We start from the raw sequence: 57278 nt of genomic DNA on the forward strand, positions 1-57278 counted from the left end.
GGACATCGGCATAGGCCACATCAAAACCCTGGATGCGCAGGAAGTGATCACGCCGCAGGCGTGTCGCTTCGTTGAGCGCATCCTTGTTGGCCAGGTCAACGCCGTCGACGCGATAGTGCGACCACTTCTTTTTCGCCCAGGCAGCGCCCTGGGCCACCAGGAAACGGCCGATGCCGCGGTTCGCCGGTTCGATCTCCAGGCTGTTGCCCGGACCAAAATGCACCCGGTGGGTGGCGTGATCGACCCAGATATCCAGGTGATTCTGTTCCCGGCGTACCCGCTGGCCAGGCAACTGAATGACCATGCGCAGCAGGCTGCGGTCCTTGTTATTGCGTTCGGCCCAGCCAAATTGCACGAAGCGCAGGGGCCGTACGCCGGTGGCGCGGTCGGTGGCCAAAGGGGCCAGGCGCAGCATCTTGAAATGTTCGGCCTGTACCTCCGCCCACGGTAACGCGGCCGATGCGGCGGCCTCGGTTTCAGCCGTGTTCTCGGCGGTAGATTCGGGTGTTGCTTCGGTGTTCGTCATTCGGCGCGATCCTGTCCAAGCTCTGCGGGCCGACAGGCTTTTTGCTGTCGACCCATGGCTTATCGGCCGTTTTACTCAGGACTGGAGGGGGAATACTCGCTTAACTGGCGCGAAGTCCGTCGATAAAGCGAACCAGGCGGGTGCCCAGTTCGGCAGCCAGCGGCAACTGTGGGTCGTTATAGGATTCCAATTGCTGCTTCACGTCATTGGGCACGATCCGCATCACGTGGTTCATGCCCTCGATCACCGTCAACTCGGCGTCCGGCTTGGCCTTCTGCAGTTGTTGCGCATCGGCCACGCCGACCTGCAGGTCATTGGTGCCCTGGATGATCAGGGCCGGCATCTTCAGTTTGGCAAAGGCCGCCGCCGGATCGGCGCGGAACAGGCTGATCAGGTAAGGCTGCACGCTGGGTCGGAAAATGCCCTCAAGCGGCGTGGGCACATCGGCATCCACCTGGCCGGCCTTGAGGTGGTCGAGAATCTGGTTGCTGCGCAGCAACAGCGCAGGCGGCATGTGATCGGCCAGTTGCTGGCGGATCACCTGGTCCACCGGGCGGGCGCTGCCGGACAGGGAAATCACCCCGGCCGGGTTGAGCTGTGGGGCGGCGAGGGCAGCCACCAGCGCACCTTCACTGTGGCCCAGCACAATCAACGGCCCCATGCGCGGGTCGGCCTTGAGCAGCTTGCCCCAGGCCACGGCGTCGGACACGTAGGCGTCCAGGGTCAGGTTGCGTTCATCGGGGGTGGCAGCAAGGCTGGCGGCCACGCCGCGTTTGTCGTAGCGCACACTGGCGATGTTGTGCCGGGCCAGCACCCAGGCCAGGCGCTTGAGGCTGTCATTGCGCGCGCCATCGGCGCTGTTGCCGTTGCGGTCGGTGGGGCCGGAGCCGGGAATGATCAGCACCACTGGCACTGGCTTGTCGGATTTGGGCAACAACAGCGAGCCAAACAGCTCGCCGCTGCCGGTGTCCAGGCTGATGGGCCGTTGCAGCACGACAGGGGAGGCGGCGAAGCCAAGGCTGGAAAACAGGGTAAGGGTCAAAAGCAGAACTCGCAGCATCATCGCGCCATCATGAGGAAGGTGCCGGTTGGACCAATGTCTACCGGTAAGGTTTCGATGATGATCTAGTCGGTTAGCCTGCGTATACTGGCCGCCTTAAGTTATTACGGTTGACTTGATTCAACTGATTTCACGGAGCGCCCTGCATGTCCGGCAATACCTACGGCAAGCTGTTCACTGTTACCACCGCGGGCGAAAGCCATGGCCCGGCGTTGGTCGCCATTGTCGACGGCTGCCCTCCGGGCCTTGAGTTGTCCCTGGAAGACCTGCAGCGTGACCTCGACCGCCGCAAGCCCGGCACCAGCCGCCACACCACCCAGCGCCAGGAAGCCGACGAAGTCGAAATCCTCTCCGGCGTGTTCGAAGGCCGCACCACCGGGTGCGCCATTGGCCTGCTGATTCGCAACACCGACCAGAAGTCCAAGGACTACTCGGCGATCAAGGACCTGTTCCGCCCGGCCCACGCCGACTACACCTACCACCACAAGTACGGCGAACGTGACTACCGTGGCGGTGGCCGCAGTTCGGCGCGGGAAACCGCGATGCGCGTGGCGGCCGGTGCGATTGCCAAGAAATACCTGGCGGCCCAGGGCATCGTGATTCGCGGCTACATGAGCCAGCTTGGCCCGATCGAAATCCCGTTCAAGACCTGGGACAGCGTCGAAGACAACGCCTTCTTCTGCCCCGACCCGGACAAGGTGCCGGAACTGGAAGCCTATATGGACCAGTTGCGCCGCGACCAGGATTCCGTCGGCGCCAAGATCACCGTGGTTGCCGAAGGCGTGATGCCGGGCCTGGGCGAGCCGATCTTCGACCGCCTGGACGCCGAACTGGCCCACGCGCTGATGAGCATCAACGCGGTCAAGGGTGTGGAAATCGGCGCCGGTTTCGCCTGTGTGGCCCAGCGTGGCACCGAGCACCGTGACGAGCTGACCCCGGAAGGCTTCCTCAGCAACAACGCCGGCGGCATTCTGGGCGGCATCTCTTCGGGCCAGCCGATTGTTGCGCACCTGGCGCTCAAGCCGACCTCCAGCATCACCACCCCGGGCCGTTCGATTGATGTGCACGGCAACCCGGTGGACGTGATCACCAAGGGCCGTCACGACCCATGTGTCGGCATCCGGGCCACGCCGATTGCCGAGGCAATGATGGCCATCGTGCTGATGGACCACCTGCTGCGCCATCGCGGGCAGAACGCCGAGGTAAAGGTCAGTACGCCGGTATTGGGCCAGCTGTGACAGTGTGTGGCGAGCGAGCGTGCTCGCGCTGGGCTGCGAAGCGGCCCCGAAGCCTGCAACCCGGCATTACCTGGAGAAATGCGGCGCTACTAGTGGGGCCGCTTCGCGACCCAGCGCGAGCACGCTCGCTCGCCACCCGCCACTTATGCTGACGGAAGCACTCCCGTACTGGCGACTCTCCAGCTTCTACCTGTTCTATTTCGCCCTGCTGGGGGCGACAGCGCCGTTCCTGGCGCTGTACTTCGATCACCTGAGGTTCTCCAGCGCGCGTATTGGCGAGCTGGTGGCCATCCCCATGCTGATGCGCTGCGTGGCCCCCAACCTCTGGGGCTGGCTGGGGGACTACACCGGCCGGCGCCTGGCCATCGTGCGGTTTGGCGCGGTGTGTACCCTGGTGAGCTTCTCACTGATCTTTGTCAGCAAGACCTACGCGTGGCTGGCGCTGGTGATGGCGTTGCACGCGTTTTTCTGGCATGCGGTGCTGCCGCAGTTTGAAGTCATCACCCTCGCGCATTTGCAGGGCCAGACCTCACGCTACAGCCAGGTGCGGCTGTGGGGCTCCATCGGTTTTATCCTCACCGTGGTGATCATGGGCCGCCTGTTCGACTGGCTGAGCCTTGACATCTACCCGGTGGTGGTCGTGGTGATCATGGCGGGCATCATCGGCGCCAGTCTCTGGGTGCCGAATGCGCAGCCGTTGACCCAGGGCAACCGTCTGGCCGGCGACGGCTTTTTGCGGCAATTGCGCAGCCCCGGCGTGCTGGCGTTTTATGCCTGCGTGGCGCTGATGCAAATGAGTCACGGCCCTTACTACACCTTTCTCACCTTACACCTCGAACACCTTGGTTACAGCCGTGGCGTGATCGGCATGCTGTGGGCGTTGGGCGTGGTGGCGGAGGTGTTGATGTTCCTGGCCATGAGCCGGATCCTCACGCGCTTTTCGGTACGCCGGGTGCTGATGGCGAGCTTCCTGCTGGCGGCGCTGCGCTGGTTGCTGCTGGGCTCGTTCGCCGAATTCTTCTGGGTACTGCTGCTGGCGCAAGTGATGCACGCGGCGACCTTCGGCAGTTTTCACGCGGCGGCCATCCAGTTCGTGCAGCGCAGCTTTGGTGCTCGCCAGCAGGGCCAGGGCCAGGCACTGTATGCCGCACTGGCCGGTACCGGCGGCGCACTGGGCGCACTCTATTCAGGTTACAGCTGGAACCTGCTGGGGCCGACCCTGACCTTCAGCATTGCCAGCCTCGCGGCCCTGGCCGCCGCCATAATCATTGGCATTCGATTGCAAGAGGAGAGGCCATGAGCCTGTCCCGTGACAGAGGAAGAGTTTGATGAGCTATCTCGCGGTTTACCACGTCTCCACCCCCGATACCCCGAACAAGGTCCTGACTCACCAGGACGATATCGCCTCGACCCTGGCCGAGCTGGGCGTGGGGTTCGACCGCTGGCAGGCCGCCACCCGGCTTGAGGCGGGCGCCAGCGAGGTTGAGATCGTCGCGGCCTACCAGGCGCCCATCGACAAGCTGATGACCGAGCGCGGTTACACCCATGTCGATGTCGTCAGCGTCAGCAACGACCACCCGCAGAAAGCCGAGCTGCGCGCCGAGCGCCTCGATGAACACCGTTTGGCGCATGATCATGTGCGCTTCTTCGTCGCGGGCCGTGGCCTGTTTACCTTGCACATCGACGACTATGTGTACGCGGTGTTCTGCGAGAAAAATGACCTGATCTCGGTGCCGGCCGGCATTGCACACTGGTTTGATATGGGTGAGAACCCGCACTTCGTAACGATTCGCCTGTTCAATAGCCTGGAAGGGTTGGCGGTCAATCTGACCGGTGATGGGATCGCCCAGGGTTTTCCTCGGCTCGAGGACTAACCTCGCCAACAGCAGCTTCCCGGATAGGAGGCTGCTCTAAAGTTCAACCCATACAAGTTGGAAATTGTTGTGGGAAGAAGCTTATAGGTTTGTGAGCAACAGCTGTTTCTCGCCGGCCTTACTTAATACTTCCACTCTTTGTGTAACTCTCTCTTTTCTCGATAGTTAATGGCCTGTCAATAGGAGCAATCCGAATACGGGCGTTATAAGACCTGAAGAAGAGAGAGGCCTGCATGAACGGTCCAGAACCACTGGAACAGCCGTCCACCGAAAGCGACAACCGACCTGCTGACAGCAGCAACACGCGTGCGAAGAAGTTGTTGTCCGGTAAACCCCTGACCCCAAAGGAACGGGAGGTTCTGCGCTGGGCCACTGAAGGCAAGACGGTCTGGGAAATCAGCAGGATTCGTTCAATCTCCCAGGCCACGGTGAAGTTTCACCTGCGTAACATCTATGGAAAGTTGCAGGTGACGAACCGGGTTCAGGCGGTGAACGAGGCGGTCAAGCAGGGTTTGTGCGAATAAAAAAAGGCCGTGATGCGCAACGGCACCACGACCTGTTCGGGTCCTGCATTACAGTCAAGCCGAATGGTAGGTCGGCAGGGCAAAGCGGTTCTGGCTTTGCAGCATCGAAATCTGCGGCAGGTCGCTGGCTTGTTCAGCCAGGTCACGGCGAATGGCGCTGATGACCCAAGTCAATTGGTCGGCCGTGTGCAGCTGCTGATAAGAGATCGAACGTTTGATCTGCTTGCCTTCGCTGTTGCGCAAGGTCAGCAGGATGCCGCCATCAGGACGTGCCTGGGTGGTGACGTCGAAATTGGAGAACACAGAAGAAAATTTATCTTGGATCAGGCTCATGTCTATCAGCTCCGTTAGCTCATGTTTTGCAGCGTGGAGTGATAGGTGCAGTGATTGTGCCAGTACTGGGTATCGCTAAAAAACGTTATAAATCAATAAGTTAAAAATTTATAAGATTTTCAGTTTCGTGCAAATTGCATGAATGGCCATCGTGCATCCTGCATTTTGCGTGGTTCTGCGTGGGATTTATCCGCAGGCGCGCAACGCAGGTCTTCCATAGTGACCGCGAGACGGGTCGCGAAATTCCTTTTCCTTTCGGGATACAAAACTTTTCAAATCCTGAATGTACAGCCGAAGAATGGCTGGCGTATTTTCCTGCAAGGTATCCGGCGCCGGTCTTACGGTGCGAAGGGTGCTTGAGGGTCATACGAACAATAAGAAAAAGGACGTTCCCGCCATGAACCACCCGCCAAGTGACATGATCACCTGGGGCATGATGCTGCGTAAGGTGCCCACCATTGTCCGTGCGCTGCCCCGATTGGTGCGCGGTATCCGCGTTGCCAACATCACCGACCCCGACCAGCCATGCGGCCTCGGCTGGACCTTCGAACAAGCCACCCAGCGCAACCCCGATGGCGCCGCGCTGCTGTATGGCGACCGCGTGCTCACTTACCGCCAGGCCAATCAGCAGGCCAACCGCATGGCCCACTACCTGCAGCAGCAGGGCATCGGCAAGGGTGACGTGGTGGCGTTGTTTATCGAGAACCGCCCCGAGCTGTTGCTCAGCGTGCTGGCGGTGGCCAAGGTGGGCGGCATTTGCGCGATGCTCAATACCTCGCAAACCCAGACGGCACTGGTACACAGCCTCAACCTGGTGACGCCGGCAGCCATTGTGGTCGGTGCCGAGCTGGTGGGTGCCTACGAGGCGGTTCGCAGCCAGGTGGCAATCGGGGCAGAAAAAACCTGGTTTATCGCCGATCAACAGCACACCAGCGTACCGCCGGGTTATGTGGACCTGATGGCCGCGAGCGCTGATCATTCGCTGGAAAACCCCGCCAGTACCCAGCAGATCTACTTCAACGACCCTTGCTTCTATATCTATACCTCCGGCACCACGGGCTTGCCCAAGGCCGGCATTTTCAAACACGGCCGCTGGATGAAGTCCTCGGCCAGTTTCGGCACCATCGCCCTGGATATGGGCCCCGAAGACGTCGTCTATTGCACCTTGCCGCTGTATCACGCCACCGGCTTGTGCGTGTGCTGGGGGTCGGCGATTGCCGGAGCGTCGGGGTTTGCCATTCGCCGCAAGTTCAGCGCCAGCCAGTTCTGGGATGACGTGCGCCGGTTCAACGCAACCACCCTGGGTTATGTCGGCGAGTTGTGCCGCTACCTGATCGACCAGCCCGCCAGCGAGCAGGACCGTGATAACCGTGTGACAAAGATGATCGGCAACGGCCTGCGCCCCGGCGTTTGGGCCGAGTTCAAGCAACGCTTCGGCGTCGATCACATCTGTGAGCTGTATGCCGCGAGCGACGGCAACATCGGCTTCACCAACGTGCTGAATTTCGACAACACCATCGGCTTTTCCCTGATGCACTGGGCGCTGGTGGACTACGCCCATGACAGCTGTGAGCCCATTCGCGGCAGTGACGGTTTCATGCGCGAAGTGCCGAAGGGCGGCCAGGGGCTGCTGCTGGCCCGGATCGATGACAAGGCGCCGTTCGACGGCTACACCGACCCCGAGAAGAACCGCAAGGTGGTGCTCAGCGACGTGTTCGAGAAGGGCGACCGCTACTTCAACACCGGCGACCTGTTGCGCAATATCGGCTTTGGTCACGCCCAGTTCGTGGACCGGCTGGGGGACACCTACCGCTGGAAAGGCGAAAACGTCTCCACCACCGAAGTCGAGAACATCTTTTTGCAGCACCCGCAGATTTCCGAAGTGGTGGCCTACGGCGTAGAGATTGAAAACACCAATGGTCGCGCCGGCATGGCGGCCATCACCCCCGCTGAATCCTTGGCGTCCCTGGACATGCGCGAACTGCTGACGTTTGCCCACGGGCAGTTGCCGGCGTATGCGGTGCCGTTGTTCCTGCGGATCAAAGTGAAGATGGAAACCACCGGCACCTTCAAATACCAGAAGGTAAAACTCAAGGAAGAGGCGTTCGACCCGGACAAGGCCGGTGATGATCCGATCTTTGCCTGGCTGCCGGGATCGGACAGCTACGTGCCGGTCACCGGGCAACTGCTGGCGGACATCCAGGCGGGCAAATTCCGTTATTGATTCTGCCTATCGCCGCTTTTGGGAAAAAAGGCATGACAGTGGGGAACTCCGTCGCGAGACTGGACGCCTTATGAAACACCAGACAAGGAGCCCCACATGTCAGACCAAGCCAAACAAATGACCGAAGACGAAGCCGCCGAATTTGCCGAGCAGGTATTCGACGTGGCACGCAAGGGCGATGCCGCGATGCTGGCGGCGTTGCTGGCCAAAGGCTTGCCGCCTAACCTGCGCAACCACAACGGCGACACGCTGTTGATGCTGTCGGCCTATCACGGTCATGTCGACGCGGTGAAAGTGCTGCTGGAGTTCAAGGCCGACCCACAGATTGCCAACGACAAGAACCAGCTGCCGATTGCCGGCGCGGCGTTCAAGGGCAACCTGCCGGTGGTCAAGGCGTTGATCGAGGGCGGAGCGTTGGTCGAGGGCGCTTCTTCAGATGGCCGTACGGCGTTGATGATGGCGGCGATGTTCAACCGCACCGAAATGGTGGATTACCTGATCAGCCAGGGCGCCAACCCCAAGGCCACCGATGCCCAGGGCGTGACCGCGCTGGCAGCGGCCCAGACCATGGGAGCGGTGGATACGGCGGCGCAGTTGCAAAAACTGGTGTAGGCTTTGCGCCCTCAAAACCAGCCCCGCCACAGGACCACCCCATGAAAACCGCACTCGTCGAACTCATCAGCAAAATCAGCTCCGGCTGCATGAGCGAACCCGAGATCGCCAGGGTGGCGGATGAAGCGGCCCAGGCCTACGCCGATCCTGACGCTTTCCTGGCCGCCAACCCGGACATTAACTACGACGACACTTTCCCGATTCCCCTGGGCGAGTGGATCGTTGTCGGCAGCCTGCCAGACACCGTGCTGTTCCAGGCCGACACTTACCAGGACCTGTTCGCCCAGATCGTCGCCTCGTTCGGCCCCGGCGTGGCGTTCAACCTCAAGCCCAAGCAGTTGGCCAAAACCGAAGCGCTGACCGCGCTGAACCGCATCCAGATCCAGATGAGTGCCCTTAATCCGGAGAGCGGCGGCTACGTGCTGGTCAACTTCAGCCAGTTGCTGGACGACGAGATCCAGGCCGTGCTGGTCTACGGCAATGACGTGCCACGGGTGCTGGAATTGTGCGCCGAAGTCGGGATCAAGGGCGAACCGTCCCTGGAAGCCCTGCGGGTTGCGGTCCACGTCTGAAATAAAACGGAACCCCTGGCCACGGCTGACTATCCTAAGCAGGCAAGCCCTCACTTAGGAGCGATACCATGGGTTCCACTTTTAATGGCCTGATCGGGTTGATCATCCTGGCGCTGGATATCTGGGCGATCATCAACGTGTTCAAAAGCGGCGCAGGTACCGGCGCCAAAGTGCTGTGGATCCTGTTGATCCTGCTGCTGCCGGTGCTGGGCTTGATCATCTGGGCGATCGCCGGGCCGCGCGGCAACGTGCGGATCTGATCGCCGGGCAAGGCTCCCGTGCGTCGCACGGGAGCCTTCAGATCAACCAGCTGCCTTCCAGCTCCAGCAACTTCACCTTGTTTTCAATCCCGCCGCCAAACCCCACCAATGTTCCATCGCTGCCCACCACACGGTGGCACGGAATGATAATGGAGATCGGGTTGGCGCCATTGGCCGTGCCTACTGCGCGGATCGCCTTGGGGTTCTCCAGGTACTGGGCCTGTTCGCCATATGTCCAGGTGCGCCCGTAGGGAATCTGCAATAACGCCTGCCATACCTGCTGCTGAAACGACGTACCCACCGGCGCCAGCGCCAGGTCGAACACTTCCCGCTTGCGCGCGAAATACTCATCCAGTTGCCGACGCACTTCATCCAGCTCATTAGTTGCCGGAATCCAGTCTGCCTGCACCGGACATTGATGCACGTCCATATACAACAGGCGCAGCCCTTGTTCATCCGCCGCCAGTAACAGCGGCCCGAGCGGACTTGGGTGATAGCAATAAAACATCATCGAGGCAATCCAAAAGGGCAGAGGGCAAAGATACGGCCGTAAGTTGGCCGCTACAATCCCGTTGTTTTTTGTGTGTCGAGATATTCGCTGTACAAAATTTTCACATTCCATCCAAGACAATTCGCCGGCTATTTTGCTGTCCGAGTGCTCTAAGACGAGTGCCAACAAACGGCCGGAGTGAGTAATCAATGGCGTTGCCGGCGTTGATCGGGCACCATTTGCGCCATTGCGTTCACCGTCTACCCCAGCCAGCCTGGGCGAGGGCGGGGCGCCGCTGTATTCATTCGCAACTTAAACTTCCAATGGGTCCTAAAACGACATGGCAAACCCGGACGCCCTGAATCAGCAGCGAGCTTCTAATCGCTTGCTGCAACCGACCGTCAAATCCCATCTGGCGTACACGCTGCTTTGTGCCTTGATCATGATGGTGATGTTCTCCCTGCTGCGCCTGGCGCTGCTGGTCTACAACCGCGAGATGATCCTCGACACACCAGCCTCCACGTTCCTTGAAGCATTCGCCAACGGCCTGCGCCTGGACATTCGCCTGGTGATGTACGTGCTGGTCCCGCTGCTGCTGGCCTTGTTCAGCGTGCGGGCGATGGCGGCGCGCGGGTTCTTCCGCTTCTGGCTGACGGTCGCGTCGAGCATCGCGCTGTTCCTCGGCCTGATGGAGATGGACTTCTACCGCGAGTTCCACCAGCGCCTCAACGGCCTGGTCTTCCAGTATGTGAAGGAAGACCCGAAAACCGTGATGAGCATGCTCTGGTACGGTTTCCCGGTGGTGCGCTACCTGCTGGCCTGGGCCGTGGGCACGCTGATCCTGAGCATCGCCTTTAAAGGCGCCGACCGTGCAACTCGCCCACGCGGCCCATTCAGCGGTGGCAGCATCGGCACCCGCCAGGTGGCTCCGTGGTACACCCGTATCGCGGTGTTCGTGGTCTGCCTGTTGATCGCCGTGGTCGCCATCCGTGGCACCCTGCGTCAGGGCCCGCCGCTGCGCTGGGGTGACGTTTACACCACCGATTCGAACTTCGCCAACCAGTTGGGCCTCAACGGCACGTTGTCGCTGATTGCGGCAGCCAAATCGCGCTTCTCCGAAGAGCGTTCGAACATCTGGAAAGCCACCCTGGAACAACCCCAGGCCACCCAGACGGTGCGCGACATGCTGGTGCTGCCAAGCGAAAAACTGGTGGATACCGACACCGCCGCCGTGCGCCGTGACTTCACGCCGCCGGCCGAGAAGACCCTGCCGATCAAGAACGTCGTGGTGATCCTGATGGAAAGCTTCGCCGGTCACTCGGTGGGCGCCCTGGGCCGCCCGGGCAACATCACGCCGTACTTCGACAAACTGTCCAAGGAAGGCCTGCTGTTCGACCGTTTCTTCTCCAACGGTACCCACACCCACCAGGGTATGTTCGCCACCATGGCCTGCTTCCCGAACCTGCCAGGCTTCGAATACCTGATGCAGACCCCGGAAGGCAGCCACAAACTGTCGGGCTTGCCACAGTTGCTCAGCCATCGTGATTTCGACGACGTGTATGTCTACAACGGCGACTTCGCCTGGGACAACCAGTCGGGCTTCTTCAGCAACCAGGGCATGACCAACTTCATTGGCCGCAATGACTTCGTCAACCCGGTGTTCTCGGACCCGACCTGGGGCGTGTCCGACCAGGACATGTTCAACCGTGGCCTGGAAGAGCTGAAAGCCCGTGAAGGCGGCAAGCCGTTCTATGCGCTGCTGCAAACCCTGTCCAACCACACGCCGTATGCGTTGCCGACGCCATTGCCGGTCGAGAAAGTCACCGACCGTGGCAGCCTCAACGAGCATTTGACGGCCATGCGCTACTCCGACTGGGCCCTGGGCCAGTTCTTTGAAAAGGCCCGCAAGGAGCCGTACTTCAAGGAAACCCTGTTCGTGATCGTGGGCGACCACGGCTTCGGCAACGAACAGCAGATCACCGAGATGGACCTGGGCCGCTTCAACGTGCCGATGCTGATGATCGCACCGGGCATGCAGGAGAAGTTCGGTGAGCGTGACCACACCGTGGGCACCCAGATCGACATCGTACCGACCATCATGGGCCGCCTCGGCGGTGACACCCTGCACCAGTGCTGGGGCCGTGACCTGCTCAACCTGCCGGAAGGCGACAAGGGCTTTGGCGTGATCAAGCCGTCGGGCAGCGACCAGACCGTGGCCTTGCTCACTGGCGACCGCGTGCTGGTACTGCCGAAGGAGATGCCACCGAAGTTGTGGGAATACGAACTGGGCGCCAACCCTACCGGGAAGGTGATTCCAGAGTCGCCGGACGAGGCTGCGTTGAAGCAGAAGCTCGAATCGTTCCTGCAGACCGCTACCAAGAGCCTGCTGGATAACACCGCAGGTGTGGTGGACGGCAAGCCGGACTAAACACCCGCGCATAAAAAAAGAGGCCTTTTAAGGCCTCTTTTTTTTGTGCTGTTAAACCGGTTATATCTTGCCCAGCAACAACAGAATCAACAGAACTACCAACACGGTACCGAGAATACCCGATGGCCCGTAACCCCAGTTGCGTGAGTGTGGGAACACTGGAAGACCGCCGACCAGCAGGAGGATCAGAATAATGATAAGAATGAGGCTCATGTTTTGTTTTCCTTATTGTCTTCTGAAAAGACCTGATATTTAACGAGTAAGCCCGACAGCTATTACGGACGCCTTAATAACTCCGACCGGTGCGTCTGGCAGAAAATTCCGTGTTTTTTTAAAGCTTTTTGCTAACTAGCTTATTTCCTTTAACCGCGTTGCAAATATCCATCCTTAGTTGAAATAAATTGAACTTGGCGGGTTTGCCGGTATCCGACCCGGCCCGCGGTTTGCCCGGGGCATTCAGCACCCTGATGGTGCGTGGGTACGGGAAAAACCTTCGCTACACTGCGGCTCACTTCTTCCGTGAACCACAAGGCTACTTTCCTATGCAAAATCGCATGATGATCACCGGCGCCGGTTCTGGCCTGGGTCGCGAAATCGCTCTGCGCTGGGCTCGCGAGGGTTGGCAGCTGGCCTTGTCGGACGTCAGCGAAGCGGGGCTGCAAGAAACCCTCAAGCGGGTGCGCCAAGCCGGCGGTGACGGTTTCACACAGCGTTGCGACGTGCGCGACTACAGCCAGCTCACGGCGTTCGCACAGGCCTGTGAGGAGAAGCTGGGCGGCATCGACGTGATCGTCAACAACGCGGGTGTGGCGTCGGGCGGGTTCTTCAGTGAGCTGTCCCTGGAAGACTGGGACTGGCAGATCGCAATCAATCTCATGGGCGTGGTCAAGGGCTGCAAGGCGTTCCTGCCGCTGCTGGAAAAGAGCAAGGGCCGTATCATCAACATCGCCTCCATGGCCGCACTGATGCAGGGCCCGGCCATGAGCAACTACAACGTGGCCAAGGCCGGCGTGGTGGCGCTCTCCGAAAGCCTGCTGGTGGAACTCAAGCAACAGGAAGTGGGCGTACACGTGGTGTGCCCGTCGTTCTTCCAGACCAATCTGCTGGACTCCTTCCGCGGGCCGACACCCGCCATGAAAGCCCAGGTGGGCAAGCTCCTGGAAAGCTCACCGATTACGGCGGCCGAGATTGCCGACTACATCTACCAACAGGTGGCTGAAGGGCAATTCATGATCCTGCCCCACGAGCAGGGGCGCATGGCCTGGGCGCTGAAGCAGAAGAACCCGCAGCTGCTCTATGACGAAATGACCGTGATGGCGGACAAGATGCGGGCCAAGGCTCAATCGCAGGCGGTGAAAGGTTGAATTTCAGGTGAGCAACTCATGTGGCGAGGGAGCTCGCCACAGAGATCGCCTGCAAATATGAACATATCGTTTGGTTCTTGGGTGTAATTCGAGATTATTCACTGCCTGTCTGTAGGGTAATTTACCCTGATGTGTAAGACATGCCTGTTTAGCCTGAAGGCCATTGATGGTGCCAGGCGGGTAGCGCAAGGTCGGGGTTCGGTAACTTAAAAGGGACGAACCCCATGCTGGTATTAAGCCGCGCGGTAGGCGAAATAATCTCGGTGGGCGACCACATCACGCTGCGCATTCTGGAGGTGAGCGGCACCCAGGTGAAAGTGGGCGTCGAAGCGCCGGTGGGGGTCAATGTGCATCGCACAGAGGTCTATCAGAAGATTCTCAGCCGGCAGGGGCAACCGGCCCAACCTGCTTCCAACCCCTGAGGGTCAGTCGAACAGGTGCTTGGGCACGTCGTGCTTGAGCATCAATTGGCACTGCTCGCTCTCGGGGTCGAAAACGATCAGGGCCTGGCCCTTGGTCAACGCCTGGCGTACCCGCAGCACCCGGGTTTCCAGGGGCGTATCGTCGCCATTATCGGTGCCGTCGCGGGTCACGAAGTCTTCGATGAGGCGGGTCAGGGTGTCGACTTCAAGTGCATCGTAAGGAATCAGCATACAAGCCTCAGCTAAGGAATCCCGGCGATGCTACTGCGCCGGGATCCCAGTTGCCAGTCTCAGGTTTTTTGACCCACCAGACTGTCCACCGACGGCACGCGGGTATCGCTCTCCATTTGCGTGTCGTGTTCGATCTGGTGGCTGAACCGGTCCAGGGAGCCTTTGGCCGGCTGGGCATCGCTGGCGAATACCGGCGGGCTGAGGATGTAGGCACCCAACAGGCGACTCAACGCCGCCAGGCTGTCGATGTGGGTGCGCTCATAGCCGTGGGTGGCATCGCAACCAAACGCCAGCAGGGCCGTGCGAATGTCGTGGCCGGCGGTCACTGCCGAATGTGCGTCGCTGAAGTAATAGCGAAACAGGTCGCGGCGCACCGGCAACTCATTTTCCGCCGCCAGGCGCAGCAGGTGCCGTGACAGGTGATAGTCATAGGGTCCGCCGGAATCCTGCATCGCCACACTCACCGCGTGTTCGCTGGAGTGCTGCTCGTGGGCCACCGGCGCGATGTCGATCCCGACGAACTCACTCACATCCCACGGTAAGGCTGCCGCTGCGCCGCTGCCGGTTTCTTCGGTGATGGTGAACAGCGGATGGCAGTCGATCAGCAGCGGTTGGCCGCTGTCGACAATCGCCTTGAGTGCCGCCAGCAGGGCGGCAACCCCGGCTTTATCGTCCAGGTGGCGGGCGCTGATATGGCCGCTCTCGGTGAACTCCGGCAGCGGGTCAAAGGCGACGAAATCGCCCACGCTGATGCCCAGGGAATCGCAGTCGGCGCGGGTGGCGCAGTAGGCGTCCAGGCGCAGTTCGATGTGGTCCCAGCTGATGGGCATCTCATCCACGGCCGTATTGAACGCGTGCCCCGACGCCATCAGCGGCAGCACACTGCCACGGATCACGCCGTTGTCGGTAAACAGGCTGACGCGGCTGCCTTCGGCAAACCGGCTGGACCAGCAGCCCACCGGCGCCAGGGTCAGGCGGCCATTGTCCTTGATCGCCCGCACGGCAGCGCCGATGGTGTCCAGGTGCGCGGAAACGGCGCGGTCGGGGCTGTTTTTCTGACCCTTGAGGGTGGCGCGAATGGTCCCGCGCCGGGTCATTTCAAACGGAATGCCCAGCTCTTCAAGGCGCTCGGCAACGTAGCGCACGATGGTGTCGGTGAATCCGGTGGGGCTGGGGATGGCAAGCATTTCCAGCAGCACTTTTTGCAGGTAAGCGAGATCCGGTTCGGGGATGGTTCGGGTCATGGAAACTCCTGATGAGTTGAGGGCATCGATGGTTTCGATGAGTAGGCCATTGGCTAGAGAGTCATCGGCTGTTCCGGCCCCATCGCGGGCAAGCCCGGCTCCCACAGGGGAATGCATTCCAAATGTGGGAGCGGGCTTGCCCGCGAAAGCGCCAGTCAAGGCAACGCATTTCTCAAACCGTCGGCTGGCTATGCGGGAACAACAGGTCCACGAACTTTTCAGCCGTCGGCTGCGGTTCATGGTTGGCCAGCCCGGCCCGTTCGTTGGCTTCGATAAACACGTAGTCCGGTTGGTCGGCAGCCGGCACCATCAGGTCCAGGCCCACCATGGGGATGTCCAGGGCACGGGCCGCACGCACGGCGGCGTCGACCAGGGTCGGGTGAAGGATGGCGGTGACGTCTTCCAGGCAGCCGCCGGTGTGCAGGTTGGCAGTACGGCGCACGGCCAGGCGCTCGCCACGGGGCAGGATGCTGTTGTAGTCGTAGCCGGCGGCGTGCAGGGTGCGTTGGGTTTCATCGTCCAGGGGGATTTTGCTTTCGCCGTCGGTGGCGGCCTGGCGCCGGCGGCTCTGGGCCTCGATCAACGCGCCGATGGAGTGTTGGCCATCGCCGGTGACTTCCGCCGGGCGGCGAATGGCGGCGGCAACCACTTCAAAGCCGATCACCAGGATGCGCAGGTCGAGGCCTTCGTGGAAGCTTTCCAGCAACACTCGGCTGTCGAACTGGCGGGCTGTTTCAATGGCTTGCTGTACCTCTTCGATGCTCTGCAAATCCACCGCCACGCCCTGGCCTTGCTCGCCATCCAGCGGCTTGACCACGATGCGCTGGTGCTCGTCGAGAAACTCCAGGTTGTCATCGGCACTGGCGGCCAACTGTTGCTCCGGCAGGTTCAAGCCGGCGGCCTTGAGCACCTTGTGGGTCAGGCTCTTGTCCTGGCACAGGGTCATGCTGATGGCGCTGGTCAGGTCGCTCAGGGACTCGCGGCAACGCACCCGGCGGCCACCGAGGCTCAAGGTAAACAAGCCGGCATCGGCATCATCCACCTGCACGTCGATCCCGCGCCGATGGGCTTCCTCGACGATGATTCGTGCGTAGGGATTGAACCCTGCTTGTGGGCCGGGGCCGAGGAACAGCGGTTGGTTGATACCGTTTTTGCGCTTGATGGCGAAGGTGGTCAGTGCGCGGAAACCCAGCTTGGCGTAGAGACTTTTCGCCTGACGGTTATCGTGCAGCACCGACAGGTCGAGGTAGCTCAGGCCACGGCTCATGAAGTGTTCGATCAGGTGGCGCACCAGCACTTCACCCACGCCGGGGCGGGTGCATTGCGGGTCTACCGCCAGGCACCAGAGGCTGCAACCGTTCTCCGGGTCGTGGAAGGCTTTCTGGTGGTTCAGGCCCATGACGCTGCCGATCACCGCGCCGCTGTCTTCGTCTTCCGCCAGCCAATACACCGGGCCGCCTTGATGACGCGGAGTCAGCAGCGCCGGGTCCACCGGCAACATGCCGCGCCCCTGATACAGCTGGTTCACCGCCTGCCAGTCCGCCTCGCTTTGTACCCGGCGAATCCGGAACCCGCGAAACACCCGGGTTGCCGGACGGTAGTCGGTGAACCACAGGCGCAGGGTGTCGGACGGGTCGAGAAACAGCTGCTGTGGATCAATCCCGAGGATCTGCTGCGGCGCGGCCACATACAGTGCGATGTCGCGCTCGCCAGGCTGCTCGTTGAGCAACTCCAGGGCCAGGCTCGCCGGGTCCGGGAAGGTGTGGCCGATCAACAGCCGGCCCCAGCCGCAATGCACGGCAATCGGCGTGGGGTCCAGTTCGCTGCCGTCTTCGGCGAAGCGGGCTTGCAGGCGCTCGTAGGAGGGCGCCTGGCCCCGCAGCAAGCGTTGGCTGTAAGCCGTGGCGTGAGGTTTCATGAATCAGATTCCTTGTTCGCTGAGCCACAGGTTCAGCGCCGCCAGTTGCCACAGCTTGGAGCCGCGCAACGGGGTCAATTGGCCTTGGGGATCGGTGAGCAGGCGGTCGAGCATCGCCGGGTTGAACAGGCCGCGATCCTGGCTCGGGTCCAGCAGCAGGTCACGCACCCAGTTCAGGGTGTCGCCTTGCAAATGCTTGAGGCCGGGCACCGGGAAGTAGCCTTTCTTGCGGTCGATGACTTCGCTTGGAATCACCCGGCGCGCGGCTTCCTTGAGCACTTGTTTGCCCCCGTCCGGCAGCTTGAATTTACCCGGCACACGGGCTGACAGTTCCACCAGGCGATAGTCGAGAAACGGCGTACGCGCTTCCAGGCCCCAGGCCATGGTCATGTTGTCGACGCGCTTCACCGGGTCGTCCACCAGCATCACGGTGCTGTCCAGGCGCAGGGCCTTGTCCACCGCGGCATCGGCGCCGGGTTGGGCGAAATGCTCGCGCACAAAGTCGCCGGCCGCGTCATTGTCCGTCAGCCATTGGGGGGCGACGGTGGCGGCGTAGTCGTCGTAGCTGCGGTCGAAAAACGCATCGCGGTAGGCGGCATACGGGTCGCTGGCGCCGTCCACTTGCGGGTACCAGTGGTAACCGGCGAACAGTTCGTCGGCGCCCTGGCCGCTCTGCACCACCTTGCAATGCTTGGCCACTTCCCGGGACAGCAGATAGAAGGCAATGCAGTCATGGCTGACCATCGGCTCGCTCATGGCGCGGAACGCCGCCGGCAGTTGCTCGATGATTTCACTTTCGGCGATGCGCAGTTGGTGGTGCCGGGTGCCGTAATGCTTGGCGATCAAGTCCGAATACTGGAACTCGTCGCCGCGTTCGCCGCCGGCGTCTTCAAAGCCGATGGAGAAGGTCGACAAATCCTGCACGCCGACTTCCCGCAACAGGCCCACCAGCATGCTCGAATCGACACCGCCCGAGAGCAGCACGCCCACATCCACCGCCGCCCGCTGCCGAATCGCTACGGCTTCGCGGGTGCTGTCGAGCACGCGGTCGGTCCAGTCTTCCAGGGTCAGGTTGGCTTCATCGGCGTGGGGGCCGTAAGGCAGGGTCCACCAGGTTTTCTGCTCGGTCTTGCCGTCTGCCTCGATACGCATCCAGGTGGCAGGCGGCAATTTTTCAATGCCGGCCAACAGGGTGCGCGGTGCAGGCACCACGGCATGGAAGTTCAGGTAGTGGTTGAGCGCCACCGGATCGAGGATCGGGTTGATATCGCCGCCCTTGAGCAGTGCCGGCAGGGCCGAGGCAAAACGCAGGCGCTGGCCGGTGCGCGACAGGTACAGCGGTTTCACGCCGAGGCGGTCACGGGCGATAAACAGGCGCTGGGCATCACGTTCCCAGATGGCAAACGCAAACATCCCGTTGAGCTTGGGCAGCAGTGCTTCGCCCCAGGCGTGGTAGCCCTTGAGCAGCACTTCGGTGTCGCCACCGGAATAGAACGCATAGCCGAGGGCTTCAAGCTCTTCGCGCAGTTCCGGGAAGTTGTAGATCGCGCCGTTGAACGCCAGGGACAGCCCCAATTGGGCGTCGACCATCGGTTGGGCGGAGCCGTCCGACAGGTCCATGATTTTCAGGCGTCGATGGCCCAGGGCAACCGGCCCTTGGGCATGGAAGCCCCACGCGTCGGGACCACGAGGGGCCAAATGATGGGTGATGCGCTCAACGGCTGCCAGGTCGGCAGGTTGGGCATCGAAACGTAACTCACCAGCTAATCCGCACATAAATTCCTTACCGGTTTTTCCGTTGGGGAGGGGTCAAAAGCAGTCGCGCCAAAACGGCGGCTACCCAGAAACTGACACGGATGAATCTAGGGAGTTTTAGAACGATCGGTTATAAGCAGGCTTTTCAGGGATGGCTCGGGCGAATACCCGGGTGGCGTCACATAGTTATGGGCGCCGGGCGCGGGGGGATGGTTATCGTGGGGGCTCACTCCCTGTGCAAAAGGATATTGCCGATGGCTGATCCCGTTTCCGTGCCCGCTCAACTCACCCCGCAACTCCTCTCGTCGACCCTGCTGGAACTGACCGGCGACCTGGATAAAGCCGATGTCCTGCAGCAACGCCTGCCTCCCTGGTTGCTGACGGCCAAGCCCGAACTGTTGGAGCAACTGGAGAAGGTCCACGCGTTGGCCGGGCTTCACGAGCCCAAGGTGAATGCGATCCTGCAACGCATCAAAGGCCTTGATCAGTTTTGTGCCGAAGAACTGACCCGTGGCCTCAAAAGCCGGTTCGGCGTGACCCTGGACGTGAAGCGTGATCATTTATGGCTGCCGTGGGTTCGCCTCGACACGGGAAGCACTTCATTCGGGATTCCCGCCACCAAAGTGGTGATTGAAACCCGGACATTGCTGGAGGCGGCGATGCAGAACTTTTCCGAGGATGAGGCCTTGGGCAGCGTTTTTCCCTCTGGCAGCCAGGTACGACGTGACACCGATACTCGGGTGAACGCCGTCAGTGTCCCGGCGTTTGCCGCCTACTGCCGCACCCTCGACCTGGGGCGACGCTACCAGGAGCATTTGCGTGGCGCGATCAACCAGGTCCTGCCAGTGGCTGATGAGCTGCTGCACAACCCTGATGCCAACGAATTCAGGCAACTTAAGGTGTATGACATGGCGGCTGATGTGTACCTCGCGTACCTGCGTGGTGACATCGGCGAGCCGGCCTTCAAGCTGTTATTGCGCTTTACCCGCCAGGGCGCCAACCTCGACAAGGTAACCATGCTCACCGAGACATACGGCGCCAGGCCCTTGGTATTTCAAGGGCTGGCTGTGCATGACTGTTGCCTGTGGGGCGTCGTTGTATTTTCCCGGGAAGTCATTGATGAACACCCCGAAACCCGGTGCATCGTCTACATGCCGGGAGAGCCTTATCGGCCGATTTTCGAATACCCCAGCTTTGCAGACTTTCAGCGTTACCTGACGCTGAAGCTGCAGGTGAAAAGCTACGCCGATTTTTTTGTGCGTTACCTGGACGAAGAATCCCGCGGTGATTTTTCCACCCGGTTTTCTGCGGGTAAATCCCTGGGGCTGATCAAGCCATTGCCGATCGACGTGGGGCTGTTCCAGTTTTTCTTCAACAGCACCGTCGGCAAGCTGCAAAAAGACAGCCGGGTACTGGCGGTGCCGACCGTAGACTTTGACCAGGCGGTGCGTGACCAGCGTTGGCGAGACTATGAATCGTGGGGCCTGGACCTGCTCAACCTTGCCGGTTTTTTTGTACCGGTGATCGGCCAGTTGATGATGGGCGTGGCCGTCGGGCAAATGCTCGGCGAAATCTACGAAGGGGTGCAGGACTGGCGCCACGAGGACCGCAGCGCGGCGCTGTCACACCTGCGCAACGTGCTGGAGAGCGTGGCGTCGATGGCGGCGTTTGTAGCGGGTGGCAAAGTCATTGGCACTTTGCGCCGTGGGGCGCGGGAAACCCTGGAAGGCCTCGATAACGTTGAAGCGGTTGAAAGCGCGGACGGGCGGCGCCGGCTATGGCGTTCCAGCCTCAGGCCTTATGGGCAGGCATTGGCGGTGGGTGAAGCCGATGCCCAGGGCTTTCATTGGAAGGACGGGCGGCCATGGATCAGTATTGATGGCCGTGGCCATGAAGTGCGTTTTGACCCCGCTTTGGGGCAGTGGCGTATTCGCCATCCCGGCCGTCCGTATGCCTATGCACCGCCGGTGATGCATAACGGCGGGGGTGGCTGGCGGTCGATCCATGAGCGACCGCAGGAGTGGAGTAACCACCTCTACGCCCTGCGGCGCCTGGACCCGCGCCTGAGCGCTCTGGACGACACCCGCCTGGAGCAGATTCGCCAGGTAGGCGGTGTACAACTCCCCCAACTGCAGCGCTGGGCACAGGAGAACCTCAAGTTGCCCGCAGGTCTGCAGGACAGCGTCCAGCGGTTTGCGCTGGACCAGAAGATCACAGACTTGATCTGGCGCCTGGAGAAACGCCAGCCTTTCACCCCCGAGAGCATCACGTTGCAACTGGACGCCTTGCCGCTGATGCCCGGTTGGCCCCGTGGTCGTTACCTCGAAGTGCAGGACGCCGCAGGCAAGGTGACGGCCCTCTATCCATCCAGCGCGCGTATCGACAGCGAGTTGAGCGTGATCATCAGTCAGGACCAACTGGAGGAGGGTGAAGTGTTGTTGGGCGTGACCGATGGCTTGTACCGGGCTGAGCTGGACACATTGTTCGGCGATATGCCCGTCAAGGCCGGCGAAACCGATGCCGAGGCACTGGCACGGCGCTTGGCGCACACCTTGAATGTCGATCGCAAACCGTTGCACCAGAAGCTGTATGCCGACTATGACCAGTCCGTGGGGGCAGAGCAGAGGCGCCTGGTGGAGGGCGTGCCGGGCTTGCCCTCCCAGGTTGCCCAGGAGCTAATTGATAACGCTGCAAGCATTGATCGAATCCACTTGCGTGACGCACGCCGGGTGCCACTGCCGCTGCGGCAGGCCGCCCGTGAGGCGGCAGCCCGGATCCAGCGTGAGCGCCTCACCGCCAGTTTCTATTTGCCGGAGCTGGCCGACACGCAGGCCCGGGATTTTTCCTGGCGCCTGCTGGAACAGATGCCTGCTTTTCCCGACACCTTCCAGTTGCAGTTGCGCGAGGCATCGACCACCGGGACGGTGTTGCAACGCATGGGCGATGCTGCGGCCACTCAGTCGCGTGTGGTGGTCCAGACGGGTGAGCGCTATCAGGCTTTCGAGGCGGATGGGCGGGCCTTGGGCGAAGTCTTCAGCGGCCCGCAAGGGTTTTATCGTGCGACTTTGCAGGCTCTGCCGATTCCGTTGCGTACCGCATTGGACATTGGCGGCAGCACCCTGTCTGACGCCCGGCGATTGCGCTATCAACTGCTTGATCGTGCGCTGGCTGTACGCGGCAAGGCACCCATCAGTCCCGTCGGGGGCGTGGCTGCCTGCCAGGTCGGCGACCCACCGCAGCCACCGACGCTTTCGCGAACCCAGCGTGGGCTGGTGCGCAAAATCAGAAACCTGTACCCGTTCTTCACCGAGCGCCAAGCCAGCGAACTGATCGAGGGCCTGGGCCCTGATGATGTGTCGCGGGCCAGTGCGGTGCGCCTGCGCGAGCAGCAATTGGTGAAGCTTGACGGGGTGCTCAAGGCCTGGACCCAGCAGGACGCGGACATGCGCAAACTCCCGGGCCGGCTGGATGACTACCGCCACAGCCGTCGGCAGGTCGCAGACCGTTTGCGCAGTGCCTGGCGCCACCAGGTCCGGCTGGTTGATGAAACCCACGCCTCAGTCTATGGCCTGAGCCTGGACGGCATGCGGGTTGGCAAACTGCCAAACTTTCCAGCCGATATCGACTTTGGCCATGTGCAGCGCCTGTCCCTGAAAAACATGGAACTGGATAACGATGTGGCGTACTTCCTCAAGGCGTTCAAGGGGTTGCGCTCACTGGAACTGGACAAAAACCAGCTGACATGGCTGCCGGAAGTGCTGTCCCACATGCCTTCCCTGCAACGCCTGAGCCTGGCGCAAAACCGCCTCAACCTGACCGACGCGACTACCAAAAAACTGCAAGCCATGAGCGGCCTGCGCTCCCTGGACCTGAGCAGCAACCCGTTGGGCGAAACGCCTTCGGTGGCGCACATGCATGATTTGCAGCACCTGAACCTGCGTGACACGCGAGCCAGGGAGTTGCCCGAGGGTTTGCTCACGCGCCTGCACCTGGAAGACGCCAACCTGCGGGAGAACAGCATTATCGAACTGCCCCCGGCCTTGTTTACTGCGCCGGTGGTGGTGACCGAAAAAATCAACTTGCGGCTCAATCCGGTGTCAGTGCGCAGCCGCCAGGACCTGGATGAGTACCGCCGCCGCACAGGCGTGGGCATGGGCTTGCAGGAGGACAATATTGCGCTGTTGAGCGAGCAACGCTCCCAACAAGCCTGGCTTGAAGGAGAGACGGCCGATGCTTATCTCGCCCGTCGGGCGACCTGGGAGTTGCTCCAGGACGATTGGCAGTCCGGGGACTTTTTTGCGGTGCTGCGCCAACTGGTCAATACCCCGCAATACAAGCAGGTGCGCGCTGACCTGGTGCGTCGGGTGTGGCTAGTGATGGACGCAGCGGCCGAGGACAGCGAACTGCGGGCGTTACTGTTCAACCTGGCCAGGGGCGAGCCCAACTGTGTGGACGCGGCGGCCTACAGCTTCAGTGAAATGGAAGTCACGGTGATGCTCAACAAGGCCATGAAGGAAGCCGGTGTCACACAACCCAGTGTCGCGACCTTGCTGAAACTGGGCCGCGGGTTATTCCGGCTGGAGCAGCTGGACAGCATTTCCGATGTGTTCAGTCGCCGCAAAAACATCGCCGATCAACTGGCGGTGCGCCTGGTGTATCGCAGCGGTCTGGCGAAGGTCCTGGAGTTGCCGGGCCAGCCGGAAAGCATCACGTACCGTGAGGTGGGCGGGGTGACCCAGGAGGACCTCACTGATGCCGTCACCCAGGTCAGCAGCCGGGAGATAACGGGTAACCTGGCGCGTTTCATGGCACGCCAGGGGTTTTGGCTGGAATACCTGAAACGTCAGTTTGCGGCTGAGTTCAGTCGCGTCAGTCAGGTGTACGACACCCGGCTCAAAGCCCTGGACGTGGCCAGTACCACCTATTTATCCCAGGCGCTCAACGTACAGAGCGACCACGCACAAGCCTGTGAGCAACTGGTGGAGCGCCTGACCCGCACGGCACTGAAAGATGCGGATAAGCCCTTGACGGTAGCGTGCCCGCTTTAGGCCTTGCCGCGAATCAAGGCGCGTACGGCAAACCGGTTTGGATGGCAGTCCTGGGCCACGCTCCTGGGCAGCGGCAGCGGTTCATTGTCGAGCCACGCCGCCAGCAATTCCCCGGACAACGGCGCGGTAATCAGCCCGCGCGAGCCGTGGCCGCTGTTGACATACAAGCCATCCAGCCACGGGCAGGGCGTGTCGGGTACCTGGCGTGCATCCTTGCTCAATACCCCATAGGCCTCGTTGAACAGCGCCGGGTCTGCCAGCGGGCCGACGATGGGCAGGTAGTCCGGGCTGGTGCAGCGGAAAGCGGCGCGGCCCTGGAGGGTTTCAAGGTCGAGTGAGTCGGCGTGCAGGCGCCGGCGCAGGTCCGGGGAAATCTCCTCCAGCAGTGCGAGATTGCCCGCGTGGTCGGCAGTACTGGGGGTCAGGTCGAGGCTTTTGAAATCGAAACTGGCACCCAGGGTGTGTTCGCCCAAACGGGCCGGGGCAACGTAACCCTCGGCGCACACCACCGTGTTCAGTGCCTGGCTCTGCGGGGTGTGTGGCAGCCGGGTGATCTGCCCGCGAATACGCTTGAGGGGCAGGTCGGCGCTCGGTGCAAAGTGTTTAACCTCGGCGGCCCCGGCCAGCACCACCACCGGTGCACTGGCCAGCAAGCGCTCGCCGTCCCACGCTTGCCATTGGCCGTCGGCCTTGCGCAGTTCAAGCACGTCGTGATGGGGCAGTACCTCGATCCCCGGTTGTTTGGCCTGCCACTGGCACAGCGCGGGTGGATGCACCCAGCCGCCTTCGGGGAAATAAAGCCCGCCATGCTCCAGCGCAACCCCCGCGCGCGCCTGCGCCTGGGGTTGATCCAGCAGGTGCAAGAGCTGCGGGTCAAAGGCTTCGGCCAGCTGTGCCTGGCGTTCGGCTTCCTTGGCATTGAAGGCCAATTGCAGGACGCCGCAGCCGTCCCAGTCCGTCCCGCGCTGCAAGTGTTCCAGCAGGCGCCGGGTGTGGCCAAAACCGCTGACAATCAGTTGCGACAACGCGGTGCCGTGGGCCGACAACTTGAGGTACAGCACGCCTTGTGGATTGCCCGAGGCTTCGCGGGCGAGGCCGGCGTGCCGCTCCAGCAGGCTGACCTGCCAACCCCGGGCGGCCAGGCTGGCGGCACTGGCGCAGCCGGCCAGGCCGCCGCCGATCACCAGCGCCCGGCGTTCGCCAATGACCGCCGGCGGGCGAGCGAACCACGGTTTGGCCAGCGCCGGTGGCGGCGTCTCGGCCGGCCAGCCAAGAAACTCACCCCGCAGGATCTCCCACTTGTGGCCAATGCCCGGTGTGCGCTTCATCTTGAACCCGGCGGCGTTGATCAACCGCCGCACCCAGCCGGTGCTGGTAAAGGTGCTGATGGTCGAGCCCGGCGCTGCCAGCCTCGCCAGCTCGGCAAACAGCTCGGCAGTCCACATGTCCGGGTTTTTCGCCGGGGCAAAACCGTCGAGAAACCAGGCATCGATCTGTGCATCCAGTTGCGGCAGTTGCTCCAGGGCGTCGCCGATCAGCAGCGTGAGGGTGACGCGGCCGTTATCCAGCACCAGGCGCTGGAAGCCTTGATGAATCGCGATGTACTGCGCCAGCAACTGATCGGAGAACGCTTTGAGTTCGGGCCAGAGGGCGAGGGCGCGTTGCAGGTCGGCGCGGCTCAGCGGGTATTTTTCCACACTCACAAAATGCAGGCGCGCGCCCGGCACCGCATGTTGCTCGAACAACTGCCAGGCGCAGAGAAAGTTCAGGCCGGTGCCGAAGCCGGTCTCACCGATCACCAGCCGCCCGCCCGCCGGCAACGCAGCAAAGCGCTCCTGCAAACGGTTCTGCTGGAGGAACACGTAGCGGGTTTCTTCAAGGCCCGACTGGTCGGAGAAGTACACGTCGTCGAACACCCGCGAGTGCGGGCGGCCTTGTTCATCCCAGTCGAGCTGGGCGTGGGATACGGGGTTCATGGGCGGCTCGGTAAAGACAAGGCGGCCATTCTAGCCGATCAACCGGGGTGTCATTGATCCATGACAACCGCGTGTGGAATTTCCTCCGGCGCAGCGCCGTCCAATCCGCTAGTCTTGCCTCATTCTGGAACGGAGCCGCCCATGTTCGAATCTGCCGAAATCGGTCACGCCATCGACAAAGAAACCTACGACGCCGAAGTGCCGGCCCTGCGTGAAGCCTTGCTGGAAGTGCAGTACGAGCTTCAGCAGCAAAAGCGCTTCCCGGTGATCATTCTGATCAATGGCATCGAAGGCGCCGGCAAGGGCGAAACCGTCAAACTGTTGAATGAATGGATGGACCCGCGCCTGATCGAGGTGCGCACCTTCGACCAGCAGACCGACGAAGAACTGGCCCGCCCGCCGGCCTGGCGTTACTGGCGCCAGCTGCCGGCAAAAGGCCGTATGGGCATCTTTTTTGGAAACTGGTACAGCCAGATGCTGCAGGGGCGTGTGCATGGCGAGATCAAGGATGCGCGGCTGGACCAGGCCATCGCCGGGGCTGAGCGTCTGGAGAAGATGCTCTGCGACGAAGGCGCGCTGATCTTCAAGTTCTGGTTCCACCTCTCGAAAAAGCAAATGAAATCCCGGCTCAAGGCCTTGCAGGACGACCCGCTGCACAGCTGGCGCATCAGCCCGCTGGATTGGCAGCAATCGAAGACCTACGACAAGTTTGTGCATTTTGGTGAGCGCATCCTGCGCCGCACCAGCCGTGACTATGCGCCGTGGTTTGTGATCGAGGGTGTGGATGCGCATTACCGTGGGCTGACAGTGGGCAAGATCCTGCTCGAAGGCCTGCAAAACGCCTTGAAACTGTCCAAGGGTAAAACCAGCGGCATGAACCCCGCACCGCTGCCGTCGGCGGTTGACCAGATGAGCCTGCTCAACAGCCTGGACATGAGCCTGAGCCTTGAAAAGGCCGATTACGAAGAGCAACTGATCACCGAGCAGGCGCGGTTTTCCGGGCTGATGCGCGACAAGCGCATGCGCAAGCACGCCCTGGTGACGGTATTTGAAGGCAACGACGCCGCTGGCAAGGGCGGGGCGATCCGCCGGGTGGCGGCGGCCCTGGACCCCCGGCAGTACCACATCGTACCGATTGCCGCGCCCAGCGAAGACGAGCGCGCCCAGCCTTACCTGTGGCGTTTCTGGCAGAAAATCCCGTCGCGCGGCATGTTCACCGTGTTCGACCGCTCGTGGTACGGCCGGGTGCTGGTGGAGCGTATCGAAGGCTTCTGCACGCCCACGGACTGGATGCGCGCCTACGGCGAGATCAACGACTTTGAAGAGCAACTGCGCGACGCCGGGGTGATCGTGGTCAAGTTCTGGCTGGCGATCGACAAGCAGACGCAGTTGGAGCGGTTCCAGGCGCGGGAGGAAATTCCGTTCAAGCGCTTCAAGATCACCGAGGACGACTGGCGCAACCGCGACAAGTGGGACGACTACCGGGCGGCGGTGGGTGACATGGTGGACCGCACCAGCACCGAGATTGCACCGTGGACGTTGGTCGAGGCCAATGACAAGCGCTGGGCGCGGGTGAAGGTGTTGCGCACCATCAACCGGGCGCTGGAAGAAGCGTTCGACAAGACCGACAAGCATGACAAGAAGGACAAGAAGAAGTAGCGCCATGCTTTTGCATACGCGGGATGAATGATTGTCGCGGTTGACGAGGGCTGGATCTATGCTCGATCCATCTCTCAACAACCACAACAATCGAGGTGGCCCATGCGTGAAGTAGTGATCGTCGACAGCGTGCGAACCGGCCTGGCCAAGTCCTTTCGCGGCAAATTCAACCAGACCCGCCCCGATGACATGGCGGCCCATTGCGTCAATGCGCTGCTGACCCGCAACGGCATCGACCCGGCGACTGTCGAGGACTGCATCGTCGGCGCCGGTTCCAACGAAGGCGCGCAGGGCTACAACATCGGGCGCAACGTGGCGGTGCTGTCCCAACTGGGCACCGGCACGGCGGGCATGACCCTCAACCGCTTCTGTTCCTCGGGCTTGCAGGCGATCGCCATTGCGGCCAACCAGATTGCGTCCGGTTGCAGCGACATCATCGTCGCCGGCGGGGTTGAGTCGATCAGCCTGACCATGAAGAGTGTGAACACCGACAACCTGATCAACCCGTTGCTCAAGGAGCAGGTGCCGGGCATCTACTTCCCCATGGGGCAGACGGCGGAAATCGTTGCGCGGCGCTATCACGTCAGTCGTGAGGAGCAGGATCTGTATGCGCTGCAAAGCCAGCAGCGTACGGCCCAGGCCCAGGCTGACGGGTTGTTTGATGATGAAATCGTGCCGATGGCGGTGAAGTACAAGGTTGAGGACAAGAACACCGGGGCGGTGCAGGTGCTGGACGGGGTAGTGGATCGGGATGACTGCAATCGTCCGGATACGACCTTGGCCAGTCTTGCGGGGTTGAAGCCGGTGTTTGCCGAGGATGGGTCGGTGACGGCGGGGAATTCGTCGCAGTTGTCTGACGGGGCGTCGATGACGCTGGTGATGAGTTTGGAAAAGGCGCTGGAATTGGGGTTGAAGCCGAAGGCGTTTTTCCGCGGGTTTACGGTGGCCGGGTGTGAGCCGGATGAGATGGGTATCGGGCCGGTGTTTTCGGTGCCCAAGTTGCTCAAGGCCCGGGGGCTGGCGGTGGCGGATATTGATTTGTGGGAATTGAATGAGGCGTTTGCTTCGCAGTGCCTGTATGCGCGTAATCGGCTGGAAATTGATAATGCCAAGTACAACGTTAATGGCGGGTCGATTTCCATCGGGCACCCGTTTGGGATGACGGGCTCGCGGCAGGTGGGGCATTTGGTGCGTGAGTTGCAGCGGCGGAATTTGCGTTACGGGATTGTCACGATGTGCGTTGGGGGGGGGATGGGGGCTACTGGGTTGTTTGAAGCGGTGCGGTAGTTTTTGGGGGTATATCCGTTATTTAGGTAACGGCGGCTTATGGTTCCGCTCTTACAGCGGGTCACTTTGGAAAAGCCCCAAAGTAACCAAAGGGCTCTGCCCCGCCTGTCGGCACCTCGCCTAGGCTCGGTGTTCCCTCACTCCGGCATTGCTCCGCGGGCCGCCGCGACGGGGCGTCCCTGCCCCGTCGCGGCTAAACCGGCGTCCTGCCGGTTTACCCGCTCCTCAATCCCTACGTTCGGCCTCGGGCTTATTGGGGCAGTCAGATCAAGATCAAAAGCAAGAGCACAGCGGCCTACAGGCCGGCTTGAGTGGTAGAAGCCAGATCAAAAGCCAAAGCCAAAGCCAAATCTGAAACTGATGCAGCTCTGCTTTTCTGTGGGAGCTGGCTTGCCTGCGATGCAGACACCTCGGTTTTTCAGGTACACCGAGGCGATGCCATCGCAGGCAAGCCAGCTCCTACAGTTGGACCGTGCCCGCTTTAGATTTTGATTTTGCTTTTGCCTTTGCTTCACACCACTCAAGCCGGCCTGTAGGCCGCTGTGCTGTTGATCTGCTTTTGATCTTGATCTTAGGCGCCCCGTTAAACCACGCTGGCCGAACGCAGGTAGTACGGAGCGGGTAAACCGGCAGGACGCCGGTTTAGCCGCGACGGGGCAGGGACGCCCCGTCGCGGCGGCCCGCTTCGTGCTGCCGGAGAGAGGGCACACCGAGCCTGAGCGAGGTGCCGAGTGGTGGGGCAAGAGCGTTTTGCTTACTTTTGCGCTTTTCAAAAGTGAGCCGCCGTAAGGGCGGAACCCATTTCAGCAACACCCGAAAAAACGGATATACACCCACCCCCGGCATCCCCCTAGAATGCAGCTCCTCCACCTCTGGCATTCGGGGCACTCATGCACATCTCATCGGGCCGCTGGGTCTACGGTTTATCCCTGGCCCTGCTGACCGCGCTGCTCTGGGGCATTCTGCCGATCAAACTCAAACAGGTATTGCAGGTGATGGACCCGGTCACCGTCACCTGGTTTCGCCTGGTGGTCTCCGGCAGTTGCCTGTTCGTCTACCTCACCGCCGTCCGGCGTTTGCCCGATTGGCGCGCCCTCGGGACCAAAGGCGGCTGGCTGGTGGCAATCGCCGTGTGCGGCCTGATGGGCAACTATGTGCTCTACCTGGTCGGCCTGAAGCTGCTGAGCCCCGGCACCGCGCAACTGGTGGTGCAGGTGGGCCCGATCTTCCTGATGATCGCCAGCGTCTTCGTGTTCAAGGAACGCTTCAGCCTGGGCCAGGGCGTGGGCCTGCTCATATTGATCACCGGCTTCGGCCTGTTCTTCAACCAGCGCCTGACCGAACTGCTGACCTCCCTGGGCGCCTACACCGCCGGGGTGCTCACCATCCTGCTGGCCACCACTGTCTGGACCTTCTACGCCCTGGGGCAGAAGCAGTTGCTGACCGTGTGGAATTCGGTGCAGGTGATGATGGTGATCTACCTGTCCTGCGCCCTGTTGCTGACACCCTGGGCGCACCCGATGGAAGCGCTGCAACTGAGCCCGGTACAAGGCTGGCTGTTGGTCGCCTGCTGCTTCAATACCCTGGTTGCCTACGGCGCATTCGCTGAAGCCCTGGCCCACTGGGAAGCCTCGCGGGTCAGCGCCACCCTGGCGATGACGCCGTTGGTGACCTTCGTCGCGGTCGCCGTGGCTGCGTGGATGTGGCCCGACTACGTGCACGCCGAAGACATCAATGCCCTCGGCTACGGCGGGGCCGTGTTGGTGGTACTGGGTTCTGCAACGGTGGCGCTGGCGCCTTCGTTGTTCGCCGGGCTCAGGGCCCGGCGTGCACGGTTAGCGTCTCAATGACCGGCTTCCAGCATGTTTTCCGGGCGCACCCACTGGTCGAACTCTTCATCCGTGAGGTAACCCAGTTTGAGCGCCGCTTCCCGTAGGGTCAGCCCCTCGGCATAGGCCTTCTTGGCAATCTCGGCCGACTTGTCGTAGCCGATGTGCGGGTTCAGCGCGGTCACCAGCATCAGGCCGCGCTCAAGGTGCGCAGCCATTTGCTCGGCGTCCGGCTCCAGTCCGGCGATGCAATGCTCCTGGAAGTTGCTGCAACCATCGGCCAGCAGGCGGATCGACTCCAGCAGGTTGTGGATGATCACCGGCTTGTACACGTTCAACTGCAAATGCCCCTGGCTCGCCGCGAAGCCGATGGTCACGTCGTTGCCCAGCACCTGGCAGGCCAGCATCGACAGCGCTTCGCACTGGGTCGGGTTGACCTTGCCCGGCATGATCGAACTGCCCGGTTCATTTGCCGGCAGCTTGACCTCTGCCAGCCCGGCCCGCGGCCCGGAGCCCAGCAGGCGCAGATCGTTGGCGATTTTCATCAGGGCCACAGCCAGGGTTTTCAGGGCGCCGTGCAAGGTGGTCAAGGGCTCATGGCCCGACAGCGCGGCAAATTTGTTCGGCGCGGTGACAAAGGGCAGGCCGGACAGCGCCGCCAACTCGGAGGCGATCGCTTCGCCAAAACCGTGGGGCGAATTGAGCCCGGTGCCCACCGCAGTACCGCCCTGGGCCAGTTCACACACGGCGGGCAGGGCGCTGCGGATCGCGCGTTCGGCGTAATCCAGTTGCGCTATAAAAGCCGACACTTCCTGGCCGAAAGTGATCGGCGTGGCGTCCATCATGTGGGTGCGGCCGGTTTTCACCAGCTTCATGTGCCGCGCCGACAGTTCCGCCAGGCCGCCGGACAGTTCACGGATGGCCGGCAACAGCTTCTCGGTGACGGCCTGCACGGCGGCGATGCTCATGGCCGTGGGGAAGCAGTCGTTGGAGCTTTGTGAGCGGTTCACGTGATCGTTGGGATGCACCGGGCTCTTGCCGCCACGGGCTTTGCCCGACAGTTCGTTGGCGCGGCCGGCGATCACTTCGTTGGCGTTCATGTTGCTCTGGGTGCCGCTGCCGGTCTGCCACACAACAAGCGGGAACTGGTCGTCGTGCTTTCCGTCGAGCACTTCGTCGGCGGCCTGTTCGATCAGCCGGGCGATGTCGGCGGGGAGGTCGCCATTGCGGTCGTTGACCCGGGCCGCGGCCTTTTTGATCAGGGCCAGGGCGTGCAACACGGCGAGGGGCATGCGTTGGTCGCCGATGGCGAAGTTCACCAGCGAGCGTTGGGTCTGGGCGCCCCAGTAAGCGTCATCCGGGACTTGCACTTCTCCCAGGCTGTCGGTTTCGATACGGCTCATCGGGCACACTCCTTCAGGTTCGTTTGCGCAGTTTAGGCCTTGATCGTCCCTGGGGGTTCCCTTAAAAGACTTTTCATCGGATTAAGCCCCGCAAAACCAGGCCCCATAAGGCGTGGGGTTGAGCCGCGGCGTTTTTTAGGCGCAGAATGGGCGCCCTTGGGGTCTTACCTCGCCTGCTAGAAAAGGAAACTCGATGACTCGTCTTCGTGCCATCTGTACCGCGGTTGCTCTGGTATGTGCCAGCGGCCAGGTTTTTGCCGATACCGCCAGCCACAACGCCAGTGCCGAAGCCTTCCTTACCCTGGCCCATGCCGACAAGCTGGGTACCCCGGTGTACATGCAAGTGCAGCAAATGTTCGCCCAGCGTTTCGAGCAGACCAAGGCACCGGCTTCCAAGCAAACCGTCCTGGACACCTACCAGGCCAAGGCCAACACCGCCCTGGACCAGGCCATCGGCTGGAACAAGCTCAAGCCGGACATGATCAAGCTCTACACCGACAACTTCAGCGAATCCGAGCTCAAGGACCTGGTTGCGTTCTACCAGTCGCCACTGGGCAAGAAAGTCCTGGAGAAAATGCCTCAGCTGACCCAGCAATCGGCCCAGATGACCCAGGCCAAGCTGGAAAGCGCGGTACCGGTGGTGAACAAGCTGCTGGAAGACATGACTAACGAGCTGACGCCAAAAGCCCCGGCCCCGGCCAAGAAGAAGTAAACAGGAATGACCATGCAACAGCGTATCGAATCGGCACTCGTCGCCCTGAGCCCGGAACACTTGAGCGTGCTGGATGAAAGCCATATGCACAGCCGTGGGTTGCAGACCCACTTCAAGGCGGTGCTGGTGAGCCAGCAGTTCGAGGGTCTCAATCGCGTCAAGCGCCACCAGAAGGTCTACGCCACCCTGGGTGACCTGATGAGCGAATTCCATGCGTTGGCGCTGCATACCTACACGCCTGAAGAATGGGCAAAAATCGACGCAGCCCCGGCCTCGCCGACCTGCGCCGGCGGTCACTGACACTGTGGCACATTGGCTTGATGTGGCGAGGGAGCTTGCTCCCGCTGGGCTGCGCAGCAGCCCTTCTGCCAATCACCGCGATCTTGCTGAAAGGTTGCACCTGCCTTGTTGGGGCCGCTTCGCAGCCCGGCGGGAGCAAGCGCCCTCGCCACAGTAAAGAGGCGGTCCATAATCGTCGCCATTTTTGTTAGAATCCGCAACGCGCCGCTCAGTCGGCGCGTTTTTTTTGCATCCGGTTCACCCTTTACGAGGGTAGCCACCTGGAGAGAACACCCATGACTCAACCGATTGTCGTGGCGGCACTGTATAAGTTCGTCACCCTCGAAGATTACGTCGCCCTGCGCGAGCCATTGCTGCAGGCGATGGTCGACAACGGCATCAAAGGCACCTTGCTGATCGCCGAAGAAGGCATCAACGGCACCGTATCCGGCAGCCGCGAAGGCATTGATGGCCTGATGGCCTGGCTCAAGAACGACCCGCGCATGGACGACATCGACCACAAAGAGTCGTACTGCGACGAGCAGCCGTTCTACCGCACCAAGGTCAAGCTCAAGAAAGAGATCGTGACCTTGGGCGTTGAAGGCGTCGACCCCAACAAGAAAGTCGGCACCTACGTGAACCCGCAGGACTGGAATGCGCTGATCAGCGACCCTGAAGTGCTGCTGATCGATACCCGCAACGACTACGAAGTGTCCATCGGCACCTTTGAAGGTGCGATCGACCCTAAGACCACCAGCTTCCGCGAATTTCCCGACTACATCAAAGCCAATTTCGACCCGGCCAAACACAAGAAAGTCGCCATGTTCTGCACCGGCGGCATTCGTTGCGAAAAAGCCTCGAGCTATATGCTCAGCGAGGGTTTCGACGAGGTGTATCACCTCAAGGGCGGCATCCTGAAGTACCTCGAAGAGGTGCCGCAGGAAGAAACCAAGTGGCAGGGCGACTGCTTTGTGTTCGACAATCGCGTGACCGTGCGCCACGACTTGAGCGAAGGCGACTACGATCAATGTCATGCCTGCCGCACACCGGTCAGCGTTGAAGACCGTGCATCCGAACACTACGTGGCTGGCATCAGTTGCCCGCATTGCTGGGATAAGCTTTCCGAGAAGACCCGTCGCAGTGCGATCGACCGGCAGAAGCAGATTGAACTGGCCAAGGCCCGCAATATGCCGCACCCGATTGGCTACAACTACAAGCAATCCCCATCTTCCGAGGCCTGAGCCATGTCCGCGCGCCTGCTCTATGTAATGGATCCGATGTGTTCCTGGTGCTGGGGTTTCGCCCCGGTGGCCAAGGCGCTGGTTGAGCAGGCCCAGGCCGCAGGCGTGGAGCTGCACCTGGTGGTGGGCGGCTTGCGCACCGGCAGCGGCGCGGCGCTGGAGCCGACCACTCGGCGCTACATTCTGGAGCATTGGCAGGCGGTGACCGACGCCACCGGCCAGCCGTTCAAGCGCGAAGGCGCATTGCCCGAAGGGTTTGTGTACGACACCGAGCCGGCTTGCCGCGCCGTGGTCACCGCCCGCAGCCTGGCACCAGATTGCGCGTGGAAACTGCTGGGCCTGATCCAGCAGGCGTTCTATGTCGAGGGTCGTGACGTGACCCGCGCCGACGTGCTGGTGGAGCTGGCCGAGACGGCCGGTGTGCCGCGTATCGAATTCGCCGAAGCCTTCGACCGGGCCGACCAGCATGCGGCCACCGCGGCGGATTTCACCTGGGTCCAGGATTTGGGCATCGCCGGTTTCCCGACCTTGTTGGCTGAGCGCAACGGGCAACTGGCGCTCCTGACCAACGGCTATCAGCCGCTGTCCGAGTTGGCGCCGCTGTTGAGTCGCTGGCTGGAGCGAGCTGCCTGTGCATGATCAGCCTGATCCCATCGAACAACCGAAGCGCGTCGACCGGTTGACCTGGGCGGAAGTCCGCCGCCTGGCCTTGCGTCACAAGAAATCCCTGTGGATCGCCAACGGCGTTGCCGTGTTGGCGACCCTGTGCAGCGTGCCGATTCCGTTGCTGTTGCCGTTGCTGGTGGACGAAGTGCTGCTGGGCCATGGCGACGCGGCGCTGAAAGTCATGAACCATGCGCTGCCCCTGGGTTGGCAGAAGGCCGCCGGTTATATCGGCCTGATGCTGCTGGTGACCTTGCTCCTGCGTTGCGGCGCGCTGGTGTTCAACGTGTTGCAGGCGCGGTTGTTTGCGCGGCTGGCCAAGGACATCGTGTATCGCATTCGTGTGCGGCTGATCGAGCGGCTCAAGCGCATTTCCCTCAGCGAATACGAAAGCCTGGGCAGCGGCACGGTGACCACGCACCTGGTGACCGACCTGGACACGGTGGACAAATTCGTCGGCGAGACCCTCAGCCGTTTCCTGGTGGCGATGCTGACGCTGGTGGGCACCTCCGGCATCCTGATGTGGATGCACTGGAAGCTGGCGCTGTTGATCCTGCTGTTCAACCCGCTGGTGATCTACGCCACCGTGCAGTTGGGCAAGCGGGTCAAGCACCTGAAGAAGCTGGAAAACGACAGCACGTCGCGGTTTACCCAGGCCCTCACCGAAACCCTTGATGCGATCCAGGAAGTGCGCGCCGGCAACCGCCAGGGCTTTTTCCTCGGGCGCCTGGGCCAGCGTGCCCAGGAAGTGCGGGACTTTGCGGTCAATTCCCAGTGGAAAAGCGACGCCTCCAGCCGTGCAAGTGGCTTGCTGTTCCAGTTCGGTATCGACATCTTCCGTGCGGCAGCGATGCTGACGGTGTTGTTTTCCGACCTGTCCATCGGCCAGATGCTGGCGGTGTTCAGTTACCTGTGGTTCATGATCAGCCCGGTGGAACAACTGCTGAACCTGCAATATGCCTACTACGCGGCGGGCGGGGCGCTGACCCGGATCAACGAACTGCTGGCCCGCGCCGACGAGCCGCAATACGCCGGCGGCGCCGACCCGTTTACCGGGCGTGAGACCGTGGGCATCGAGGTGCGCGGCCTGAACTTCGGCTACGGCGAAGAGCTGGTGCTCGACCAGTTGAACCTGAACATTGCCCCGGGTGAAAAGGTCGCGATCGTCGGCGCCAGTGGCGGCGGCAAAAGTACCCTGGTGCAGCTGTTGCTGGGGTTGTATACGCCGCAGGCCGGCAGCATTCGTTTTGGCGGGCTGACCCAGCAGGAAATCGGCCTGGAGACGATTCGCGAGAATGTCTCCGTGGTGCTGCAACACCCGGCACTGTTCAATGACACGGTACGCGCCAACCTGACCATGGGCCGCGAACGCAGCGATCAGGCCTGCTGGCAGGCGCTGGAGATTGCCCAGTTGGACGCGACCGTCAAGGCACTGCCACTGGGCCTGGACAGCGTGGTCGGGCGCTCCGGCGTGCGCTTCTCCGGTGGGCAACGTCAGCGCCTGGCCATTGCACGGATGGTGCTGGCGGAGCCGAAAGTGGTAATACTCGACGAAGCGACCTCGGCGCTCGATGCGGCGACTGAATACAACCTGCATCAGGCGCTGGCACGGTTTCTCAGTGGCCGTACCACCTTGATCATCGCCCACAGGCTGTCGGCGGTGAAACAGGCGGATCGGGTGTTGGTGTTTGATGGCGGGCATATTGCCGAAGATGGCGACCATCAGCAGTTGATTGCCGACGGTGGCTTGTACGCCAAACTTTACGGACACTTGCAACAAGTGCGGTGATTTAGCCTACGCTGAGCTATCAGGAGCGGTTTTCACTCGCGTGCGTATTTTAGTTGTGCATGTGCAAGGGACCTCATGAAGCAAAAGCAGACTCTCGGAACCCCTCGGTTATTGGGCATCGTCTGGCCTTTTATAGCCGTCGTACTGTTCCAGGCATTGTTAGGCTGCGTCAGTCTCTACGTGCTCTCGGCGGTGCGCGGCTATGTGGCGGGCGAAAGCCTGTGGTCCAAGGGCCAGAAAGACGCGATCTTCTACCTGACGCTGTACGCCGACAACCGCAACGAAGCCACCTTCCTCAAATACCAGAACGCGATTGCCGTGCCCCAGGGCGGGCACGAACTGCGGGTGGCCCTCGATCGCCCGACCCCGGACCTGACCGCCGCGCGCCTGGGCATTCTGAAGGGCGGCAACCACCGTGACGACGTTTCCAGCCTGATCTGGCTCTACCTGAACTTTCGCCATTTCAGTTACCTGGAAAAAGCCATCGAGCTGTGGACCGTGGGCGATGGCTATCTGGTGCAACTGGACGACCTGGCCCAGGAGATGCACCGCGCGATCCTGGCCAATCAGGTCAGCAGCGCCGACGTGCAGGGCTGGAAGGAGCGGATTTTTGCGATCAATGACGGTGTGACGCCGGCGGCCAAAGCCTTCAGTGATGCCTTGGGCGAGGGCTCGCGGATGATCCTGCGCCTGCTGCTGGTGACCAACCTGGCCACGGCGCTGGGCCTGATCATGTTGGCGTTGCTGCGCACCCACAAACTGCTGGCCCAGCGGCATGCGTTTGCCGACGCATTGCAGTTGGAAAAGGAGCGGGCGCAGATCACCCTGGAGTCGATTGGCGATGGGGTGATCACCACCGACGTCGACGGCGCCATCGCGTATATGAACCCGGCCGCCGAAGCCCTGACCCACTGGAAAGCCGCCCAGGCCCAGGGGTTGCCGCTGGCGGCGCTGTTCAACTTGCTGGACGAGAATGCCCAGGCCGACGGCTTTACCCTGATAGAACGCATCCTGGGCGGCCAGCTCGGCGGCGGCAGCGAGCATTCAAAGCTGATCCAGCGCCTGGACGGCACCACCGTGTCGGTCACCCTGGTGGGCGCGCCGATCCGCAGTGCTGGCAAAGTCGTCGGCGCAGTGCTGGTGCTGCACGACATGACCCAGGAACGCCAGTACATCGCCAATCTGTCCTGGCAGGCGACCCACGATGCCTTGACGGGCCTGGCCAACCGGCGCGAGTTCGAGTTCCGCCTGGAGCAGGTGCTGCATAACGTCGGGCGCCAGCAATCGGGGCGCCACGCCTTGATGTTCCTCGATCTGGACCAGTTCAAACTGGTCAACGACACCTGCGGGCACGCCGCCGGGGATGAGCTGTTGCGGCATATCTGCGCACTGTTGCAGTCCGACCTGCGGGAAGGCGACACCCTGGCCCGGTTGGGCGGTGACGAGTTCGGCATCCTGCTGGAGAACTGCCCGGCGCCGGTGGCGGAAAAGATCGCCGAAAGCCTGCGCCATACCGTGCAAAGCCTGCACTTTGTGTGGAAGGGCCGGCCGTTTGTCACCACCGTGAGTATCGGCCTGGTGCACATCACCCAAGCCCCCACCACCCTGGAGACGTCCCTGCGTGCCGCCGACATGGCGTGCTACATGGCCAAGGAAAAGGGCCGCAACCGCGTGCAGGTGTATCACGCCGATGACTCGGAATTGTCCCTGCGCTTTGGCGAGATGGCCTGGGTGCAGCGCCTGCACATGGCCCTGGAAGAGAACCGTTTTTGCCTGTATGCCCAGGAAATCGCGCCCCTGGGGCACACCGAACATGGCGACGGGCACATCGAAATCCTGCTGCGCCTGCATGACGAGGCGGGGCGGATCATCCTGCCGAACAGCTTTATTCCGGCGGCCGAACGTTACGGGTTGATGACCTCCCTGGACCGCTGGGTGGTGGAGAACGTGTTCAAGATCATCGCGGGCTGCATGCGTGAGCGCCCGGGCCGGCCCATGGCCATGTGTGCGATCAATCTGTCAGGCATTACCATCGGCGATGAAGACTTTCTCGGGTTTTTACGTGAGCAATTCAGCGCCTATGGCATCCCGCCAGAAATGATTTGTTTTGAAATTACAGAAACCAGCGCTATCGCGAATTTGGGCAGTGCAATTCGTTTTATTAACGAGCTCAAAGAGTTAGGGTGCTATTTCTCCCTGGATGACTTCTGCGCCGGGATGTCCTCGTTCGCCTATCTTAAACATTTACCTGTAGACTTCTTGAAGATCGATGGAAGTTTCGTAAAGGATATGCTGGACGACCCGATTAACCGCGCTATGGTCGAAGTGATCAATCACATCGGCCATGTCATGGGTAAGCGCACAATTGCCGAATTTGTCGAGACACCCCAGATCGAACAAGCCTTGCTTGAGATCGGGGTCGACTACGCTCAGGGATACCTGATCGAGCGTCCGCAGTTGTTTACCTTTGATAGTTTGCAGTGTCGACCTGTGCGACCGCAGCCTCTGTTATTCAAGGCGCCTGGCACGTTCCGATGAAACATTTGCTGGTCTGTACATATCACAAATCAAAAGGAGCCCGACAGTGATCGACACATTCAACAGAACCGGCCCGCTTATGGAAGCCTCAAGTTACCCCGCCTGGGCGCAGCAACTGATCCAGGCCTGTAGCGAGAGCAAGCGCCGCGTTGTCGAACACGAACTGTACCAGCGCATGCGCGATAACAAGCTCAGCGCCAAGACTATGCGCCACTACCTGATTGGTGGTTGGCCAGTGGTGGAACAGTTTGCGTTGTACATGGCACAGAACCTCACCAAGACCAAATTTGCCCGCCATCCTGGGGAGGACATGGCGCGCCGCTGGCTGATGCGCAATATTCGCGTGGAACTCAACCATGCCGACTATTGGGTGCATTGGGCCCGGGCCCATGGCGTCAGCCTCGAAGAGCTGCAGGCACAGGAAGTGCCGCCGGAGTTGCATGCGCTGAGCCATTGGTGCTGGCACACCAGCTCGGCCGATTCGCTGATTGTTGCGATTGCCGCCACCAACTACGCCATCGAAGGGGCCACTGGGGAGTGGTCTGCCGTGGTGTGTTCGACCGGCGTGTATGCCGCAGCATTCCCTGAGGAAGACCGCAAGCGCGCCATGAAGTGGCTGAAGATGCATGCCCAGTACGATGACGCCCACCCGTGGGAAGCGCTGGAAATCATCTGCACCCTGGCCGGCATGAACCCGACCAAGGAACTGCAGGTAGAGCTGCGCCAGGCAGTGTGCAAGAGTTACGACTACATGTACCTGTTCCTGGAACGCTGCATGCAGTTGGAAAAGTCGGCAGCCAGCAGCCGCAAACAACCGGAACTGGTTGCCAGCGAGGCATAAACAGCGGGATGGCGGGGCCGCTGTGAAGTAAAGCGGTTACCCCGCCATTGCCAGGCGATTGCGACCTTCACGCTTGGCCACATACAAGGCATTGTCCGCCCGGCGCAACAGGCTCTCGGCGGACTCTCCCGCCAGCAAGGTCGAGCAACCCAGGCTCACCGTCAATTCGATACGTTCCTCATCCGCCCAGTAATCCTGGGCCTGTGCCGCCTGGCGCAGGCGCTCACCGACCATCGATGCCGCATCCCGGCCGGTGTTGGACAGCAGGATCAGAAACTCTTCCCCGCCAAACCGAAATACCATGTCCACATTGCGCAGCTGGTTCTTGATCGAGGCGGCGACCGCTTTCAGCACCTTGTCGCCCGTGGCGTGGCCGTGGGTGTCGTTGATGTGCTTGAAGTGGTCGATGTCCAGCATCAACAGGGACAGCGGCTGCAGGTGCCGGCGGGCCATGTCGATTTCCCGTTGCAGGGTCTGGTCCATGGCGATGCGGTTGCCGGTTTCGGTCAGCGGGTCGCGCAGGGCGCTGCGGGTTGCCGCGCGGTAGAGCAGGGCGTTGCGCATCGGGTAGAGGAGGGTGGCCAGCAGTGATTCCAGGTTGGCCAGCTCGTCATCGATGAAGCGTTGGTTGCGCCGAAACACCAGTTCACCGAGGTGCTCGCCGTCGTGGCTGAGGGCATAGCTCACCGAATGATGACCGCGATGGCCATATTCCAGGCGCAGGTCGCTGGCTTCGTGACGGTATTGCAGGGCGTCCAGCGGCACCAGGCGTTGGATTTCGCGGAAGAACAACGCAAGGATGTGCTCCGGCTCCAGGCTGGTTTGCAACTGCATGCCCAATTGCTGGCGAAGTTGGGCAACAGTGGCGGGGCGTCGCGGGAGTAAGGAAGGCTGACCAAAGCCCAGGCGTTGCAATTTGGCACTGTCGAAGTCAATTGCGTTGGTCTGGGTCGGTGTTTTCATAAGCGAATGAGCCTCTAAGCACAAAACTGTCTTACAGGCTGGGTGAGAGCGTCTTACTGTTCCTTCAGTTCCGTAGGACTGACGTACAGTCTAGCCCGGTTTGCTTGAGGGTATAACTGCCGCACGTCTTATAGCCGGGGCCGCGTTGCTGCGGCCCCGGCATTGGGCTTATTGTTTTTGCGGGTCAAACTGCTTGTCGCGGATAAACAGCGCCGGAATCACCCCGCAGATGAAGTACGCACCGCCCATGACCAGGAACCCCACGCCGATCGAACCATGGGACGCCAGGAAGCCAATGGCCGCCGGCGCCACTGCCGCGCCAATCCGGCCAATGTTGTAGGCCCCACCCACCGCCGAACCGCGAAATTTCGCTTCGAAGCTTTCGGTCATGTAGGTCGCGTTCACACCGTAGGGAATGCCGTACAGGAAGCCGAACACGATCAGCATCCACAGGATGTTGTCCGGGCTCTGGAACAGCACGATCACCGGCAGGAAAATCGCCGTGCCCAGCGCGCCGACGGCGAACACCAGGCGCCGGCCGAGGCGGTCTGCCGCGAGCCCGGCGAGCACCTTGCCGAAAATCATCGCCGCGTAGGTACCGACCATGTAGCTGGTCATCGACTTGAAGTTCATCCCCAACTCGCCTTCCAGGTAGGACGGCATCCAGTTGTTGACCCCGTAGTAGCCGAACTGCAGGAAGCCTGCGGTCAGCGCCCAGAGGATGAACATGCGGCTGGCTTTCGGGTCGCTGAAGATCAGCTTGAACATGCCGTCGGGCTTCTTCGCCGAGACGCGCTTGATGCCTTCGGCCTTTTCCCGGGCGCGTTCGGCCTGGGCCTTGAGCCAGGCTTGCGGCTCCGGCACCAGGCGCTGCATCAGCACGGCGAGGATCACCGGGATGATCGCCACGTAAAACAGCCAGCGCCAGCCGTGGTTGGGCAGGATCCAGCCGGCGAGCAGGGTGGCGACGATGTAGCCCACCGACCAGCCGGCCTGCAGGGTGCCGAGCACGGTGGTGCGATAGCGGGTCGGCACGTATTCGGCCATCAGCGTGTTGCACGCGACGTATAGCGCGCCCAGCCCCAGGGAGGCGAAGAAGCGCGTGCTCGCGAACTGCCAATAGCTGTGGGTCATGCCCAGGATCGCCGTGCCGGCAGAGAACAGCACGATGCTCCAGACCACGGTTTTCACCCGGCCAAATCGGTCACAGGCCCAGCCGCCGTAAATCCCGCCGATGGCCATGCCGGCCAGGGTGAAACTGCCCAGGCTGCCGGCTTCGACGCTGGTCAGGCCGAACTCGGCCTTGAGGCTGCTGAGGCTGTAGGACAACAGCATCAAATCTGCACCGTCGATCAGCAGGCCGAGGAAGCAGAAGATGAAAACAATGATCCAGAGGTTGTTTTTCGCGGGCGACAACGCGCCCGCCGAAGCGGCGACTTCCATAGCGATACCTTGTTGTAGTTGTTAGGGCACAAGTTATGGGTGTTGCGGTAATGCGGTTGGAGCACGATCAAAATGTGGGAGCGGTGTTGTTCCCGAGCGTTAGTGCTTGGCCTCGCGAATCATGTTGCGGGCGATCACCAGTTGCTGGATCTGCGTGGTGCCTTCGTACAGCCGGAACAAGCGCACATCGCGATAAAACCGCTCGATGGCGTACTCGCTCACATACCCGGCACCGCCATGAATCTGCACGCAACGGTCGGCCACGCGGCCGCACATCTCCGTGGCGAACATCTTCGAGCAGGACGCTTCGGTGCCGATGTTCAGGCCTTCGTCACGCTTGCGCGCAGCGTCCACCACCATGCAGCGGGCGGCGTAGATTTCGGCCTTGCTGTCGGCGAGCATCGCCTGGATCAGCTGAAACTCGGCAATCGGCTGGCCGAACTGCTTGCGTTCCAGGGCGTACAGCAAGGCATCGTTGAGCATGCGCTCGGCGGCCCCGACGCTGACGGCGGCAATGTGCAGGCGGCCCTTGTCGAGCACCTTCATTGCCGTCTTGAAGCCCACGCCTTCGACGCCGCCGATCAACTGGTCGGCCGGCACCCGCACGTTGTCGAAAATCACGTCGCAGGTGTGGGCGCCTTTCTGGCCCATCTTGTGGTCGCGCTTGCCCAGGGACAGGCCTGGGGTGTTGCGCTCAACGATGAATGCACTGATGCCGGCCGAGCCCTTGATGTCCGGGTTGGTGCGGGCCATCACCGTGTAAATCCCGGCGTGGGGTGCGTTGGTGATAAAACGTTTGGTGCCGTTGATGACGTAGTGATCACCGTCGCGAACGGCGGTGGTTTTCAGCGAGGCGGCGTCGGAGCCGGAGTCCGGTTCGGTCAGGCAGAACGAGCTGAGCAGTTCACCGCTGGCCAGCTTCGGCAGATAGTGCTGCTTCTGCGCCTCGGTGCCGTCCAGCAGGATGCCGATGGAGCCGATGCCGTTGTTGGTGCCGAAGTAGGAGCGAAATGCCGGCGAGGTGCGCCCCAGTTCAAAGGCCACGTTGACCTCTTCTTCCATGGTCAGCCCGAGGCCGCCGTAGGCTTCGGGCAGGGTCAGGCCGAACAGGCCCAGCTCGCGGAACTGGCTGACGATATCCGCCGGGACGTCATCGGTCTCGGCCAGCTCGTTTTCCCGTGGGATCAGCGCTTCGTTGACGAACTGCTGCAGGGTTTCCAGCAACAGGTGCAGCGTTTCGGCGTCTCGGATCATGTGCATTCCTCAGCGGCCCGTTCGGCGGGCCTGTTGTCGTCAATCTGCCGAGGCCCTGCACCGATCTGTCTAGCGGGTGGCGGCCTCGATGTTGTTCACCATGTGCTTGAGACGGGGCCCGATGTCGTCCTCGAGTTTCTCCCGGGAAAGGTGAAAACTCGGTCCGCCACAGTTGAACGTCAGCAGCCCATGTTGTGCATGCAGCAGCGGTACGGCGATGGCGTTTACATCGCGGTGCCACTCACCGATCGACATGCAGTAGCCGAAATCGGTGTAATCCCGGAAGGCACGCTCCAGGCCTTTCCTGATGCCCGGCCAGTCCTCCAGATGACGCTGGCGGATGTGGTCGAGGATAAATTCCCGCTCGTTTTCCGGCATCGCTGCCAGGCAGGCGCGGCCTGCGGAACTCAAGTGCAACGGCAACCGCGTACCGACCTGGCGGCGCATGGTCATGTTGGCTTCACCCTGGACCACGTCCAGGTACACCATGTCCAGGCGGTCCCGCGTGGCCATCGCCACTGCGGCCTGGGCGTACTTGGCCATCGTCTCCATCAGCGGATGGGCCACGGCCCGCACCGACAGGTTCGACAGCATGGCGTAACCGAACGCCATCACCCCGACATCCAGCTGATACCGGCCCGACTGCGGCAGGTGCTTGAGATAGCCCAGGCGGGTCAGCGTGTGGGTCATCCGCGTAATCGTCGGCTTTGGCAGCCCGGTCTTGCGCGCCAGTTCCTGGTTACCCAGCACGCTTTCGCTGGGGGTGAAGCAGCGCAGCAGTTCCAGGCCTCGGGCCAGGGCGGTGACGAACTGGCGGTCCTTGTCTTCCTCCTCGTCGGCGTTCATCGGGTCGAGCAGCAAGTGCTCGAACCCGTGGTTGCCTGCCGGTGTTTCGGGTGTGTTCGGGTCCAGGTTTCGACGGCGCATGTTAGTCCCCCTTTTTTTAGAAAATCAACAAAACAAAATTGTATTCCGCACAGCGAAACTAATCAACTTCGCGGGTGATTGTCTTTTTGTTTAATAAAATCCGTCTAAACAACGAGTTATAGCCCGATTTACCGGGCGCTCAGGTTTTTACGTTTACATCACGATGGGTCGGTCCTTATGATTATCGCTAAATACGGAATGTTGTTTCGCATAGCGAAACTGTCGATATCCGAACTAACAAGAACATTGCAGCAGGAGAATCTGTGGCCAGCCTCGACCAACCCGTAGTGCACCTCGACGTCCAGGACAATGGCGTCGCCGTGGTACGCATCCACCGCCCCGAAGTGAAAAACGCCTTGAACGCCCAGGTCCGCGAAGAGCTGGCCGAGCATTTTCGTGCCCTGGCCAAGCGCCGTGATGTGCGCGCCATCGTGCTCACCGGCGGCGATCAGTTCTTCGTGGCCGGCGCTGACATCAAGGAGTTCGCCAGCGCGAGCCCGATCGAGATGTATCGCCGGCACACCGAATATTTGTGGGAAGCCATCAGCCGTTGCCCGAAGCCGGTGATCGCCGCCGTGAATGGTTTTGCCCTGGGCGGCGGGTGTGAGTTGGCCATGCATTGCGACCTGATCGTCGCCGGGGAATCGGCGCGGTTCGCCCAGCCCGAGGTCAAGCTGGGCCTGATGCCGGGCGCCGGTGGCACCCAGCGCCTGGTGCGCGCCGTGGGCAAGTTCCAGGCCATGCGCATCGCGTTGACCGGCTGCATGGTCAAGGCGCCGGAAGCCCTGGCCATGGGCATGCTCAGCGAAGTGGTGGCGGACGATCAAACCATCCCCCGCGCCCTGGAGCTGGCCGCGCAGATTGCCGCCCTGCCGCCGCTGGCGGTGGAACAGATCAAGGAAGTGATGCTCGCCGGTGCCGACCTGCCGCTGGAAAGCGCGCTGGTGTTGGAGCGCAAGGCCTTTCAACTGCTGTTCGATTCGGCAGACCAGAAGGAGGGCGCCGCGGCGTTCTTCGAAAAACGCACCGCGAACTACCTGGGGGAATGACGATGACGGATTCAATCAAGATCATGGGCTTGGTAGGCACTGGCGTGATGGGCGCCGGGATTGCACAGATTGCCGCTCAAGCCGGCGTGTTGGTGCGCTTGTTCGACGCCCGCGACGGTGCGGCGCAGGCTGCCCGGGACAGCCTCGGCACCACGCTTTCCAAGCTGGCCGCCAAGGGCAAGATCACCCAGGCGGCGGTGGACGCTGCGCTGGAAAACCTGCAAGTGGCCGCCACCATCGGGGCGCTGCACGATTGCGACCTGGTGGTGGAAGCCATCGTCGAAAACCTCGACGCCAAGCGCGGCCTGTTGCAGCAACTCGAAGGTGTGGTCAGCGCGGAGTGCATCCTCGCTACCAACACCTCATCGCTGTCGGTCACGGCTATCGCCACCGGCTGCCAACACCCTGAGCGGGTGGCCGGGCTGCACTTCTTCAACCCGGTGCCGTTGATGCGCGTCGTCGAGGTGATCGACGGCCTGGCCACTGCGCCGAAGGTCGGCGATGACCTGCTGGCCTTCGTTACCCGCACCGGCCATCGCGGTGTGCGCGCCAAGGACACCCCGGGTTTTATCGTCAACCACGCCGGCCGTGCGTACGGCACCGAAGCCTTGAAGATGCTCGATGAAGGCGTTGCCGAGCGCGGCGATATCGACCGCATCCTGCGTGAAGGCGCAGGGTTTCGCATGGGCCCGCTGGAACTGCTGGACCTCACCGGGCTCGACGTGTCCCACCCGGTGATGGAGTCGATCTACAACCAGTTCTATCAAGACCCGCGCTACAAACCGTCGCCCCTGACCCGCCAGATGCTGGTGGGCGGGCGCTTCGGGCGCAAAAGCGGGCAGGGCTTCTACCGCTATGAAAATGGCCAGGTGGTCGACGGCCCGCAGCCGCAACCGGTGCCTGCCATCAAGCCATTCCCGCCGGTGTGGATCGCCACCGAAAACGCCGATGACTACGAGCGCCTCAGCGCGCTGGTGATCGAGTTGGGCGCGCACCTGGAAAGCGCGGCGCAGCCTTCGCCAGAAGCGTTGTGCCTGCTGGCGCCGTACGGCCTCGACGCCACCTCGGCCAGCGAACGCTTCCACACCGCCCCGGCGCGCACCCTGTGCATCGACCTGCTGACCGACCTGTCGCGCCATCGCACCTTGATGCAAACCCCGCTGACGTCCAGCGCCAGCCGCGACGCCGCCCACGCGCTGCTCGCCAATGACGGTGTAGGCGTGACGGTGATCAGCGACAGCGTCGGCTTCGTCGCCCAGCGCACCCTGGCGATGGTGGTCAACCTGGCCTGCGACATTGCCCAGCAACGCATCGCCAGCGTCGACGACATCGACCAGGCGGTGCAGCTCGGCCTGGGTTATCCACAAGGCCCGCTGGCCTGGGGCGATGCCCTTGGGCCACGGCGCATCCTCACGATTTTGCAGCGCATGAGCGAACTCACCCACGACCCGCGTTATCGCCCCAGCCCCTGGCTGCGGCGGCGTGCCGTGCTGGGGATTTCCCTGCGTCATGAAGAGCCGGCAGTCGGCTGATTTCGATTCATCACAGGACAAGAATAATGGGTGCATTGACAGGTTTGCGGGTGCTGGATTTAAGCCGGGTATTGGCCGGGCCCTGGTGTGGCCAGGTGTTGGCTGACCTCGGCGCGGAAGTGATCAAGATCGAACGGCCGCAAAGTGGTGACGATACCCGGGGTTGGGGCCCGCCGTGGATGAAGACTGATACCGGCGAGTCGTCCGGGCAAGCGTCGTATTACCAGTCCACCAACCGCGGCAAACTCTCCGTGGCCATCGACCTCGCCACCCGCGAAGGCCAGGAACTGGTGCGGGCGCTGGCGGCCAGTTCCGACGTACTGATCGAAAACTACAAGGCCGGTTCCCTGGCCCGCTATGGCCTGGACTACGCGACCCTGGCCGAGATCAATCCGCGCCTGGTGTACTGCTCCATCACCGGTTTCGGCCAGACCGGCCCGCGTGCCGAAGAGCCCGGCTATGACTTCATCATCCAGGGCATCGGCGGCCTGATGAGCATCACCGGCGAGCGCGACGACCTGCCCGGCGGCGGTCCGCAAAAAGTCGGCGTGGCGTTCTCCGACCTGATGACCGGCCTGTATTCCACCGTCGCGATCCAGGCTGCCTTGCTCAGCCGCGAACGCACCGGCGTCGGCCAACACATCGACATGGCCCTGCTGGACGTGCAAGTGGCAACCCTGGCCAACCAGAGCATGAACTACCTGGCCTCGGGCAAGGTACCGGAGCGCTACGGCAACGCCCACGCCAACATCGTGCCGTACCAGGTGTTCCGCGCTGCAGACCGCGACTTCATTATTGCCTGCGGCAACGACAGCCAGTTTATTGCGCTGTGCCACAGCATTGGTTTGCCACACCTGCCGCAAGACCCGCGCTTTCGGCGCAATGCCGATCGGGTCGCGCATCGGGCAGAGATTGTCGAGCTGTTGTCGGCACACTTCCTGGGGCGTACGGCGGACGAGTGGGTGGCGAGTATTCACGCGTCGAAAGTGCCGGTGGGCGCGATCAATAACATCGCTCAATCCCTGGAAGAGCCGCAGGTGATTGCCCGTGGGTTGATGGTGAAAATCCCGCATCCCAAGAATCCGGAGTTCGAGATGGTCGGCAGCCCGATCAAGATGTCGGGCACGCCGGTGGAGTATGTAAGGCCGGCGCCGATGTTGGGGCAGCATACGGATGAAGTGCTGGGTGAGCGGCTGGGGTTGTCGGCAGAACAGCTGGGGCAACTCAAGGCGGGTGGGGTGATCGAGCAACTCGACTGAGCCGTTTCAAACAGGCGACTCCTGCGCCGAACGTTGTTGAACAAACCGTTCGATCAACCACCTCGCCGCAGGCCCCGGTGGCACATCCGTGCGGTAGATAACGTCGAACGTGTATTTGCCGCTTTCGTATTCCGGGATGTTCAATTTCACCAGCCGGCCACTCTCCAGGTCCTCCTGCACCATCGGGGTCGGCATGTTCCCCCAGCCGATCCCTTCACGCAGCAGCATGTGCTTGGCGCCCAGGTCGGCCAGGCGCCAGGTGCGGTTGCTGAGCACGGCGAAATCCTTGTCCTTGGTCAGGCGTGAGCGATCGGACAGGACCAGTTGCGTCAGCTCGCGCCCGGCGCCCGGTACATTGGCGTCGCCTGATGCCAGTGGATGATTCGGCGCGGCCACCGGGATCAGCTCGACACTGCCGATGCTCATCCTTTCGATCCCGTCGATGCCCTCATTCATCGGCCCGCTCACGCCGATGATCGCTTCGCGGTTGATCACCAGTTCAGCGACGGCGCCGAGCGCCTCCATGTGCAGGTGCAGTGAAACCGTGGGGAACGCTTCCCGAAAGGATTTGAGGGCGTCCACCACGCGCTCGGCGGGAAGCATCACATCCAGCACCACATGGACTTCGGCTTCGAGCCCCTGAAGCAGGCCTTTGACCTTGGCGCGCAAGCCATGAATGCCGTTGGTGATGGTCCGGGCTTCGGCCAGCACGGTGCGCCCTGCCTCGGTGAGCTGGGGTTTGCGGGTGGTATGGCGGTCAAACAGCGACACGCCCAGTTGTGTTTCCAGGTTGGCGATCGAGTAGCTGACGACCGAGGTGGCGCGGTGAAGTTTTCGGGCGGCCGCTGCAAAACTGCCGACTTCCACCACCGTCAGGAACACGCGCAGTTGGTCCAGTGTCGGTGTTCCGGGCTCAGAAAGCATGTGGGTAGCCTCAGGCGTGCGTTGATTGATGCAGAGTAGCTTGTCTATTTAATCGAATCTAATGATCTAAATTAACCAGCTATTCAGAGTAGCTGGTCAGGCGCAACATTTCTTCAAGAGAGCGGTTCATGTCGAGCCGTTTCCAATCGAAGGAAATACCCCATGTCTACTTCTCAACACATCGCTCATTCCGACAACGCCGAACACAGCCAATCTGATGTGGCTCATGCCTCGGCCTCGTTGATTGGCCGAGTACTGCTCAGTGCCATCTTCATCCTCTCCGGCGTTTCGAAACTGGCAGCGCCCGCCATGATGGTTGGTTACATCAGCTCCGTCGGGTTGCCGTTTCCACAAGTGGCATTGGTGGTGGCGGTCATCGTTGAACTGGGTGGTGGCCTGGCGCTGATCGCGGGTTATCGCGCCCGTGTCGTTGCGGCAGTACTGGCACTGTTCAGCGTGGCCACGGCGCTGGCTTTCCATAATGCGCTGGGGGATCAAAACCAGTTCATCCACTTCTTCAAGAACATCGCCATGGCCGGTGGCCTGCTGCAAGTGGTTGCCTTTGGTGCCGGTCGTTTCAGCCTCGATGCTCGTCGCCGCTGATACCGCCTGGAGTAATCATCATGGCCGTTCATGAAACCGTTGCCCCTCGGGCAATCACTTACCGCACCACCGGCAGTGGGCATGGCCCGATTGTGAGGCTGATGAGCCCTTCGGACCTGGGGCACCTGATCAAGCCTTTCGTGTTCCTGGATCTGTTTGAAGGCGAGAGTTCATTCATCCACGGCATGCCCATGCACCCTCACTCGGGCATCGCCACCGTCACCGTGATTACCGAAGGCAATCTGCATTTTGAGGATGCTGAATCGGGTGTCGGGACGATCGACTATGGCGGTGTTGAATGGATGCGGGCGGGTGGTGGCGTGTGGCACGGAAAGGAGATGTCGGTTGGCACGTCTAAGCGCATCCAGGGTTTTCAATTGTGGGTTGCACTGCCACCGGCGTTGGAAAACGCGCGCGTCGATAGCCAATACCTGGAGTCAAGCGTGATGCCGGAAGCGGGGCCGGCACGGGTGATTGTTGGCGAGTACCAAGGTGTGCAAAGCCCGGTTCGGGCGCCGGCGGGCATTAATTACCTGTTGGTTACGCTGCAAGACGGTGAGTCCTGGACCTATGTGCCGCCCAATGGGCACGAGTCATTGTGGCTGAGTGTCAGCCGCGGGCAGCTCGCTGCACCCGGCCTAGTCATGGCGGGAGAAATGGCCGTCTTCGAACCCGGCAGTGGCGCTGTGACGCTGACGGCGATGCAGCGCGATACGGTGTTCGTGATCGGTTCAGCGGCGCCTCACCCCTATGACCTGGCGCTGGGAAACTACTCGGTTCACACCAGCGCGCAGGCCTTGCACGCGGGCGAGGCAAAAATTGCCGAAATCGGCGCCCGGTTGCGTGAGCACCTGGGGCGTGCAAAGCAGCCCGACACCGTGCCCGTTTTCCGCTAACCCAAACGACCCATGTCGCCCCATTTACGCGGCACCTGGCTGCACCTACAGGAACTGAAATGCTAGAGCACCGACTCAAGGCCGATCTCGGCGGCGGCGACTATGGCTGGCTCAAGGCCCGTCATCACTTCAAGGTAACGCCCGATGGCAATCCCGCTCACCGCCCGCTGGGGGCTCTGGTGGTCTGGAACGATGACCTGATAGCGCCTGACAGCGGCTTCCCGATGCATGGCCACGAAAACATGGAGATCGTTTCCTACGTGCTGGAAGGTTCGGTGAGTCATCGGGACAGTGCCGGCGGCCAAGGCCGTACCGAGGCGGGTGACGTGCAGGTGATGAGTGCCGGCACCGGAATTCGGCATGAAGAGCGCAACGCGCAAGGTGTTCCGTTAAGGCTGTTTCAGATCTGGTTGCGGCCACGGGAAAACGGTGGTGTTCCCCGTTGGGGGTCGCGCCCGTTTCCAAAGGCGGGTCGGGCTGGTCAATGGGCCGTGTTGGCCAGCGGGATGCCGGACGATCAGGGCGCATTGCAGATCTGCGCCGATGCACGGGTGCTGGGCGCCACACTCAAGGCCGGTCAGCGCTTGAACTATTCGATGACTGGCCAGGGCTATCTGGTGCCGACCCTCGGTGCAGTGACAGTCAATGGCGCGACGGTTGAAGCCGGGGATGGTGTGGCCATGACCCAAGAGCGCGTGCTGGCGGTCGAGGCTATCGACGATACCGAAGTGATACTGGTCGAGGTGTTTTGAGCATGAGCACGATCATCATGACCGGCGGGACGTTCGGCCTGGGGGAGGCGACTGCGCAGCGGTTGAGCTCGATTCCTGGCACCCGGCTTATCCTTGGCGGGCTTGAAACCCGTTGGCCCCTGGAGCTGGCAAGCCTAAGCAGCGTCAGGCAGTTCGCCAGGCAAGTACTCGATACCCTGGGCGAGACGAAGATTGATGCCCTAGTGCTGAATGCCGGGATCAGCTTTCCCACAGCGGTGCGCACGGTGGACGGTTATGAGACCACCTTTGCGGTGAATCACCTCGGCCACTATTTACTGCTGCGGCTGCTTGCCCCTGCGTTGGCACCTGATGCGATTGTGATGATCACCACCAGCAATACCCATGACCCGATGTTCAGCCCGGTCGCCCCGTTTCCCTATGTCGATGCACACCAACTGGCGTACCTGGACCTTGAGTCTGGCGGCCTGGCATTCGAGTCCGGATTCCGCGCTTACGCCACGTCGAAGCTGTGCAACCTGTTGACGGCGCGTGCCTTCGCGGCGGCATTCGATGCCCGAGTGATTGCTTATAACCCTGGGTATATTCCCGGTACTGGTCTGGGGCGCAACTTGCCGCCGGGGACGCTGCCGCTATCGAGCGCTCATCAGGCTGAGGCCGCGCGCCTGCACGCCGGGCACGTCCTGGCCGATCTTGCGCTTGGGCGCATCGTTCCGCCGCCCGGGCGTCTGTATGCATCCCTTGTGAGGGGCGAGGTGACGTGGCCCGAGCCGTCCGAGCTGGCTAGGCGTGAGGATGTTGCGCAGAAGCTTTGGAATGACAGCGCGGTGTTGACGGGCTTGGCCTGAGGGCATTATCGAGCGGGGGAAGCTGACGGCAGCTGGTTCACAACTGCCGTCCGCTTTTTAGCGCGTGACTTCTTTCAGGTAGGTATTTCGGGCAGCAACGGCCGTAGGCGTGAAATCCGTGAACACACCATCAACACCGGCCCGGAAAAAGGCCAGGTATTCGGCCGCCGGGTTGCCCTTGTAGGCGCCTGCCAGGTACTTCGCTTCGTTGCGGAAGGTGAAGATATGGACGAACAGCCCGGCCTTGTGCGCATCGCTGATCAGGCTGGTGGGCTTGAAGGTGTCGACCTCGGGCAAGCCGGGGTTTGGCGCTGAAGTGGCAGTCAGCGACATCGCTTGCGGCTTCCACGGGCCGATGCCGTCGGCGTAGGTCTTGACCTCGGCCAACCCGGCCGGTGTCAGCAGCGCACCAAACGAGCGTGGGTCACCCGCGACGGTCCAGCTATAAGGGCGGCCGCTGACGAAGGTATTGGGTTTGTCGGTGATGAAAATGGTTTCGCCGGTCTTGAAGTTCACGCCGTTCCCATCCACCAACTGAACCGCCCTGGCTTGCAGGCCGATGGAGCGCAGGTATTTCAGGCTGTTGGGGTCAAAGCTCTGCACAAACACCGGCGCGTCTTTGCGATTGAGGTTGTTGTCTTTCAGGGTCTTGAGAAAGGCCGCTTCGAACGGATGACTGCCCGGCGCGCCGCAACCATTGGCGATGGCCTGGGCGTTGTTCCAGATCGGGTTTTTGCTTTCCGGGTAGGTCGTGATCACGCGGCCAGTGGCGGCGCTTTTGGCTTTTGCAATGTCGATCACTTCCTGGAAGCTCAGGATCGGCAGCTTGCCGTTGAGGTCGGTCGGGCGCTCGTCGCGGGCATCGTAGGTTGTGCCGCCGATCCATTGCTTGAGTTCGGCCAGGGTGAAATCGCTGATCGACCAGTCGTTGGTGTGGTCTTCGCCGTCCACGATCAAGGACTTCAATACGGATTTTGGATCGTTGGGGTTGGTCAAGTCGCTCAGGTACTGGGCCGGGCCATTCTCGGCGGTGGCCGGATACCGGACGTTAACCAATACGCCCGGAACCGTACGTTTGCGGCGTGCAACCTCGGGGTTGGTCTTTGCGACATCGCTGATGTTGGTGTTGTCGCTCAACCAGGGGTTGTGCCGCGCCACCAGCACACAGTCCTTGGTCATGTGCAGGTCCAGCTCCAGCGAATCCGCCCCCGCATCGGCCGCATGTTCATACGAGGCCCGGGTTTCCTCCGGGTACAGCCCCGGCAGGCCGCGATGGCCGATCACCAGGGGCGGTGCACCGTCGAGGGTCTTGAACGAAGCAGAGGCGACCGGTGCGCTCTTGGTCACACTGTCACACGCGCTCACCGTCAGGGCGCATCCGATAACGATAAAACGGGCGAGCAGGGTTTTTACCGCAGGCGGGCCTGAGCGAGTGTGCATGTGTCGTCCTTCAAGGAAAGGGTGGGGGCGGGGTTATCTGCGGATGTTGGCGTTGGCGTATGACAGCGTTGTGACAAGTGTGGAGATGATGATTTCCCGGCGCGGCGCAACCTGGGGTATACAAAATCTCACTGAACGCTTGACTTCTCCTTTTCAATCAGTAACATACGGCGCATTCCGCGATAGCTCAGTTGGTAGAGCAAATGACTGTTAATCATTGGGTCCCTGGTTCGAGTCCAGGTCGTGGAGCCAGATAGTAAAAAAGCCTGCAGCGATGCAGGCTTTTTTTTGCCTGGAATTTGACCCGAACACTCGATTCAGGCATGTCCTCGAAACAGACGGTATTCGTCGGGCATGCAGACTGCACAAGGACGATATCCAGCCGCGATAGCAGTGAATTCATCGGGAAAAAACACGCGATTTTTCACATAGCCGCCGCGCGCAATCGCTTGCAGTGCCGCACGGCAGTCGAGCTTTCCATAGAGCCTGCTACGACGGTGCCCGCCCAGCGTTCCCGGCTCGGGGCTTGGGAAAGGTTCTGCGTCTGCGCCCATCAGTATCCATACGGTTTTTTCAGCCATCGCCTGTCCTCCTGCCGTAACGGCCCGCGCTTGCGTCCCTATGTATCGCCTTTCATATTGGGTAGCACACCCGGTTTCTTGCTTTTTTTATCGCTCAAAGACAGTCAAAGTCGGGCACCCTACGCGTTATCCATCACTGATTTCCGACAGGAGTCGAACATGCCAACACTTCCCGAAACGTCCACCGACCCCTACCTATGGCTTGAAGACATCGACAGCACCCGGTCACTGGACTGGGTACAAGCCCAAAATCTCAAGACCGAAGACCGGCTCGCCCGCTCCGACAGCTTCAAGCAAATCAAGGCCGACGTGCTGGAGATGCTGGACTCGGACAGCAACATCCCCCACGTCAACAAGGTCGGTGCTTATTACTACAACTTCTGGATGGACGCCGCTCACCCGCGCGGCCTGTGGCGTCGTACCACCCCGGCGGAGTACCGCAAGGCGCAACCTGCCTGGGAAACGCTGCTGGACCTGGATGCACTGAACGCCGCCGAAGGCGAAAACTGGGTGTGGCACGGTGCTGATTACTTGCGCCCGGATTACCAGCGCTGCCTGCTGGAGCTGTCGCGCGGCGGGGCTGATGCGGGTGTCATCCGCGAGTTTGATCTGGCCAGCAAGACCTGGGTCGAAGACGGCTTCCAGTTGCCGGAGTCCAAGGGCGGCCTGGGCTGGATCGACCGTGACAACGTGTATGTCTTCACCGATTTTGGCGAAGGCTCGATGACCCGCTCGGGTTACCCGCGCATCGCCAAGCAGTGGCAGCGCGGCACGCCGCTGAGTGACGCCCGTGTTGTCTACGAAGGCACGCTGGATGATATGTACATCGCGGCGATGCACGACGACACGCCCGGCTATGAGCGTGACTTCGTCAGCCGTACGCTGGCGTTCTACAACAACGAGCTGTACCTGCGGGGCAACGATGGCCAGTTGAGCAAAATCGACGCGCCGAACTCGGCTGAAAAGTCGGTGCATAAAGACTGGCTGCTGCTGGAGTTACGCGAGGACTGGGCGCTGGATGAAGTGTTTGTCTCGGGCTCCTTGCTGGCGATCAACGTTGATCGCTTCATGGCGGGTCAGCGGGATTTCGAGGTGTTGTTCACGCCCACGGACAGCACCTCGCTGACAGGGTTTACCTGGACCCTGAATCACCTGGTGCTGAACGTACTCGATCACGTCAAGAGTCGCCTCAGCGTGCTCACGCCCGGCGCGAACGGATGGCAGCACAGCCCGTTCACGGGGGCGCCCGGCATGGGCACGGTGTATGCCCGCGCAGTGGACAGCGACGACAGTGATGCCGTCTGGCTGGTGACCACCGATTACCTGACGCCGACCACCCTGGCGCTGGCCGAGATCGGTCAGGCGCCCGAGGTGCTGAAAACCCTGCCGGCGTTTTTCGACTCAAGCCAGCACGTGATCGAGCAGCAGTTCGCGGTCTCCAGGGATGGCACCCGTGTGCCGTATTTCATGGTGCGCGGCAAGGACTTGCAACTCGATGGCACGGCGCCGACCTTGCTCTATGGCTACGGCGGTTTCGAGGTCTCCCTGACGCCGAATTACTCCGGTGAAGTAGGCCGCGCCTGGCTCTCGAAAGGTGGCGTGTACGTGGTTGCCAACATTCGCGGTGGCGGTGAATACGGCCCGCGCTGGCACCAGGCGGCACTCAAGCAGAACCGTGGGCGGGCCTATGAAGATTTCGCGGCGGTGGCCCGGGACCTGATCGCCCGCGGGATCACTTCACCCCGCCACCTGGGCGCGGAGGGCGGCAGTAACGGCGGCCTGTTGACCGGCAATATGCTCACCCAATACCCGGAGCTGTTCGGTGCAATCGTGTCCCAAGTGCCTTTGCTCGATATGCAGCGCTACCACCACTTGTTGGCCGGGGCGTCGTGGATGGAGGAATACGGCAACCCGGACGAGCCCGAAGAGTGGGCCTACATCCAGACGTTTTCGCCGTACCACCTGTTTGACCCGGCGAAGACCTACCCACCGGTGTTTTTCCTGACCTCGACCCGCGATGACCGTGTGCACCCGGCCCACGCCCGCAAGCTGGCGGCGAAGATGATCGAGGCCGGCAAGGACGTGACGTATTACGAAAACATCGAGGGCGGGCACGGCGGGGCGGCGGACAACGCGCAGGCTGCGCACATGAGTGCGCTGGTCTACCGCTTCTTGTGGGAGAAGCTGAGCGTCAGCCGGGACTAATCGGCACCGGCGGTGACCAGGTTGCGCGTCAACCACTCACTGAAGCACCGTGCCAGTGGGTTGTTCTCGCTGTCACGGTGGGTCAGCAAGGCCCAGTTGGGCCCGCGAATGGTTGCCTCTACCAGCGGTTGCAGCAACCCGTCTTCCAATGCCTGTCGGCTCAATAACTGGCTGACCAGCGCAATCCCCAACCCGGTACACGCCGCCTCCAGCAACAGCCCGGGGTCGGAGAAATTCAGCCCCTGATCCTTTTGCCCCACATCAATCCCGGCCTCCACCGCCC

49 protein-coding genes and 1 tRNA gene (2 of these 50 cut by a window edge) are annotated in these 57278 nt (G+C 61.6%); 31 read left to right on the forward strand and 19 right to left on the reverse strand.

The features are described from left to right. On the reverse strand, positions 1 to 526 hold the 5' portion of the coding sequence (locus tag HKK54_RS19785) for a hypothetical protein (protein WP_169387536.1). The gene continues 278 nt to the left of window position 1, outside the view; only the first 526 of its 804 coding nucleotides appear in the window; the start codon lies at positions 524 to 526; its stop codon lies off the left edge, out of view. Positions 527 to 626: 100 nt separating this feature from the next. After that, positions 627 to 1589, reverse strand: coding sequence for an alpha/beta hydrolase (locus HKK54_RS19790; protein WP_010176059.1), 963 nt, complete (start codon positions 1587 to 1589; stop codon positions 627 to 629). Between the two features lie 143 nt (positions 1590 to 1732). Here HKK54_RS19790 and aroC point away from each other — a divergent pair, with 143 nt between their 5' ends. From aroC to HKK54_RS19810, 4 genes are all read left to right on the forward strand, one after another. Continuing rightward, on the forward strand, positions 1733 to 2824 hold the full coding sequence (gene aroC, locus HKK54_RS19795; protein ID WP_010176056.1) for a chorismate synthase: 1092 nt from the start codon (positions 1733 to 1735) through the stop codon (positions 2822 to 2824). A gap of 148 nt (positions 2825 to 2972) precedes the next feature. Beyond that, on the forward strand, positions 2973 to 4124 hold the full coding sequence (locus HKK54_RS19800; protein WP_169389309.1) for an MFS transporter: 1152 nt from the start codon (positions 2973 to 2975) through the stop codon (positions 4122 to 4124). A 28-nt stretch (positions 4125 to 4152) separates the two neighbouring features. After that, the gene (locus HKK54_RS19805) at positions 4153 to 4698 is read left to right on the forward strand and encodes a 1,2-dihydroxy-3-keto-5-methylthiopentene dioxygenase (RefSeq protein ID WP_010176052.1); all 546 of its coding nucleotides are present in this window, start codon (positions 4153 to 4155) and stop codon (positions 4696 to 4698) included. A gap of 233 nt (positions 4699 to 4931) precedes the next feature. Next, positions 4932 to 5222 (forward strand): response regulator transcription factor, encoded by a 291-nt coding sequence (locus tag HKK54_RS19810; protein ID WP_010176050.1) that lies wholly within the window; start codon positions 4932 to 4934, stop codon positions 5220 to 5222. A 54-nt stretch (positions 5223 to 5276) separates the two neighbouring features. Here HKK54_RS19810 and HKK54_RS19815 read toward each other — a convergent pair whose 3' ends face one another. After that, entirely contained in the window at positions 5277 to 5555 is a 279-nt protein-coding gene (locus tag HKK54_RS19815; protein WP_003216777.1) for a DUF3509 domain-containing protein, read from the reverse strand. A 397-nt stretch (positions 5556 to 5952) separates the two neighbouring features. Here HKK54_RS19815 and HKK54_RS19820 point away from each other — a divergent pair, with 397 nt between their 5' ends. The 4 genes from HKK54_RS19820 (at position 5953) to HKK54_RS19835 (ending at position 9223) form a co-directional block, all read left to right on the forward strand. Then, the gene (locus tag HKK54_RS19820; RefSeq protein ID WP_169387537.1) at positions 5953 to 7779 is read left to right on the forward strand and encodes a long-chain-acyl-CoA synthetase; all 1827 of its coding nucleotides are present in this window, start codon (positions 5953 to 5955) and stop codon (positions 7777 to 7779) included. 96 nt (positions 7780 to 7875) lie between these two features. Beyond that, on the forward strand, positions 7876 to 8391 hold the full coding sequence (locus HKK54_RS19825) for an ankyrin repeat domain-containing protein (protein WP_010176046.1): 516 nt from the start codon (positions 7876 to 7878) through the stop codon (positions 8389 to 8391). A gap of 41 nt (positions 8392 to 8432) precedes the next feature. Continuing rightward, positions 8433 to 8963: a hypothetical protein gene (locus HKK54_RS19830; RefSeq protein ID WP_010176044.1), complete on the forward strand. Its 531-nt coding sequence runs from the start codon at positions 8433 to 8435 to the stop codon at positions 8961 to 8963. Positions 8964 to 9031: 68 nt separating this feature from the next. After that, positions 9032 to 9223, forward strand: coding sequence for a PLDc N-terminal domain-containing protein (locus HKK54_RS19835; protein ID WP_010176042.1), 192 nt, complete (start codon positions 9032 to 9034; stop codon positions 9221 to 9223). Between the two features lie 37 nt (positions 9224 to 9260). Here HKK54_RS19835 and HKK54_RS19840 read toward each other — a convergent pair whose 3' ends face one another. Continuing rightward, positions 9261 to 9731, reverse strand: a complete 471-nt coding sequence (locus HKK54_RS19840) for a methylated-DNA--[protein]-cysteine S-methyltransferase (protein WP_029616117.1) — start codon at positions 9729 to 9731, stop codon at positions 9261 to 9263. Positions 9732 to 10053: 322 nt separating this feature from the next. On the opposite strand from HKK54_RS19840, the gene HKK54_RS19845 reads away from it, so the two are divergent. Beyond that, positions 10054 to 12141, forward strand: coding sequence for an LTA synthase family protein (locus HKK54_RS19845; protein WP_010176037.1), 2088 nt, complete (start codon positions 10054 to 10056; stop codon positions 12139 to 12141). A 60-nt stretch (positions 12142 to 12201) separates the two neighbouring features. On the opposite strand, the gene HKK54_RS19850 is transcribed toward HKK54_RS19845, so the two are convergent. Beyond that, entirely contained in the window at positions 12202 to 12354 is a 153-nt protein-coding gene (locus HKK54_RS19850; protein ID WP_003216767.1) for a DUF3309 family protein, read from the reverse strand. Positions 12355 to 12683: 329 nt separating this feature from the next. Between HKK54_RS19850 and HKK54_RS19855 the strand changes: the two genes are divergently transcribed. Further along, on the forward strand, positions 12684 to 13505 hold the full coding sequence (locus tag HKK54_RS19855) for an SDR family oxidoreductase (protein WP_010176035.1): 822 nt from the start codon (positions 12684 to 12686) through the stop codon (positions 13503 to 13505). Between the two features lie 224 nt (positions 13506 to 13729). Further along, positions 13730 to 13927 carry a carbon storage regulator CsrA gene (gene csrA, locus HKK54_RS19860; RefSeq protein WP_169387538.1) on the forward strand — a complete coding sequence of 66 codons (198 nt, stop codon included), beginning with the start codon at positions 13730 to 13732 and terminating at the stop codon, positions 13925 to 13927. Between the two features lie 3 nt (positions 13928 to 13930). On the opposite strand, the gene HKK54_RS19865 is transcribed toward csrA, so the two are convergent. From HKK54_RS19865 to HKK54_RS19880, 4 genes are all read right to left on the reverse strand, one after another. After that, on the reverse strand, positions 13931 to 14158 hold the full coding sequence (locus tag HKK54_RS19865) for a YheU family protein (protein ID WP_003192759.1): 228 nt from the start codon (positions 14156 to 14158) through the stop codon (positions 13931 to 13933). Positions 14159 to 14217: 59 nt separating this feature from the next. After that, positions 14218 to 15402, reverse strand: coding sequence for an osmoprotectant NAGGN system M42 family peptidase (locus HKK54_RS19870; RefSeq protein WP_003216760.1), 1185 nt, complete (start codon positions 15400 to 15402; stop codon positions 14218 to 14220). Between the two features lie 172 nt (positions 15403 to 15574). Further along, complete coding sequence (gene ngg, locus HKK54_RS19875; RefSeq protein WP_010176030.1) at positions 15575 to 17320, reverse strand: N-acetylglutaminylglutamine synthetase; 1746 nt, start codon at positions 17318 to 17320, stop codon at positions 15575 to 15577. Between the two features lie 3 nt (positions 17321 to 17323). Next, positions 17324 to 19096 (reverse strand): N-acetylglutaminylglutamine amidotransferase, encoded by a 1773-nt coding sequence (locus tag HKK54_RS19880; RefSeq protein WP_169387539.1) that lies wholly within the window; start codon positions 19094 to 19096, stop codon positions 17324 to 17326. Between the two features lie 233 nt (positions 19097 to 19329). Between HKK54_RS19880 and HKK54_RS19885 the strand changes: the two genes are divergently transcribed. Beyond that, positions 19330 to 24123 carry an NEL-type E3 ubiquitin ligase domain-containing protein gene (locus tag HKK54_RS19885; RefSeq protein WP_169387540.1) on the forward strand — a complete coding sequence of 1598 codons (4794 nt, stop codon included), beginning with the start codon at positions 19330 to 19332 and terminating at the stop codon, positions 24121 to 24123. Here HKK54_RS19885 and mnmC read toward each other — a convergent pair. Continuing rightward, on the reverse strand, positions 24120 to 26099 hold the full coding sequence (mnmC, locus tag HKK54_RS19890) for a bifunctional tRNA (5-methylaminomethyl-2-thiouridine)(34)-methyltransferase MnmD/FAD-dependent 5-carboxymethylaminomethyl-2-thiouridine(34) oxidoreductase MnmC (RefSeq protein ID WP_169387541.1): 1980 nt from the start codon (positions 26097 to 26099) through the stop codon (positions 24120 to 24122). The genes HKK54_RS19885 and mnmC overlap by 4 nt on opposite strands. A 141-nt stretch (positions 26100 to 26240) precedes the next feature. On the opposite strand from mnmC, the gene pap reads away from it, so the two are divergent. The 3 genes from pap to HKK54_RS19905 all read left to right on the forward strand — a co-directional run bounded on the left by pap (position 26241) and on the right by HKK54_RS19905 (position 30895). Then, positions 26241 to 27758 carry a polyphosphate:AMP phosphotransferase gene (pap, locus tag HKK54_RS19895; protein ID WP_169387542.1) on the forward strand — a complete coding sequence of 506 codons (1518 nt, stop codon included), beginning with the start codon at positions 26241 to 26243 and terminating at the stop codon, positions 27756 to 27758. A gap of 102 nt (positions 27759 to 27860) precedes the next feature. Continuing rightward, positions 27861 to 29045, forward strand: coding sequence for a thiolase family protein (locus HKK54_RS19900; RefSeq protein ID WP_010176025.1), 1185 nt, complete (start codon positions 27861 to 27863; stop codon positions 29043 to 29045). 890 nt (positions 29046 to 29935) lie between these two features. Continuing rightward, positions 29936 to 30895: a DMT family transporter gene (locus HKK54_RS19905; RefSeq protein ID WP_010176014.1), complete on the forward strand. Its 960-nt coding sequence runs from the start codon at positions 29936 to 29938 to the stop codon at positions 30893 to 30895. Here HKK54_RS19905 and HKK54_RS19910 read toward each other — a convergent pair. Further along, entirely contained in the window at positions 30889 to 32277 is a 1389-nt protein-coding gene (locus HKK54_RS19910; RefSeq protein WP_010176012.1) for a class II fumarate hydratase, read from the reverse strand. The two genes, HKK54_RS19905 and HKK54_RS19910, sit on opposite strands and share 7 nt — an antisense overlap. 193 nt (positions 32278 to 32470) lie before the next feature. On the opposite strand from HKK54_RS19910, the gene HKK54_RS19915 reads away from it, so the two are divergent. The 7 genes from HKK54_RS19915 to HKK54_RS19945 all read left to right on the forward strand — a co-directional run bounded on the left by HKK54_RS19915 (position 32471) and on the right by HKK54_RS19945 (position 40340). Beyond that, the gene (locus tag HKK54_RS19915; RefSeq protein ID WP_003216742.1) at positions 32471 to 32989 is read left to right on the forward strand and encodes a DUF2059 domain-containing protein; all 519 of its coding nucleotides are present in this window, start codon (positions 32471 to 32473) and stop codon (positions 32987 to 32989) included. 6 nt (positions 32990 to 32995) lie between these two features. After that, positions 32996 to 33289 (forward strand): BolA family protein, encoded by a 294-nt coding sequence (locus HKK54_RS19920; protein ID WP_003216739.1) that lies wholly within the window; start codon positions 32996 to 32998, stop codon positions 33287 to 33289. A gap of 275 nt (positions 33290 to 33564) precedes the next feature. Then, positions 33565 to 34509: an oxygen-dependent tRNA uridine(34) hydroxylase TrhO gene (gene trhO / locus HKK54_RS19925; RefSeq protein ID WP_010176008.1), complete on the forward strand. Its 945-nt coding sequence runs from the start codon at positions 33565 to 33567 to the stop codon at positions 34507 to 34509. 3 nt (positions 34510 to 34512) lie between these two features. Further along, positions 34513 to 35148 carry a DsbA family protein gene (locus HKK54_RS19930; RefSeq protein ID WP_010176006.1) on the forward strand — a complete coding sequence of 212 codons (636 nt, stop codon included), beginning with the start codon at positions 34513 to 34515 and terminating at the stop codon, positions 35146 to 35148. Beyond that, positions 35141 to 36961 (forward strand): ABC transporter ATP-binding protein, encoded by a 1821-nt coding sequence (locus HKK54_RS19935; protein ID WP_169387543.1) that lies wholly within the window; start codon positions 35141 to 35143, stop codon positions 36959 to 36961. Before HKK54_RS19930 ends, HKK54_RS19935 begins: the two co-directional genes overlap by 8 nt. Positions 36962 to 37036: 75 nt before the next feature. Next, positions 37037 to 39499 (forward strand): EAL domain-containing protein, encoded by a 2463-nt coding sequence (locus tag HKK54_RS19940; protein ID WP_010176002.1) that lies wholly within the window; start codon positions 37037 to 37039, stop codon positions 39497 to 39499. 79 nt (positions 39500 to 39578) lie between these two features. After that, positions 39579 to 40340, forward strand: coding sequence for a TenA family transcriptional regulator (locus HKK54_RS19945; protein ID WP_442962307.1), 762 nt, complete (start codon positions 39579 to 39581; stop codon positions 40338 to 40340). Positions 40341 to 40376: 36 nt separating this feature from the next. On the opposite strand, the gene HKK54_RS19950 is transcribed toward HKK54_RS19945, so the two are convergent. From HKK54_RS19950 to HKK54_RS19965, 4 genes are all read right to left on the reverse strand, one after another. After that, on the reverse strand, positions 40377 to 41303 hold the full coding sequence (locus HKK54_RS19950; protein WP_010175998.1) for a GGDEF domain-containing protein: 927 nt from the start codon (positions 41301 to 41303) through the stop codon (positions 40377 to 40379). Positions 41304 to 41471: 168 nt separating this feature from the next. Continuing rightward, the gene (locus tag HKK54_RS19955) at positions 41472 to 42746 is read right to left on the reverse strand and encodes an MFS transporter (RefSeq protein WP_010175996.1); all 1275 of its coding nucleotides are present in this window, start codon (positions 42744 to 42746) and stop codon (positions 41472 to 41474) included. 99 nt (positions 42747 to 42845) lie between these two features. Then, positions 42846 to 44000 (reverse strand): acyl-CoA dehydrogenase family protein, encoded by a 1155-nt coding sequence (locus tag HKK54_RS19960; RefSeq protein WP_169387545.1) that lies wholly within the window; start codon positions 43998 to 44000, stop codon positions 42846 to 42848. Between the two features lie 69 nt (positions 44001 to 44069). After that, the gene (locus HKK54_RS19965) at positions 44070 to 44927 is read right to left on the reverse strand and encodes an IclR family transcriptional regulator (protein ID WP_169387546.1); all 858 of its coding nucleotides are present in this window, start codon (positions 44925 to 44927) and stop codon (positions 44070 to 44072) included. Between the two features lie 263 nt (positions 44928 to 45190). Between HKK54_RS19965 and HKK54_RS19970 the strand changes: the two genes are divergently transcribed. From HKK54_RS19970 to HKK54_RS19980, 3 genes are read left to right on the forward strand one after another with little or no spacing between them, the layout of a single operon-like run. Further along, positions 45191 to 45976: an enoyl-CoA hydratase gene (locus HKK54_RS19970; protein ID WP_010175990.1), complete on the forward strand. Its 786-nt coding sequence runs from the start codon at positions 45191 to 45193 to the stop codon at positions 45974 to 45976. Between the two features lie 2 nt (positions 45977 to 45978). Beyond that, the gene (locus tag HKK54_RS19975) at positions 45979 to 47508 is read left to right on the forward strand and encodes a 3-hydroxyacyl-CoA dehydrogenase (RefSeq protein ID WP_169387547.1); all 1530 of its coding nucleotides are present in this window, start codon (positions 45979 to 45981) and stop codon (positions 47506 to 47508) included. A gap of 26 nt (positions 47509 to 47534) precedes the next feature. After that, on the forward strand, positions 47535 to 48767 hold the full coding sequence (locus tag HKK54_RS19980; protein WP_169387548.1) for a CaiB/BaiF CoA transferase family protein: 1233 nt from the start codon (positions 47535 to 47537) through the stop codon (positions 48765 to 48767). A gap of 6 nt (positions 48768 to 48773) precedes the next feature. Here the strand turns inward: HKK54_RS19980 and HKK54_RS19985 are convergent, their stop codons facing one another. Further along, entirely contained in the window at positions 48774 to 49691 is a 918-nt protein-coding gene (locus HKK54_RS19985; protein WP_169387549.1) for a LysR family transcriptional regulator, read from the reverse strand. A 162-nt stretch (positions 49692 to 49853) separates the two neighbouring features. Between HKK54_RS19985 and HKK54_RS19990 the strand changes: the two genes are divergently transcribed. From HKK54_RS19990 to HKK54_RS20005, 4 genes are read left to right on the forward strand one after another with little or no spacing between them, the layout of a single operon-like run. Continuing rightward, positions 49854 to 50294, forward strand: coding sequence for a DoxX family protein (locus HKK54_RS19990; protein ID WP_169387550.1), 441 nt, complete (start codon positions 49854 to 49856; stop codon positions 50292 to 50294). Positions 50295 to 50314: 20 nt separating this feature from the next. Further along, positions 50315 to 51190: a pirin family protein gene (locus HKK54_RS19995; protein WP_169387551.1), complete on the forward strand. Its 876-nt coding sequence runs from the start codon at positions 50315 to 50317 to the stop codon at positions 51188 to 51190. Between the two features lie 59 nt (positions 51191 to 51249). Then, positions 51250 to 51942: a pirin family protein gene (locus HKK54_RS20000; RefSeq protein ID WP_169387552.1), complete on the forward strand. Its 693-nt coding sequence runs from the start codon at positions 51250 to 51252 to the stop codon at positions 51940 to 51942. Between the two features lie 2 nt (positions 51943 to 51944). Then, a complete protein-coding gene (locus tag HKK54_RS20005; RefSeq protein WP_202026860.1) occupies positions 51945 to 52769 on the forward strand; it encodes an SDR family NAD(P)-dependent oxidoreductase in 825 nt (274 codons plus the stop codon). A 57-nt stretch (positions 52770 to 52826) separates the two neighbouring features. Here HKK54_RS20005 and HKK54_RS20010 read toward each other — a convergent pair whose 3' ends face one another. Beyond that, entirely contained in the window at positions 52827 to 54209 is a 1383-nt protein-coding gene (locus tag HKK54_RS20010) for a glycerophosphodiester phosphodiesterase family protein (protein ID WP_169387554.1), read from the reverse strand. Between the two features lie 176 nt (positions 54210 to 54385). On the opposite strand from HKK54_RS20010, the gene HKK54_RS20015 reads away from it, so the two are divergent. Then, positions 54386 to 54461 (forward strand) — tRNA-Asn (locus HKK54_RS20015). A gap of 65 nt (positions 54462 to 54526) precedes the next feature. Here the strand turns inward: HKK54_RS20015 and HKK54_RS20020 are convergent. Beyond that, positions 54527 to 54790, reverse strand: coding sequence for an Ada metal-binding domain-containing protein (locus HKK54_RS20020; RefSeq protein ID WP_169387555.1), 264 nt, complete (start codon positions 54788 to 54790; stop codon positions 54527 to 54529). A gap of 159 nt (positions 54791 to 54949) precedes the next feature. Between HKK54_RS20020 and HKK54_RS20025 the strand changes: the two genes are divergently transcribed. Beyond that, positions 54950 to 56995 carry a prolyl oligopeptidase family serine peptidase gene (locus HKK54_RS20025; protein ID WP_169387556.1) on the forward strand — a complete coding sequence of 682 codons (2046 nt, stop codon included), beginning with the start codon at positions 54950 to 54952 and terminating at the stop codon, positions 56993 to 56995. Here the strand turns inward: HKK54_RS20025 and HKK54_RS20030 are convergent. Further along, positions 56992 to 57278, reverse strand: partial view of a LysR substrate-binding domain-containing protein gene (locus tag HKK54_RS20030; RefSeq protein WP_169387557.1) — the 3' end only. The gene runs 583 nt beyond the window's last position; the window shows 287 of its 870 coding nt (coding positions 584–870); its start codon lies beyond the right edge, outside the window; it ends in the stop codon at positions 56992 to 56994. The two genes, HKK54_RS20025 and HKK54_RS20030, sit on opposite strands and share 4 nt — an antisense overlap.

The sequence above is a fragment of the Pseudomonas sp. ADAK13 genome, from assembly GCF_012935715.1.
GTDB lineage: Bacteria > Pseudomonadota > Gammaproteobacteria > Pseudomonadales > Pseudomonadaceae > Aquipseudomonas.

Bases quoted from the DNA above. Each gene is read 5' to 3' on its own strand.
- HKK54_RS19840 (WP_029616117.1), bottom strand. From the start codon at position 9,731: ATGTTTTATTGCTATCACCCAAGTCCGCTCGGGCCGCTGTTACTGGCG.
- HKK54_RS19885 (WP_169387540.1), top strand. From the start codon at position 19,330: ATGGCTGATCCCGTTTCCGTGCCCGCTCAACTCACCCCGCAACTCCTC.
- HKK54_RS19830 (WP_010176044.1), top strand. From the start codon at position 8,433: ATGAAAACCGCACTCGTCGAACTCATCAGCAAAATCAGCTCCGGCTGC.
- HKK54_RS19955 (WP_010175996.1), bottom strand. From the start codon at position 42,746: ATGGAAGTCGCCGCTTCGGCGGGCGCGTTGTCGCCCGCGAAAAACAAC.
- HKK54_RS19820 (WP_169387537.1), top strand. From the start codon at position 5,953: ATGAACCACCCGCCAAGTGACATGATCACCTGGGGCATGATGCTGCGT.
- HKK54_RS19815 (WP_003216777.1), bottom strand. From the start codon at position 5,555: ATGAGCCTGATCCAAGATAAATTTTCTTCTGTGTTCTCCAATTTCGAC.
- HKK54_RS19920 (WP_003216739.1), top strand. From the start codon at position 32,996: ATGACCATGCAACAGCGTATCGAATCGGCACTCGTCGCCCTGAGCCCG.
- HKK54_RS19965 (WP_169387546.1), bottom strand. From the start codon at position 44,927: ATGCGCCGTCGAAACCTGGACCCGAACACACCCGAAACACCGGCAGGC.
- HKK54_RS19950 (WP_010175998.1), bottom strand. From the start codon at position 41,303: ATGAAAACACCGACCCAGACCAACGCAATTGACTTCGACAGTGCCAAA.
- HKK54_RS20020 (WP_169387555.1), bottom strand. From the start codon at position 54,790: ATGGCTGAAAAAACCGTATGGATACTGATGGGCGCAGACGCAGAACCT.
- HKK54_RS19900 (WP_010176025.1), top strand. From the start codon at position 27,861: ATGCGTGAAGTAGTGATCGTCGACAGCGTGCGAACCGGCCTGGCCAAG.
- HKK54_RS20025 (WP_169387556.1), top strand. From the start codon at position 54,950: ATGCCAACACTTCCCGAAACGTCCACCGACCCCTACCTATGGCTTGAA.
- HKK54_RS19975 (WP_169387547.1), top strand. From the start codon at position 45,979: ATGACGGATTCAATCAAGATCATGGGCTTGGTAGGCACTGGCGTGATG.
- HKK54_RS19910 (WP_010176012.1), bottom strand. From the start codon at position 32,277: ATGAGCCGTATCGAAACCGACAGCCTGGGAGAAGTGCAAGTCCCGGAT.
- HKK54_RS19985 (WP_169387549.1), bottom strand. From the start codon at position 49,691: ATGCTTTCTGAGCCCGGAACACCGACACTGGACCAACTGCGCGTGTTC.
- mnmC (WP_169387541.1), bottom strand. From the start codon at position 26,099: ATGAACCCCGTATCCCACGCCCAGCTCGACTGGGATGAACAAGGCCGC.
- HKK54_RS19990 (WP_169387550.1), top strand. From the start codon at position 49,854: ATGTCTACTTCTCAACACATCGCTCATTCCGACAACGCCGAACACAGC.
- HKK54_RS19940 (WP_010176002.1), top strand. From the start codon at position 37,037: ATGAAGCAAAAGCAGACTCTCGGAACCCCTCGGTTATTGGGCATCGTC.
- HKK54_RS19880 (WP_169387539.1), bottom strand. From the start codon at position 19,096: ATGTGCGGATTAGCTGGTGAGTTACGTTTCGATGCCCAACCTGCCGAC.
- HKK54_RS19960 (WP_169387545.1), bottom strand. From the start codon at position 44,000: ATGATCCGAGACGCCGAAACGCTGCACCTGTTGCTGGAAACCCTGCAG.
- HKK54_RS19905 (WP_010176014.1), top strand. From the start codon at position 29,936: ATGCACATCTCATCGGGCCGCTGGGTCTACGGTTTATCCCTGGCCCTG.
- HKK54_RS19870 (WP_003216760.1), bottom strand. From the start codon at position 15,402: ATGACCCGAACCATCCCCGAACCGGATCTCGCTTACCTGCAAAAAGTG.
- csrA (WP_169387538.1), top strand. From the start codon at position 13,730: ATGCTGGTATTAAGCCGCGCGGTAGGCGAAATAATCTCGGTGGGCGAC.
- HKK54_RS19845 (WP_010176037.1), top strand. From the start codon at position 10,054: ATGGCAAACCCGGACGCCCTGAATCAGCAGCGAGCTTCTAATCGCTTG.
- trhO (WP_010176008.1), top strand. From the start codon at position 33,565: ATGACTCAACCGATTGTCGTGGCGGCACTGTATAAGTTCGTCACCCTC.
- HKK54_RS20010 (WP_169387554.1), bottom strand. From the start codon at position 54,209: ATGCACACTCGCTCAGGCCCGCCTGCGGTAAAAACCCTGCTCGCCCGT.
- HKK54_RS19805 (WP_010176052.1), top strand. From the start codon at position 4,153: ATGAGCTATCTCGCGGTTTACCACGTCTCCACCCCCGATACCCCGAAC.
- HKK54_RS19995 (WP_169387551.1), top strand. From the start codon at position 50,315: ATGGCCGTTCATGAAACCGTTGCCCCTCGGGCAATCACTTACCGCACC.
- HKK54_RS19790 (WP_010176059.1), bottom strand. From the start codon at position 1,589: ATGATGCTGCGAGTTCTGCTTTTGACCCTTACCCTGTTTTCCAGCCTT.
- pap (WP_169387542.1), top strand. From the start codon at position 26,241: ATGTTCGAATCTGCCGAAATCGGTCACGCCATCGACAAAGAAACCTAC.
- aroC (WP_010176056.1), top strand. From the start codon at position 1,733: ATGTCCGGCAATACCTACGGCAAGCTGTTCACTGTTACCACCGCGGGC.
- HKK54_RS19835 (WP_010176042.1), top strand. From the start codon at position 9,032: ATGGGTTCCACTTTTAATGGCCTGATCGGGTTGATCATCCTGGCGCTG.
- HKK54_RS19980 (WP_169387548.1), top strand. From the start codon at position 47,535: ATGGGTGCATTGACAGGTTTGCGGGTGCTGGATTTAAGCCGGGTATTG.
- HKK54_RS20000 (WP_169387552.1), top strand. From the start codon at position 51,250: ATGCTAGAGCACCGACTCAAGGCCGATCTCGGCGGCGGCGACTATGGC.
- ngg (WP_010176030.1), bottom strand. From the start codon at position 17,320: ATGAAACCTCACGCCACGGCTTACAGCCAACGCTTGCTGCGGGGCCAG.
- HKK54_RS19865 (WP_003192759.1), bottom strand. From the start codon at position 14,158: ATGCTGATTCCTTACGATGCACTTGAAGTCGACACCCTGACCCGCCTC.
- HKK54_RS19825 (WP_010176046.1), top strand. From the start codon at position 7,876: ATGTCAGACCAAGCCAAACAAATGACCGAAGACGAAGCCGCCGAATTT.
- HKK54_RS19915 (WP_003216742.1), top strand. From the start codon at position 32,471: ATGACTCGTCTTCGTGCCATCTGTACCGCGGTTGCTCTGGTATGTGCC.
- HKK54_RS19810 (WP_010176050.1), top strand. From the start codon at position 4,932: ATGAACGGTCCAGAACCACTGGAACAGCCGTCCACCGAAAGCGACAAC.
- HKK54_RS19930 (WP_010176006.1), top strand. From the start codon at position 34,513: ATGTCCGCGCGCCTGCTCTATGTAATGGATCCGATGTGTTCCTGGTGC.
- HKK54_RS19850 (WP_003216767.1), bottom strand. From the start codon at position 12,354: ATGAGCCTCATTCTTATCATTATTCTGATCCTCCTGCTGGTCGGCGGT.
- HKK54_RS19855 (WP_010176035.1), top strand. From the start codon at position 12,684: ATGCAAAATCGCATGATGATCACCGGCGCCGGTTCTGGCCTGGGTCGC.
- HKK54_RS19945 (WP_442962307.1), top strand. From the start codon at position 39,579: ATGGAAGCCTCAAGTTACCCCGCCTGGGCGCAGCAACTGATCCAGGCC.
- HKK54_RS20005 (WP_202026860.1), top strand. From the start codon at position 51,945: ATGAGCACGATCATCATGACCGGCGGGACGTTCGGCCTGGGGGAGGCG.